At 66.9% G+C, this 56,493-nt stretch carries 52 protein-coding genes (2 of these 52 running past the window's edge); 36 read left to right on the top strand and 16 right to left on the bottom strand.

Going from position 1 to position 56,493, the window contains the following annotated elements:
* Both BDD16_RS21370 and BDD16_RS21365 read right to left on the bottom strand, forming a co-directional pair.
* On the bottom strand, positions 1-50 hold the start of the coding sequence (locus BDD16_RS21370) for a DUF1653 domain-containing protein (protein ID WP_179635796.1). It extends 193 nt beyond the left edge of the window; the window shows 50 of its 243 coding nt (coding positions 1-50); it begins with the start codon at positions 48-50; its stop codon lies beyond the left edge, outside the window.
* The gene (locus BDD16_RS21365) at positions 47-1,108 is read right to left on the bottom strand and encodes a DUF72 domain-containing protein (RefSeq protein WP_179635795.1); all 1,062 of its coding nucleotides are present in this window, start codon (positions 1,106-1,108) and stop codon (positions 47-49) included. Before BDD16_RS21365 ends, BDD16_RS21370 begins: the two co-directional genes overlap by 4 nt.
* 75 nt (positions 1,109-1,183) lie before the next feature.
* Between BDD16_RS21365 and BDD16_RS21360 the strand changes: the two genes are divergently transcribed.
* From BDD16_RS21360 to BDD16_RS21350, 3 genes are all read left to right on the top strand, one after another.
* A complete protein-coding gene (locus BDD16_RS21360) occupies positions 1,184-2,299 on the top strand; it encodes a sensor domain-containing diguanylate cyclase (RefSeq protein WP_179635794.1) in 1,116 nt (371 codons plus the stop codon).
* Between the two features lie 79 nt (positions 2,300-2,378).
* A complete protein-coding gene (gene tadA / locus BDD16_RS21355; protein ID WP_246332854.1) occupies positions 2,379-3,005 on the top strand; it encodes a tRNA adenosine(34) deaminase TadA in 627 nt (208 codons plus the stop codon).
* Positions 2,992-3,942 (top strand): LD-carboxypeptidase, encoded by a 951-nt coding sequence (locus tag BDD16_RS21350; RefSeq protein ID WP_179635792.1) that lies wholly within the window; start codon positions 2,992-2,994, stop codon positions 3,940-3,942. Before tadA ends, BDD16_RS21350 begins: the two co-directional genes overlap by 14 nt.
* A 9-nt stretch (positions 3,943-3,951) precedes the next feature.
* On the opposite strand, the gene BDD16_RS21345 is transcribed toward BDD16_RS21350, so the two are convergent.
* The 4 genes from BDD16_RS21345 to BDD16_RS21330 form a co-directional block, all read right to left on the bottom strand.
* Positions 3,952-5,532, bottom strand: coding sequence for a GGDEF domain-containing protein (locus tag BDD16_RS21345; protein WP_179635791.1), 1,581 nt, complete (start codon positions 5,530-5,532; stop codon positions 3,952-3,954).
* Positions 5,533-5,839: 307 nt separating this feature from the next.
* Positions 5,840-7,522 carry a PhoH family protein gene (locus tag BDD16_RS21340; protein ID WP_179635790.1) on the bottom strand — a complete coding sequence of 561 codons (1,683 nt, stop codon included), beginning with the start codon at positions 7,520-7,522 and terminating at the stop codon, positions 5,840-5,842.
* A 132-nt stretch (positions 7,523-7,654) separates the two neighbouring features.
* The gene (locus BDD16_RS21335) at positions 7,655-8,131 is read right to left on the bottom strand and encodes a peroxiredoxin (RefSeq protein WP_179635789.1); all 477 of its coding nucleotides are present in this window, start codon (positions 8,129-8,131) and stop codon (positions 7,655-7,657) included.
* A 112-nt stretch (positions 8,132-8,243) separates the two neighbouring features.
* A complete protein-coding gene (locus tag BDD16_RS21330; RefSeq protein ID WP_310732877.1) occupies positions 8,244-8,627 on the bottom strand; it encodes an Mth938-like domain-containing protein in 384 nt (127 codons plus the stop codon).
* A 105-nt stretch (positions 8,628-8,732) separates the two neighbouring features.
* Between BDD16_RS21330 and BDD16_RS21325 the strand changes: the two genes are divergently transcribed.
* From BDD16_RS21325 to BDD16_RS21285, 9 genes are all read left to right on the top strand, one after another.
* Positions 8,733-9,962, top strand: a complete 1,230-nt coding sequence (locus BDD16_RS21325; RefSeq protein ID WP_179635787.1) for a pyridoxal phosphate-dependent aminotransferase — start codon at positions 8,733-8,735, stop codon at positions 9,960-9,962.
* A 53-nt stretch (positions 9,963-10,015) separates the two neighbouring features.
* A complete protein-coding gene (locus BDD16_RS21320) occupies positions 10,016-11,326 on the top strand; it encodes a homoserine dehydrogenase (protein ID WP_179635786.1) in 1,311 nt (436 codons plus the stop codon).
* Between the two features lie 30 nt (positions 11,327-11,356).
* Positions 11,357-12,775: a threonine synthase gene (thrC, locus tag BDD16_RS21315; RefSeq protein ID WP_179635785.1), complete on the top strand. Its 1,419-nt coding sequence runs from the start codon at positions 11,357-11,359 to the stop codon at positions 12,773-12,775.
* Positions 12,772-13,320, top strand: coding sequence for a molybdopterin-guanine dinucleotide biosynthesis protein B (gene mobB, locus BDD16_RS21310; RefSeq protein ID WP_179635784.1), 549 nt, complete (start codon positions 12,772-12,774; stop codon positions 13,318-13,320). Before thrC ends, mobB begins: the two co-directional genes overlap by 4 nt.
* Positions 13,292-14,590, top strand: coding sequence for a molybdopterin molybdotransferase MoeA (locus tag BDD16_RS21305; protein ID WP_179635783.1), 1,299 nt, complete (start codon positions 13,292-13,294; stop codon positions 14,588-14,590). Before mobB ends, BDD16_RS21305 begins: the two co-directional genes overlap by 29 nt.
* A 12-nt stretch (positions 14,591-14,602) precedes the next feature.
* Positions 14,603-14,854, top strand: a complete 252-nt coding sequence (locus BDD16_RS21300) for a MoaD/ThiS family protein (RefSeq protein ID WP_179635782.1) — start codon at positions 14,603-14,605, stop codon at positions 14,852-14,854.
* 3 nt (positions 14,855-14,857) lie between these two features.
* Complete coding sequence (locus BDD16_RS21295) at positions 14,858-15,391, top strand: molybdenum cofactor biosynthesis protein MoaE (protein ID WP_179635781.1); 534 nt, start codon at positions 14,858-14,860, stop codon at positions 15,389-15,391.
* Positions 15,392-15,396: 5 nt separating this feature from the next.
* Entirely contained in the window at positions 15,397-15,786 is a 390-nt protein-coding gene (gene crcB / locus BDD16_RS21290; RefSeq protein WP_179635780.1) for a fluoride efflux transporter CrcB, read from the top strand.
* Positions 15,787-15,878: 92 nt separating this feature from the next.
* Positions 15,879-16,859: an NADPH:quinone oxidoreductase family protein gene (locus BDD16_RS21285; protein ID WP_179635779.1), complete on the top strand. Its 981-nt coding sequence runs from the start codon at positions 15,879-15,881 to the stop codon at positions 16,857-16,859.
* An 80-nt stretch (positions 16,860-16,939) separates the two neighbouring features.
* Here the strand turns inward: BDD16_RS21285 and BDD16_RS22845 are convergent, their stop codons facing one another.
* Positions 16,940-17,548 carry a PEP-CTERM sorting domain-containing protein gene (locus tag BDD16_RS22845; protein WP_218897896.1) on the bottom strand — a complete coding sequence of 203 codons (609 nt, stop codon included), beginning with the start codon at positions 17,546-17,548 and terminating at the stop codon, positions 16,940-16,942.
* A 417-nt stretch (positions 17,549-17,965) separates the two neighbouring features.
* Between BDD16_RS22845 and carA the strand changes: the two genes are divergently transcribed.
* From carA to BDD16_RS21260, 4 genes are all read left to right on the top strand, one after another.
* Positions 17,966-19,153, top strand: a complete 1,188-nt coding sequence (gene carA / locus BDD16_RS21275; protein WP_179635778.1) for a glutamine-hydrolyzing carbamoyl-phosphate synthase small subunit — start codon at positions 17,966-17,968, stop codon at positions 19,151-19,153.
* The gene (gene carB / locus BDD16_RS21270) at positions 19,146-22,424 is read left to right on the top strand and encodes a carbamoyl-phosphate synthase large subunit (RefSeq protein ID WP_179635777.1); all 3,279 of its coding nucleotides are present in this window, start codon (positions 19,146-19,148) and stop codon (positions 22,422-22,424) included. Before carA ends, carB begins: the two co-directional genes overlap by 8 nt.
* A 98-nt stretch (positions 22,425-22,522) precedes the next feature.
* Positions 22,523-22,999 (top strand): transcription elongation factor GreA, encoded by a 477-nt coding sequence (gene greA / locus BDD16_RS21265; RefSeq protein ID WP_179635776.1) that lies wholly within the window; start codon positions 22,523-22,525, stop codon positions 22,997-22,999.
* A gap of 13 nt (positions 23,000-23,012) precedes the next feature.
* Complete coding sequence (locus BDD16_RS21260) at positions 23,013-23,450, top strand: DUF4149 domain-containing protein (RefSeq protein WP_179635774.1); 438 nt, start codon at positions 23,013-23,015, stop codon at positions 23,448-23,450.
* 100 nt (positions 23,451-23,550) lie between these two features.
* On the opposite strand, the gene BDD16_RS21255 is transcribed toward BDD16_RS21260, so the two are convergent.
* The gene (locus BDD16_RS21255; protein ID WP_179635772.1) at positions 23,551-24,036 is read right to left on the bottom strand and encodes a YhbY family RNA-binding protein; all 486 of its coding nucleotides are present in this window, start codon (positions 24,034-24,036) and stop codon (positions 23,551-23,553) included.
* 20 nt (positions 24,037-24,056) lie between these two features.
* Between BDD16_RS21255 and BDD16_RS21250 the strand changes: the two genes are divergently transcribed.
* The 4 genes from BDD16_RS21250 to glmM all read left to right on the top strand — a co-directional run bounded on the left by BDD16_RS21250 (position 24,057) and on the right by glmM (position 29,202).
* Complete coding sequence (locus BDD16_RS21250) at positions 24,057-24,743, top strand: RlmE family RNA methyltransferase (protein ID WP_179635770.1); 687 nt, start codon at positions 24,057-24,059, stop codon at positions 24,741-24,743.
* A gap of 174 nt (positions 24,744-24,917) precedes the next feature.
* On the top strand, positions 24,918-26,828 hold the full coding sequence (gene ftsH, locus BDD16_RS21245) for an ATP-dependent zinc metalloprotease FtsH (RefSeq protein WP_179635769.1): 1,911 nt from the start codon (positions 24,918-24,920) through the stop codon (positions 26,826-26,828).
* 89 nt (positions 26,829-26,917) lie between these two features.
* The gene (gene folP / locus BDD16_RS21240) at positions 26,918-27,778 is read left to right on the top strand and encodes a dihydropteroate synthase (RefSeq protein WP_179636293.1); all 861 of its coding nucleotides are present in this window, start codon (positions 26,918-26,920) and stop codon (positions 27,776-27,778) included.
* A gap of 92 nt (positions 27,779-27,870) precedes the next feature.
* Positions 27,871-29,202 carry a phosphoglucosamine mutase gene (gene glmM, locus BDD16_RS21235; protein ID WP_179635767.1) on the top strand — a complete coding sequence of 444 codons (1,332 nt, stop codon included), beginning with the start codon at positions 27,871-27,873 and terminating at the stop codon, positions 29,200-29,202.
* Between the two features lie 85 nt (positions 29,203-29,287).
* On the opposite strand, the gene BDD16_RS21230 is transcribed toward glmM, so the two are convergent.
* The gene (locus BDD16_RS21230; RefSeq protein ID WP_179635765.1) at positions 29,288-29,773 is read right to left on the bottom strand and encodes a fasciclin domain-containing protein; all 486 of its coding nucleotides are present in this window, start codon (positions 29,771-29,773) and stop codon (positions 29,288-29,290) included.
* A gap of 234 nt (positions 29,774-30,007) precedes the next feature.
* Between BDD16_RS21230 and pstS the strand changes: the two genes are divergently transcribed.
* From pstS to phoR, 7 genes are all read left to right on the top strand, one after another.
* Positions 30,008-31,045 (top strand): phosphate ABC transporter substrate-binding protein PstS, encoded by a 1,038-nt coding sequence (gene pstS, locus BDD16_RS21225; RefSeq protein ID WP_179635764.1) that lies wholly within the window; start codon positions 30,008-30,010, stop codon positions 31,043-31,045.
* 208 nt (positions 31,046-31,253) lie between these two features.
* Positions 31,254-32,177 (top strand): phosphate ABC transporter permease subunit PstC, encoded by a 924-nt coding sequence (gene pstC, locus BDD16_RS21220; RefSeq protein ID WP_375139090.1) that lies wholly within the window; start codon positions 31,254-31,256, stop codon positions 32,175-32,177.
* Positions 32,177-33,043, top strand: coding sequence for a phosphate ABC transporter permease PstA (gene pstA, locus BDD16_RS21215; RefSeq protein ID WP_179635761.1), 867 nt, complete (start codon positions 32,177-32,179; stop codon positions 33,041-33,043). The genes pstC and pstA overlap by 1 nt, the downstream gene beginning before the upstream one ends.
* A gap of 18 nt (positions 33,044-33,061) precedes the next feature.
* The gene (gene pstB, locus BDD16_RS21210; RefSeq protein ID WP_179635759.1) at positions 33,062-33,847 is read left to right on the top strand and encodes a phosphate ABC transporter ATP-binding protein PstB; all 786 of its coding nucleotides are present in this window, start codon (positions 33,062-33,064) and stop codon (positions 33,845-33,847) included.
* 74 nt (positions 33,848-33,921) lie between these two features.
* Complete coding sequence (gene phoU / locus BDD16_RS21205) at positions 33,922-34,626, top strand: phosphate signaling complex protein PhoU (RefSeq protein WP_179635757.1); 705 nt, start codon at positions 33,922-33,924, stop codon at positions 34,624-34,626.
* Position 34,627: 1 nt separating this feature from the next.
* On the top strand, positions 34,628-35,323 hold the full coding sequence (gene phoB, locus BDD16_RS21200; protein ID WP_179636292.1) for a phosphate regulon transcriptional regulator PhoB: 696 nt from the start codon (positions 34,628-34,630) through the stop codon (positions 35,321-35,323).
* A gap of 65 nt (positions 35,324-35,388) precedes the next feature.
* Positions 35,389-36,741, top strand: coding sequence for a phosphate regulon sensor histidine kinase PhoR (gene phoR / locus BDD16_RS21195; RefSeq protein WP_179635756.1), 1,353 nt, complete (start codon positions 35,389-35,391; stop codon positions 36,739-36,741).
* On the opposite strand, the gene BDD16_RS21190 is transcribed toward phoR, so the two are convergent.
* From BDD16_RS21190 to trxA, 4 genes are all read right to left on the bottom strand, one after another.
* The gene (locus BDD16_RS21190; RefSeq protein ID WP_310732833.1) at positions 36,713-38,356 is read right to left on the bottom strand and encodes a hypothetical protein; all 1,644 of its coding nucleotides are present in this window, start codon (positions 38,354-38,356) and stop codon (positions 36,713-36,715) included. The two genes, phoR and BDD16_RS21190, sit on opposite strands and share 29 nt — an antisense overlap.
* A 147-nt stretch (positions 38,357-38,503) precedes the next feature.
* Positions 38,504-38,761, bottom strand: coding sequence for a type B 50S ribosomal protein L31 (locus tag BDD16_RS21185; RefSeq protein ID WP_179635755.1), 258 nt, complete (start codon positions 38,759-38,761; stop codon positions 38,504-38,506).
* Between the two features lie 97 nt (positions 38,762-38,858).
* Positions 38,859-40,121, bottom strand: a complete 1,263-nt coding sequence (gene rho, locus BDD16_RS21180) for a transcription termination factor Rho (RefSeq protein ID WP_179635754.1) — start codon at positions 40,119-40,121, stop codon at positions 38,859-38,861.
* Positions 40,122-40,388: 267 nt separating this feature from the next.
* Positions 40,389-40,718 (bottom strand): thioredoxin, encoded by a 330-nt coding sequence (trxA, locus tag BDD16_RS21175; RefSeq protein WP_179635753.1) that lies wholly within the window; start codon positions 40,716-40,718, stop codon positions 40,389-40,391.
* 202 nt (positions 40,719-40,920) lie between these two features.
* Between trxA and BDD16_RS21170 the strand changes: the two genes are divergently transcribed.
* The 9 genes from BDD16_RS21170 (at position 40,921) to BDD16_RS21130 (ending at position 51,294) form a co-directional block, all read left to right on the top strand.
* Positions 40,921-42,624, top strand: coding sequence for an HDOD domain-containing protein (locus BDD16_RS21170; protein WP_179635752.1), 1,704 nt, complete (start codon positions 40,921-40,923; stop codon positions 42,622-42,624).
* Between the two features lie 52 nt (positions 42,625-42,676).
* Positions 42,677-43,501: a TatD family hydrolase gene (locus BDD16_RS21165; RefSeq protein ID WP_179635751.1), complete on the top strand. Its 825-nt coding sequence runs from the start codon at positions 42,677-42,679 to the stop codon at positions 43,499-43,501.
* Positions 43,498-43,992 carry a DNA-deoxyinosine glycosylase gene (locus BDD16_RS21160; protein ID WP_179635750.1) on the top strand — a complete coding sequence of 165 codons (495 nt, stop codon included), beginning with the start codon at positions 43,498-43,500 and terminating at the stop codon, positions 43,990-43,992. The genes BDD16_RS21165 and BDD16_RS21160 overlap by 4 nt, the downstream gene beginning before the upstream one ends.
* On the top strand, positions 43,989-44,888 hold the full coding sequence (locus BDD16_RS21155; protein ID WP_246332632.1) for a spermine/spermidine synthase domain-containing protein: 900 nt from the start codon (positions 43,989-43,991) through the stop codon (positions 44,886-44,888). Before BDD16_RS21160 ends, BDD16_RS21155 begins: the two co-directional genes overlap by 4 nt.
* A gap of 43 nt (positions 44,889-44,931) precedes the next feature.
* Entirely contained in the window at positions 44,932-46,731 is a 1,800-nt protein-coding gene (locus tag BDD16_RS21150) for a GspE/PulE family protein (RefSeq protein ID WP_179635749.1), read from the top strand.
* A gap of 106 nt (positions 46,732-46,837) precedes the next feature.
* On the top strand, positions 46,838-47,308 hold the full coding sequence (locus BDD16_RS21145) for a tripartite tricarboxylate transporter TctB family protein (protein ID WP_179635748.1): 471 nt from the start codon (positions 46,838-46,840) through the stop codon (positions 47,306-47,308).
* Positions 47,309-47,321: 13 nt separating this feature from the next.
* Entirely contained in the window at positions 47,322-48,836 is a 1,515-nt protein-coding gene (locus BDD16_RS21140) for a tripartite tricarboxylate transporter permease (protein ID WP_179635747.1), read from the top strand.
* Positions 48,837-48,933: 97 nt separating this feature from the next.
* Positions 48,934-50,547 carry an MFS transporter gene (locus tag BDD16_RS21135; protein WP_179635746.1) on the top strand — a complete coding sequence of 538 codons (1,614 nt, stop codon included), beginning with the start codon at positions 48,934-48,936 and terminating at the stop codon, positions 50,545-50,547.
* 96 nt (positions 50,548-50,643) lie between these two features.
* Positions 50,644-51,294 carry a hypothetical protein gene (locus BDD16_RS21130; RefSeq protein WP_179635745.1) on the top strand — a complete coding sequence of 217 codons (651 nt, stop codon included), beginning with the start codon at positions 50,644-50,646 and terminating at the stop codon, positions 51,292-51,294.
* Between the two features lie 9 nt (positions 51,295-51,303).
* Here BDD16_RS21130 and BDD16_RS21125 read toward each other — a convergent pair whose 3' ends face one another.
* The 3 genes in view from BDD16_RS21125 to BDD16_RS21115 are tightly spaced (at most 7 nt apart) and all read right to left on the bottom strand, a layout consistent with a single transcriptional unit that may run on beyond the window.
* The gene (locus tag BDD16_RS21125; protein WP_179635744.1) at positions 51,304-54,387 is read right to left on the bottom strand and encodes an efflux RND transporter permease subunit; all 3,084 of its coding nucleotides are present in this window, start codon (positions 54,385-54,387) and stop codon (positions 51,304-51,306) included.
* Positions 54,384-55,493 carry an efflux RND transporter periplasmic adaptor subunit gene (locus BDD16_RS21120; RefSeq protein ID WP_179635743.1) on the bottom strand — a complete coding sequence of 370 codons (1,110 nt, stop codon included), beginning with the start codon at positions 55,491-55,493 and terminating at the stop codon, positions 54,384-54,386. Before BDD16_RS21120 ends, BDD16_RS21125 begins: the two co-directional genes overlap by 4 nt.
* Before the next feature lie 7 nt (positions 55,494-55,500).
* On the bottom strand, positions 55,501-56,493 hold the 3' portion of the coding sequence (locus tag BDD16_RS21115) for an efflux transporter outer membrane subunit (RefSeq protein WP_375139089.1). The gene runs 333 nt beyond the window's last position; the window shows 993 of its 1,326 coding nt (coding positions 334-1,326); the start codon falls outside the window, past its right edge; the stop codon is at positions 55,501-55,503.

Below are 56,493 nucleotides of genomic sequence, written 5' to 3'. Positions count from 1 at the left end.
CGGTAGCGGCCGAGCGGGGTGTCGGGCAGGTCAGGCAGGTCGTCGTTCATGCCCCGCATCTTGCCCCAACCGCCCGCGCCAGTGCGATCACCGACAGCGGCGCGCAGCCCTCCGCCTTGTTGTTGACGCTCACATAGACCGGGTACCCGGCCGCCGCGGTGCCGCGGATGATGCGCGCCAGCGCCTCGCGGGTGAACGGGTCGGGATCGACCAGCCGGTTGAAGGGCGCGTAACCCGCTTTTGCCGCTTCGTAACCCTGTGCGCCATGCCGTCGGTTCAGGCTCCAGCGGCACACGAACGGCCCCGGCCACAGTGCCCGCAGCAGCGGCAACTGGGCGTCGATCGGCGGCAGGCGCGGGTGCAGGCCGAGGCAGTACCGGGCGCCGTGCGCGCGCAGCACATCCCGGAACGCCGGCACCAGCCAGTCCGGATCGCGCACCTCGACCGCGATCACCCCGTCTGGTGCGGCGGTCGTCAGCGAGGGCAGGGCGGCCAGCAGCCGTCCCAGCCGCTCGAACAGCGCGGGCATGTCGCGCCGCAGCCCGGTCGGCAGCGGCGGGATCTCGAACACCAGCGCACCGATCTTCCGGCCGAGCCCGTCGAGCGCGGGCTGCACGAACGCCTCGGTGGCGGTGGCCGGGTCGAGGAAGGCCGGGTTCGCCTGCACCCCGCGTCCGTCGCCAGCGCGCAGCACCGCGTCCGTGACCAGCGCCGGCGCCTTGACGATGAAGCGGAAGTTCTCCGGCACCTGGGCGGCGTAGAGCGCGTATTGCTCGGCGGTCATCGGGCGGTAGAAGCTGCGGTCGATGCTGACGGTGCGCAACAGCGGGTGGGCGGCATAGGCGCGCAGTCCGTCCCGGGCGAGGAGGGCCTCGCTGTGCGCACCGGCCCAGACCAGTCCACGCCAGCCGGGAAAGCTCCAGGACGAGGTGCCGATGTGGACGAGCGGCGAGAGTTGCCCGGCCAGTGCCTGCAGGGCCTCGTCGGCGGCTTGCGGCTGCACGCACGGCTCGCGCGGCGGAGTAGTGTCCAGCTCGGAAAACAGCAGATCCTGTGCTTGTGTCCTTGCCGGTACCAAGGGGGCAGGGTTCGTGGGAGCGCGTGGCATGGGCACGAGGATACCCGTGGGTTCCGTGTCAGGTGGATCAGTAGACTGCGTGCTTTGCGACTTCCGGTTCCTTGAATGGCCGCTGCTCCCCCGTCCACCGTGCACTGGATCGTGCGGATGAACCACCGCAACCGCACGGTCTGCTTCGCACTCCTGTTCGCGGCACTGGGGGCGCATCTGCTGGAGCGACCGCTGGGCGCTCCAGCCTGGGCTGCGCTTGTCCTGCAATTCCTGATCGGCCCGCAACTGCAGTACCTGTGGGCGCGCCGCTCGGCACGGCCGGTGCAGGCCGAGTTCATCAACATGCTGATCGACAGCGTGGGCTTCGGGGTGTGGACGGCGGTGCTGGGCTTTCCGCTGGCAGTGACGCTGATCCTGCCGATTGGCGCGAGCTTCAATTTGACGGCGTTTCGAGGTCTGCGTGGCCTGGGCGAAGCCGTGGTTGCCACGGGTGCGGGGGGGCTGCTGGGGGTGGTGCTGCAGGATCTTGTGTGGTTGCCGCAGGCGGGTGTGGTGGCGACGGGGCTTGCCGTGCTGGTGCTGCACGTCTTCGTGGCACTGGTGGCGCTGAGCGCGCATGACCGTTCGGTCCGGCTGCACGTGGCGCGCCAGCAGCTGCGTGCCAGCGAACAGGCGCTGCAGCAGCAGTTGGAACAGAACCAGCGCCTGCACGCCCAGCTGGAGGACCAGGCCCACCGCGATCCGCTGACCGGGCTGTTCAACCGCCGCTATCTCGTGGAAACCATGGAGCGTGCGCTGGCGCAGTCGGTGCAGCAGAGACAGGCTCTGAGCCTGTTGCTGCTGGATCTGGATCACTTCAAGCAGGTCAATGACACTTGGGGCCACCAGATTGGCGACGAGGTGCTGCGTGCGGTCGCGGCCCGGCTGGCCGCCCATGTGCGGGCAGGTGACACCGTGTGCCGCTACGGTGGCGAGGAGTTTCTGGTGCTGCTGCCGGGCATGCTGCACGCGCAGGCCGAGGAACGCGCCCGGCATTGCTGCGCCGAGCTGGCGCAGCAGCCTATCCAGGTGGGTGACCTGCGGTTGGCCATGACCTGGTCGATCGGCGTGGCCAGCCATCCGCTGCACGGCGGCTCGGCACAGGCACTCATCGCTGCCGCGGACCGGGCGCTCTACCAGGCCAAGCACCAAGGGCGCAACCGCGTGGCTATGATGCCCGCCCATGCCTGAACTCCCGATCGACTCGACGGCCGCCGCCGCCGTCCCCGGCACCGCCCCCCTGCCGGTCTCGCCCGCCGACGAGCACGCCATGCGCCTCGCCCTCGACCAGGCGCTCAATGCGGCCCTGGTCGGCGAGGTGCCGGTGGGTGCGGTGATCCTGCGCGACGGGCAGGTCATCGCCACCGGCTACAACCGCCCGATCACCACGCATGACCCCACCGCCCACGCCGAGCTGGTCGCGCTGCGCCACGCTGCCACGCTGCTGGAGAACTACCGCCTGCCCGACTGCGAGCTGTTCGTGACGCTGGAGCCCTGCGCGATGTGCGCGATGGCGCTGCTGCATGCGCGCTTCAAGCGGGTGGTGTTCGGCGCGTACGACCCGAAGACGGGTGCCGCCGGCTCGGTGGTCGATCTGTTCGCCCAGCCGCAGCTCAACCACCACACGGCGCTGCAGGGCGGCGTGCTGGCGGACCAGTGCGGCGACCTGCTGCGCGCCTTCTTCGCCCGGCGGCGCGCTGAGCAGAAAGCACAGCGGCTGCTGGAGCGCCAGCATGGCGCTTCTGTCACGGTGCCTGCGCTACCATCGTCCGCCGTTCAGCCGCCGTCCGACGATGCCATCCCGGCCGGCGAGGCGAGCGAGCTGACCGAGCTGAACGACCTCCTCGTCGACGACGACCTGCACCTGCACCCGGACTGCCACCATGAGCGACCTTGAGCGCGATCCCGATTCCACCGCCACCGCCGCCACTCCGACGCTGACGATCTACAGCCCTTCCGGGGTGGTCGCCAAGGCGGCCGCCATCAAGCTGGCCGCCAAGCGGCTGGGTGCACTCGGCTTCGACGTGCAGATCGACGACAGCGCTGCCGCAAAATTCCAGCGTTTCGCTGGCGACGACGAGGTGCGGCTGGCTGCACTGCACCGCGTTGCCGAGGCAGCGCCGTCCGTCGCGATGGCCACGCGCGGCGGCTACGGCCTGACCCGCCTGCTCGACCGCATCGACTGGCAGCTGCTGGCCGATGCCACCGCCCGTGGCACCCGCTGGGTCGGTTACAGCGACCAGACGGCGCTGCAGCTCGGCCTGCTGGCCCACACGAAGGCGCCGAGCTGGGCGGGCCCGCTGGCCTGCGACGACTTTGGTCGCTCGAACGCCGACGGGGGGCTGGACGAGGTCACCCCGGACTGTTTCCGCGAGGCGATGTCGGGCGAGCTGGAGGCGGTGGGTTTTCGCACCGAAGCGGGCTTCGACGGGCTGGACGTGAAGGGCACGCTCTGGGGCGGCAACCTGTCGGTGCTGTGCTCGCTGCTGGGCACGCCGCACTGGCCGAAGGTGAAGGGCGGCGTGCTCTTCGTCGAGGATGTCAACGAACACCCCTACCGCGTCGAGCGCCAGCTGCTGCAGCTGCACCAGGCGGGCGTGCTCGCCGCGCAGAAGGCGATCGTGCTGGGCGACTTCGGCAACTGGAAGAAGTCGCCGCTGGACCGCGGCTACAACCTCAAGGCGATGGTGGCGCACCTGCGCTCGGTCTGTGACACGCCGATCCTGACCGGGTTGCCGTTTGGCCACGTGCCGACCAAGGTGACGCTGCCGGTGGGCGTGAAGATCGAGCTGGTGGTGCAGGGACGTGACGTCCTGATGCTCTGGGGCGACTGACCCGGTCGGTCAACGGTCCGGTGTGGCCGCGCCGGACCGCTGGGCGAGGTGCCTGGCGAGCTTGTCGGTCTTGTCGGCATACATGCGCAGATCGCTGCGGCGCAGCAGACTGGCGCTGCTGTCGTCGGGATGCGCCTGGGCCAGTCCGATGCTGGCGCGCACGGCCAGTCCGGGCTGGATGGCCGACCAGGGGTGCAGGTCGATGGCGCCGTTCAGGCGATCGACCAGGCGGACCCCGGTCTGCTCGGTCGTGTCGTGCAGGATCAGCACGAATTCGTCGCCCGCCAGCCGCACGGCCAGATCCTGCGGCCGGGTGAGCCCGCGCAGCAGGTGTGCCATCTGGCGCAGCACGTCGTCCCCCAGCACGTGCGTGTACTGGTCGTTGATCTGCTTGAAGCCGTCGATGTCGATCATCACCAGGCACCATGGCGTCACCGGGTGCTCCGGATGCGGCCTCAGCAGCTCGTCCAGCCGGCGCTCCAGGTGGCGGCGGTTGGCCAGCCCCGTCAGGGGATCTTCCAGCGTCAGCTGCTCCAGCGCGCGGGTGCTGGTGTGCAGCGCTTCCAGGGCACGTGTCTGCTCGCGCCAGGCCAGGTGCAGGGCGGCCATCTGCTCGCGGTTGGTGATGACCTCGGTCTGCTGGCGCAGCTGGCAGGTGCGAAAAGCGTGGAATTCGGCGTGCAGGCCATCCGCATCCCCCAGTGCTCTGAACGCTTCCATGCGCTGGCAGCGCGACATGAGTTCGAAATGGAGCTGACCCTGTGGGCACGCGATGTCCAGCGTGCGCTGCGTTGTTGTCAAGGCGGCGGTCCATTGCTCCGCGGCCAGCTGGCAGCGCGCCACGATCCAGTGGACGAACGCGTGCAGCCAGCGCGGCAGGGGGCGGGTGTCGATGCCGAGCGCCGTGTCCAGCGCCTTCAGGCACTGTCCGCTGTGGGCCTGGAATCCGGCGCTGACGATGCCCAGCATGGACTGCATCACCGGGACGCAGAGGTCGTCGGGCGGCGGCGCACCGGTTCCGGTTGGCGGTCGTGCGAGTTGCCGGAAGTCCTCCAGCTGTGCCCACATCGCCGATCGAAGCACCGGCGCCTGCCCGCGCTGCAGGCACAGCTCCAGCCGGTACAGCTCGTTGACCAGCCGGTTCACCATCGGGCGGGCGGCCGCATGGGGCGGGAGGAGCCGCTGCGCGAGTTCGATGGTCTTCAACAGGATGCGGTCCGCGTGGTCCGCATCGATCCAGGTGGCGGCCACGCCCAGGTAGTTGTAGGCGTCCACGGTGTGCAGGCCGGGTGGCAGGGTGTCGGCCAGCTGCACAGCGAGCGTGGCGCTTTCGATCGCCTCTTCCGGCCGTCCGAGCAGGGTGGCCAGGTGCGCGGCATGTGACAGGGCCATGGACTCTTCCTGTGGCTTGTCCAGGACGTGAAACAGGTGGGCCGCCTGCCGCGCCAGTGACAGCGCGGCATTCAGGTTGGCATCCAGATGTTCTGCGCGCCCCAGCAGGTGCAAGGCCCGCGCCTGCATCAGCAGATCGCCGTCGGATCTCGCATCCGCCAGCACCGCAGCAGCCAGCGCGTGGGCCTGCCGGGGCAACCCCTGGTCCAGGACGGTCCTGATCCTGTCCAGTGCTGCTGAATCGTCACCTGCATGCATCGCGTCGTGTGCCTTCCCTGGGCCGTGTCCGGATTGGAGTCGTGTTGATTTTTCGCGCGATCATAGGCGACGGCGTCATGGGGTCAATCTGCAGGGTGTGCATAGTTCACGAGGCGGACCATGGTGACCATTGGTCACCGGATGCGCCGGTTTGATGTGCCGGGAATGGATTTGGCGCATCTGTTCGTCTTTCAATGAACAAAGGCGCCCTGAGGCGCCTTGTTGTGTCGCTGCGGAGCGGGTGTGCTCAGAGCACCTCGGACGCAAAGTCAGCCAGACGGGAGCGCTCGCCGCGTGCGAGCGTGATGTGGCCAGCGTGCGGCCAGCCCTTGAAACGGTCCACCGCGAAGGTCAGGCCCGAACTGCCTTCGGTGAGGTAGGGCGTGTCGATCTGCGCCAGGTTGCCCAGGCAGATGATCTTGGTGCCCGGACCCGCCCGCGTGATCAGCGTCTTCATCTGCTTGGGCGTCAGATTCTGTGCCTCGTCGATGATGACGATCTTGTTCAGGAAGGTGCGCCCGCGCATGAAGTTCAGACTCTTGATCTTGATCTTGCTGCGCACCAGATCATTGGTGGCGGCGCGGCCCCACTCGCCGGCGGCCGTCTCGCCGCGGGCCAGCACTTCGAGGTTGTCGTCGAGCGCGCCCATCCACGGGCTCATCTTCTCCTCCTCGTTGCCGGGCAGGAAGCCGATGTCCTCGCCCACCGGGACGGTCACGCGGGTGACGATGATCTCGGTGTAGCGCCGCTCGTCGAGCACCTGGCTGAGCGCGGCGGCCAGCGTCATCAGCGTCTTGCCGGTGCCGGCCGTGCCGGTCAGCGTGATGAAGTCGCAGTCCGGGTCCATCAGCAGGTTGAGCGCGAAGTTCTGCTCGCGGTTGCGCGCCGCCACGCCCCAGACGCCGTTCTTGGCGTGGGTGTAGTCCTTGAGCGTCTTCAGCACGGCCGACTTGCCGGTGATCTCGGTGACGCGGGCGTACAGCGGCGCGTTGCCCGGGCTCTCCAGGTAGACGAACTGGTTGATCATCAGCGACGGGACCAGCGGGCCGCTGATGCGGTAGAAGGTCGAGCCGCCTTGCTGCCAGCTCTCCATGGTCTTGCCGTGGCGCTCCCAGAAGTCCGCGGGCAGGGCCAGGACGCCGGTGTAGAGCAGGTCGCCGTCTTCCAGCGTCTTGTCGTTGAAGTAGTCCTCTGCCGGCAGACCCAGCGCGCGCGCCTTGATGCGCATGTTGATGTCCTTGGACACCAGCACGATCTCGCGCTCGGGTTGCTGGCCGCGCAGGGCCTGCACGACACCGAGGATCTGGTTGTCGGCCTTGCCCTGCGGCAGGCCGTCGGGCAGCTTGAAGTCGACGAAGGTGGTCTGGAAGAACAGCTTGCCGCCGGCGTCCTTGTGGCCGGTGCGGGCCAGCGGGATGCCTGCGGCGGGGTCGAATTTCGAGGAATCGCCCTGGCTGGCGGCCAGCGCATCCAGCTCGCGGCTGACCTGCCGGACATTGCGCGAGACTTCGCTCATGCCCTTCTTGTGGCCATCCAGCTCTTCGAGCGTGATCATCGGCAGGTAGACGTCGTGTTCCTCGAAGCGGAACAGGCTCATCGGGTCGTGCATCAGCACGTTCGTGTCGAGGACGAACAGCTTGGCCGGACCGGTGCGGGCGGAGCGTGTCCGGGTCGCCTTGGGGGCCGGACGGGCGACCGAGGCAGGACGCGCAGCCGGGGACACGGCGGCCTTGACGGGCAGGCCCGCCGGCGCCGGTCTGACAACCGGCGGTGCCGCTGCCGGCGGGGGCGGCGGCTGCAACTCCAGGGCGACGGACTCTTCTGCCGGGGCTTTCAGCGTTCGGCGCGCGGGTTTGGGCGCGGCCTGGGCGTCAAAGGCGGAAGGATCAAGGATGGTGCCGCGCTTGGCGGGAGGTTTGGGCAGAGGCATGAGCTATGGCGTCACTGGAAAAAGAAAAAGCCGCACAGCAAGCTGTACGGCTTCTCGTTGGTCGGCGGATGCGGTTCATGTCTTACGCGCATGAACCCATTATGCACAGGCCGCCGGTGTCGCCAAGCGTGCTCAGGCGGGGCTCTTCAGCTCCTTGACGGTCTTGAGCACTTCTTCCACATGGCCGGCCACCTTGATGCCACGCCATTCGGCGCGCAGCACGCCAGCGGGGTCAATCAGGAAGGTCGAGCGCTCGATGCCCTTGACCTTCTTGCCGTACATGATCTTGTTCTTGACCACGCCGAACATGTGGCAGAGCTTTTCTTCGGTGTCGGCGATCAGCTCGAAGGGCAGTTCCAGGTTCTGCTTGAACTTGTCGTGCGAGGCCATGTTGTCGCGAGAGACACCGAACACCACGGCGCCAACGCTCGTGAAATCCTTGTGGTGGTCACGAAACTGCATGGCTTCAGTGGTGCAGCCGGGTGTGTTGTCTTTCGGGTAGAAATACAGCACCACGGTTTTGCCGAGGAACGCCTGGGGGGTGAATTTCACGCCGCCGGTTGCATTCGCTTCAAGTTCCGGAAGAGGTTTGTTGAGAGCGGGCGTCATGCAATTTCTTTAAGTCTGAGGATCCCTGACGGGGATAAGCCGTCTATTATAAGTCCAGTCGGTGGCCTGCAGCCATCCGGCGGGATGGGCACGTGCATTCCCTCGACTTCGATCAGCCGATCAGCAGCGCGGCCACGACCCGGCGGTTTTCGCTGGCGAGCACGTTGTAGGTGCGGCAGGCGGCCAGCGTGTCCATGCATTCCACGCCGATGCGCGCATCGATCAGCGTCCGGATCAGCGAAGGGTGGACGAAGCGGATCTTCTTTCCGCTGCCGAAGATCACCAGTTCCGGCTTGTAGACCATCAGCGCATCGAAGTCCTCGCGCGTCAGATCCTCGTGGCGCGTGCAGGCCCAGGCCACCACATCCCCCTTGAACGGCACGATCACGCTGCTGCGCCACTGCTGCAGGCCGACCTGGTTGTTCACGGACACGGCGTCGTGCGTCGTGGAAAAGATGGCGTTGACGCCTTCGATGCGGTCGGGCTGGAGTTTCACGGCGGTCGGCGCGGGCGCCAGGAAGTGGGGGACGGTCCGGAGGTGGGGCCGGGATGCGTTAAATTCTAGCTTTTGTCGCAATCTCATTCGAACAGGACCCCCCTCGTGCTCAAGACCGTCGCCAAGTCCAGCAAGCTCGCCAACGTGTGCTACGACATCCGCGGGCCCGTGCTGGAGAAGGCCCGCCAGATGGAGGAAGAGGGCCACAAGATCATCAAGCTCAACATCGGCAATCTGGCCGTGTTCGGGCTGGAACCGCCGGACGAGATCGTGCAGGACATGATCCGCAACATGCCGCATTCGGCCGGTTACACGGATTCGAAGGGCCTGTTCGCGCCGCGCAAGTCGGTCGTGCACTACACGCAGGAGAAGGGCGTCAAGGGCGTCACCGTCGACGACGTGTACCTGGGCAATGGCGCCTCCGAGCTGATCGCGATGAGCATGAACGCGCTGCTCGACGACGGCGACGAGGTGCTGATCCCGTCGCCGGACTACCCGCTCTACACCGCGGTCGTGGCGCTGTCGGGTGGCAAGCCGGTGCATTACGTGTGCGACGAGCAGTCCGAGTGGATGCCCGACATCGCCGACATCCGCGCCAAGATCACGCCGCGCACCAAGGCCATCGTCGTCATCAACCCGAACAACCCGACCGGCGCGCTCTACCCGGACGCGGTGCTGCGCGAGATCGTGCAGGTGGCGCGCGAGCACCAGCTCATCATCTTCGCCGACGAGATCTACGACAAGACGCTCTACGACGGTCACACCCACACCAGCATCGCGGCCCTCGCCGACGACGTGCTGATCCTGACCTTCAACGGCCTGAGCAAGAACTACCGCGCCTGCGGTTATCGGGCAGGCTGGATGGTCGTGTCGGGCGACAAGCGCCATGCCCGCGACTACATCGAGGGGCTGAACATGCTGGCCTCGATGCGCCTGTGCGCGAACACGCCGGGGCAGCTCGCCATCCAGACCGCGCTCGGCGGCTACCAGAGCATCAAGGACCTTGTTCAGCCCGGCGGCCGTCTTTGCCGCCAGCGGGATCTGGCGCACAAGCTGTTGACCGAGATCCCGGGCGTGACCTGCGTGAAGCCGAAGGCTGCGCTGTACATGTTCCCCAGGCTCGACCCGAAGATGTATCCCATCGAGGACGACCAGCAGTTCGCCTACGAGCTGCTGGCCGAGGAGAAGGTGCTGATCGTGCAGGGCACCGGCTTCAACTGGGCCACGCCGGACCACTTCCGCCTCGTCTTCCTGCCCAACTCGGACGACCTGTCCGACGCGGTGGGCCGCATTGCCCGCTTCCTGGATGGCTACCGCCGCCGTCATGGCACCTGACCATCGCTCAATCCTTTTTTTCGACCCGTTTTTTTGACCGTAGAACAATCGCCATGAAACCCATCCAAGTCGGCCTGCTGGGCATCGGTACCGTCGGCAGCGGCACGTTCAACGTGCTCAAGCGCAACCAGGAAGAGATCCGCCGCCGCGCGGGCCGCGGCATCGAGATCACGATGGTGGCGGACCTGAACGTCGAGCGCGCCCGCGAGATCGTCGGCGACGGCGTGGCCGTGGTCGCCGATGGCCGCCAGGTGATCGCCAACCCCGAGATCGACATCGTCATCGAGCTGATCGGTGGCTACGGCATCGCGCGGGCGCTGGTCCTCGAAGCGATCGCCGCGGGCAAGCACGTCGTCACCGCCAACAAGGCGCTGCTGGCCGTGCATGGCACCGAGATCTTCGCGGCGGCCCGTGAGAAGGGCGTGATGGTCGCGTTCGAAGCCGCGGTCGCGGGCGGCATCCCGATCATCAAGGCGCTGCGCGAAGGCCTGACCGCCAACGAGATCCAGTGGGTCGCCGGCATCATCAACGGCACGACCAACTTCATCCTGTCCGAGATGCGCGACAAGGGCCTCGACTTCGAGGTGGTGCTGAAGGAAGCGCAGCGCCTGGGCTACGCCGAAGCCGACCCGACCTTCGACATCGAGGGCGTGGACGCTGCGCACAAGGCCACGCTGATGAGCGCGATCGCGTTCGGCGTGCCGGTGCAGTTCGACAAGGCCCACGTCGAAGGCATCACCAAGCTGTCCGCCGTGGACATCCGCTACGCCGAACAGCTCGGCTACCGCATCAAGCTGCTGGGCATCGCCAAGCGCCGCGACAACGGCATCGAGTTGCGCGTGCACCCGACGCTGGTGCCGAGCAAGCGCCTGATCGCCAATGTCGAAGGCGCGATGAACGCGGTGATGGTCCACGGTGACGCCGTGGGCACGACGCTGTACTACGGCAAGGGCGCAGGCTCCGAGCCGACCGCCTCCGCCGTGATCGCCGACCTGGTCGACATCACCCGCCTGCACACCGCCGACCCGGACCACCGCGTGCCGCACCTCGCGTTCCAGCCGGACGAGCTGCGTACCACGCCGATCCTGCCGATCGCGGAGGTGCGCACCGCGTTCTACCTGCGCCTGCGCGTGGCGGACCAGAAGGGCGTGCTGTCGGCGATCACCTCGATCTTGGCCGCGTCCGACATCTCGATCGACGCCGTGCTGCAGCGCGAATCGAACGACGGCGAGCACCAGACCGACGTCATCATCCTGACGCACGAGACGCAGGAAGGTGTGATGCGCGCGGCGCTGGCGCAGATGCAGGCGCTGGCGACGGTGCTGGCGCCGATCGTGTCGCTGCGCAAGGAAGAGCTGGCGTGAGCCGGCAGTGGGCCCTCTGAAGCACACACGATGAAGTACATCAGCACCCGAGGCGACCAGACCGAGCGCCGTTTCTGCGAGATCCTGCTGGAGGGCCTCGCTCCGGACGGCGGTCTGTACCTGCCCGTCGCCTACCCGCAGATCGACGCCGCCACGCTCGCCGCGTGGCGCGGCCTGTCCTACGCCGACCTCGCCTTCGAGATCCTGTCGCTCTACATCGACGACATCCCGGCCGACGACCTGCGCGCCCTGACCCGCAAGACCTACACCGCGGAAGTTTTCGGCACGGAGGCGATCGTCCCCCTGAAGCCGCTGGAGCCGGGCCTGTGCCTGGAGTCGCTGTCCAACGGGCCGACGCTGGCCTTCAAGGACATGGCGATGCAGCTGCTGGGCAACCTGTTCGAGTACGAACTCGGTCGCCGCGGCGAGCAGCTCAACATCCTCGGCGCCACCTCCGGCGACACCGGCAGCGCGGCGGAATACGCGATGCGCGGCAAGGCCGGCGTGCGTGTGTTCATGCTCTCGCCGTACGGCCGCATGAGCCCGTTCCAGCAGGCGCAGATGTTCAGCCTGCAGGACGAGAACATCCACAACCTCGCCGTCGAAGGTGTGTTCGACGACTGCCAGGACATCGTCAAGGCGGTCTCGAACGACCTGGAGTTCAAGCGCGCCTACCGCATCGGCACCGTCAACTCGATCAACTGGGCGCGGCTGCTGGCGCAGGTCGTCTACTACTTCGCCGGCTATTTTCAGGCCACGAAGTCGAATGACGAGCAGGTCAGCTTTACGGTTCCGTCCGGCAACTTCGGCAATGTCTGCGCGGGCCATGTCGCACGCAGGATGGGCCTGCCGGTCAAGCACCTCGTGGTCGCGACCAACGAGAACAACGTGCTCGAAGAGTTCTTCCGCACCGGCACCTACCGCGTGCGCGGCAGCAGCGAGACCTGGGAAACGTCGAGCCCGTCGATGGACATCAGCAAGGCGTCCAACTTCGAGCGCTTCGTGTTCGACCTGCTCGGCCGCGACGGTGCGCGCACCAAGGCGCTGTTCGGTGATGCGCTGAACCGCGAGGGCGTGTTCACCGTGTCCCCGGAAGAGTTCGCCCGCATCCCGGGCTACGGCTTCCAGTCCGGCCGCTCGACCCACGCTGACCGCCTCGCCACGATCCGCGCGACCTGGGCAGGCCAGGGTGTGCTGATCGACACCCACACCGCCGATGGCGTGAAGGTGGCGCGCGAACTGCGTGAAGACGGCGTGCCGATGATCGTGCTGGAAACGGCGCTGCCGGCCAAGTTCGAAGGCACGATCGCCGAAGCGCTCGGCGCCGACGTGCACGCGCCGCGCCCGGCCGCGCTGGCCGATCTGGAATCGCGCCCCAAGCGCTTCCAGGTCATGCCGGCCGACACGGCGGTGATCCAGCAGTACGTCCGCGACCACGTCCCGCTGTGAACGTCGTCGGCCTCTGCGGCGCGTCCGGCTCGGGCAAGACCACGCTCGGCGAGGGCCTGATCCGGGCACTCAAGGCGCAGGGCTGCCGCGTCTCGGTGATCAAGCACGCCCACAAGCGCTTCGACATCGACCGCCCCGGCAAGGACAGCTTCCGCCACCGCGAGGCTGGCGCCTTCGAGGTGCTGGTCGCCAACAACCACCGGCTGGCGCTGATGCGCGAGTTCGAGGTCGCGGCCGATCTGACGGTCCACCAGCTCATCGCCGAGCTGAGCGACCTGGGTGCGTTCGGCGCCGAGCACTGGGTGATCGTCGAGGGCTTCAAGCACGCTGACCTGCCCAAGGTCGAGGTCTGGCGCGCGGCCCACGGCGCCCCGGCGGCGTATCCGAACGATCCGTTTGTCGTCGCGGTGGCCCGCCCGCTGGCCGACGCCGTGCCCCATCCCACCGGGCTGCCGCTGCTGGATCTGGACGATCCGGTGTCGGTGGCCGATTTCCTGCGAAGCGACCCGCAACGCTATGGCTACCGAGCCCCTGAACACCGCTGAACCTGTGGCAGCCCCGCGCCGCCCGGTGCTGCAGAGCCTGGACGACGCGCTGGCGACGCTGCTGGCCGCCGTATCCGCCACCTGTGCGGCGCAGTCCGAAACCGTTTCCACCTTCGACGCGCTCGGCTGCGTGCTGGCCGAGGACGTGTGTTCGCTGCTGGATGTGCCGCCCGCCGACAACACGTCGATGGACGGCTACGCGATGCGCGCGGCCGACGTGCCTGTGGTCGGCACCGTGCTGCCAGTGAGCCAGCGCATCCCGGCGGGCGTCGTTGGCCAGCCGCTGCAACCCGGCACCGCGGTCCGCATCTTCACCGGCGCGCAGGTGCCGCCCGGCGCCGATGTCGTCGTGATGCAAGAGCAGTGCGAGGCGGTGGCAGGTGACGGGCTGGGCGCCGTGCGCGTCAATCTCGTGCCGCCGGCCGGGCAATGGATCCGCCGCCGTGGCGAGGACGTGCAGCGCGGCGCCGTCGTGCTCGCGGCGGGCACGCGCCTGACGCCGGCCGCGCTCGGACTCGCCGCTTCGGTCGGCGCCGCGACGCTGAAAGTCGCCCGGCGCCCGCGCGTGGCCGTGTTCTCGACTGGCGACGAGCTGGTGATGCCGGGCGAGGTGCTGCCTGAGCAGATGCGCCCCGGCGCGATCTACAACTCCAACCGCTACACGCTGCGCGGCCTGGTGCAGGCGATGGGCTGCGAGGTGCAGGACCTGGGCATCGTCCCGGACCGGCTCGACGCCACCCGCGCCGCGCTGCGGGCGGCGGCGGCGCGCTGCGACCTGATCATCACGTCCGGCGGCGTCTCGATGGGCGAGGAAGACCACCTGCGCCCAGCGGTGCAGGCCGAAGGGCGGCTCGACCTGTGGCAGATCGCGATGAAGCCGGGCAAGCCGCTCGCCTTCGGCGCGGTGCGGCGCGAGGACGGCAGCGAGGCGTGGTTCATGGGGCTGCCGGGCAATCCGGTGTCGAGCTTCGTGACCTTCCTGCTGACGGTGCGGCCGGTGCTGCTGCGACTGCAGGGCGCACACGCCGAGAGCTGGGCACTGCGCAGCTACCCGTTGCGCGCTGCCTTCGACTGGCCGAAGCCCGACCGCCGCCGCGAGTTCGTGCGCGCCCGGGTCAATGCCGAGGGCGCTGTCGAGCTGTTCCCGAATCAAAGCTCCGGGGTGCTGACCTCGGCGGTGTGGGCCGACGGGCTGGTGGACATCGCGGCGGGGCAGGTGATCACCCGCGGCGAGGTGGTGCGTTTCGTGCCGCTGAGTGAATTGGGCTAAGGCGGAATGACCATGCAGATCCAGATCCGATATTTCGCATCCCTGCGCGAGTCGCTCGGCGCGGGCGAGACCCTGACGCTCGACACGCCGCTGACGGTCGGCCAGTTGCGTGACCAGCTCATCGCGCGCGGCGAGCCCCACGCTGGCGCGCTGGCGCGGGGCAGGGCGCTGCGAGCGGCGCTCAACCAGACGATGTGCGCCGAGACAGCGGAGCTGACGCTGGGCGCCGAGGTCGCGTTCTTCCCGCCGGTCACCGGAGGCTGAACGATGTCGCCGTCCTCGCTGCCGTCGCCGTCGCCGTCGCCCCGCCTGTCCAGCGTCTCCATCCAGACCGAAGACTTCGACCTCTCCGCCGAAGTCGCCGCACTGCGCAGTGGTGACGCGGGCGTCGGCGCCATCACCACCTTCGTCGGCACCGTGCGCGACCGCCACGCCGGCCAGCCCGATGCCGGCTCGATCAGCGCGATGGAGCTGGAGCACTACCCCGGCATGACCGAGCGCAGCATCGAGGCGATGATCGACGACGCCTTCCGCCGCTTCGACATCCGCGGCGTGCGCGTCATCCACCGCGTCGGCCCGTTGCAGATCGCCGACCAGATCGTGCTGGTCGCGGTCACGTCGATGCACCGCGGCGAGTCGTTCCAGGCCTGCGAGTTCCTGATGGACTACCTCAAGTCCGAGGCACCGTTCTGGAAGAAGGAAACCACGCCCGAAGGCGCCCGCTGGGTCGACGCCCGCGTCAGCGATGACGCGGCGCTGAAGCGCTGGGGCATCGTCTCCGGCAACGCCACGGGCGCCTGAGCGCGATGCAGCCGACGCTGGTGCAGGCGGCGGCGGTGGCGGTAGGTGCTTCGCTGGGCGCGCTGCTGCGCTGGCAGGCCGGGATGCGTCTCGGCTTTGTCGTCGCCGGCTTTCCGCTGGGCACGCTGGCAGTCAACGTGGTGGGCGGCTTCCTGATCGGCCTCGCACTGGTCTGGTTCCGCCTCCATCCAGAAGCTACTAACGGCAGACTGTTCTTGGTCACCGGCTTTCTCGGTGGCCTGACGACGTTCTCGTCTTTTTCGGGTGAATCGCTGGCCTTGCTGCAGGCGGGGAATGTGCCGCTGGCCTTGTTGCACAGCGCAGCGCATTTGCTGGGTGCGCTGGCGGCGGTCGCGTTGGGGTGGTGGCTGGGGCGGCTGGTGTTTGGCGGCTGAGTTCCCGGCATCGGGCGTGTCGCCCTGGAGTCAGGGTCGCGGCGACCGAGCCGGCAGACTTCGGGCCTTGCCAAACCTCCCGGAGACTTGCCATGCGCGCCCTGATCTGTGAATCCTATGGCCCGATCGCGCAACTGCGCGTGCTCGACGTGGCAACGCCCGAACCCGCCGCGGGCGAGGTGCGGATCCGGGTCGAATCGGCCGCGGTCAATTTCCCCGATGCGCTCATCGTCCAGGGGCTGTACCAGGTCAAGCCACCGCTGCCGTTCTCGCCGGGTGCAGAGCTGGCCGGCGTGGTCGAGGCGGTGGGCGAGGGTGTGCGCCATCTGAAGGCCGGGCAGCGCGTGATCAGCTTCTGCGGCCACGGCGCCTTCGCCGAACATGCCATCGTCAACGCGCGCCAGGTGATGCCCCTGCCTGACGGCATGGACATGGACACCGGCGCTGCGCTGGTGTTGACCTATGGCACGTCGCTGCATGCGCTGAAGGATGTTGGTCGTCTGCAGGCCGGCGAAACGCTGCTGGTGCTGGGTGCTGCCGGTGGCGTGGGACTGGCGGCGATCGAGATCGCGAAGCAGATGGGCGCTCGCGTCATCGCCGCAGCGTCCAGCCAGGACAAGCTGGACCTGTGCCGCACGGTCGGCGCGGACGAATGTGTCAACTACAGCACCGAAGACCTGCGCAAGCGCGTCGATGCGCTGACGGACGGGCAGGGCGTCCAGATGGTCTATGACCCGGTGGGCGGCGACTACACGGAGCCGGCACTGCGGGCCACGGCGTGGCGGGGGCGGTATCTGGTCGTCGGATTTGCGGCCGGGGCGATCCCGAAGGTACCGCTCAATCTGGCGCTGCTCAAGGAGCGGGTGATCATGGGTGTGTTCTGGGGCGATGCGGTGCGCCGTGATCCCGCGACGCATCTGGTGAACATGCAGCAGCTGGCGACCTGGTTCGCCGAAGGCCACATCCGTCCCGTGATCAGCGAGCGGGTCGGACTCGACGGTGCGCGCGATGCCATCACGCGCATGGCGTCGCGCCAGGTCAAGGGCAAGGTGGTGGTGCATCCCCATGCCTGAACGCGATTGAACGAAAAAAGGCGCCCCGCAGGGCGCCCTTCGCGGCAGCGTCACCGGACGCCGCCCCACGACCGATCAACTCAGCGCTGCTGGCGGCGGCGGCTGATGAAGCCCAGCACGCCCAGGCCGGCCACCAGCATGGCGTAGCCCTCGGGTTCCGGCACCGGGGTCACGGCCGTGACCGAGACGTTGTCCAGTTGCAGTCCGGTGACCATGCCAGGCAGGCCGGCGCCCACCGAGCCGAAGAACAGCTTGTAGTTGGTGCTGTTGCTCAGCGTCAGGGCGGTGTTGTCGGTGCCCATGCCGTTGATCTGGACCAGCGGGCCGGTCGAGACATAGCTCGACGTGTCGCTGTTGTACAGCGCCCAGAAGCCCGAGCCTTCGTAGTCGAAGCTCAGGGTGTAGGCGCCGCCAGTGCCCACGCCGAAGGCGGTGGAGGCCGAATCACCGCCGCCGAACTGCATGAACTGGTTGCCCGCCACATCCACGATCTTGTGGGTGCCGCTGGTGGAGTCCGAGCCCCACAGCGTCGCGGTGTAGCCGCCCAGGTTCGAGTAGGTATCGAACGAGTCGGTGGCGACCGTGGACAACTCGAAGTCGCCGTTGGTGATCAGGTTCTGTGCTTGGGCGCCGGTGCCCAGGGCGGCCAGCAGCAGGGCTGCAGCGATCGAAGTCAGGGTCTTGTGCATGGTGTCGTTCCAGTCGAAGTGTGTTGCGAAGTGGAAGTTGGCGTGGCGCTGGAGCACCTCGTCTTTTCCTGTCTGCACCTTAGCAACTCTGCTTCAAATGAAAACACCCGCAATGGTGGCCGCTCCCCCATTGAGGGGTGGCCTGTGGATCCCGGCGGCCAACTTGTACCGAATGGCACCACCTGACCCTTGATCCATGGGGGATCCCGCAGCAGCGGGAACATTCCTGCACGTCGATCTCCGCATCTGGCCGGGAAAACCCCCGGGCGGCTATAATCCACAGGTTTGTCTGCCAACAACGCTTCCCAGCGTCGCATGCTTGTCCCACCTGACCGGAAAGGCGCTTGTCGCCCGTGCTCCATCCGCAGAGCCCATCCGGTCTGAAGCAGCGCTGGGGGCGCTCTATCCGGAGTTCCCGTGCTGCCCGTCCTGCCCCCCGCTATCCTCGCACTCGCAGACGGCACAGTCTTTCTAGGCACCTCGATCGGCGCTGCCGGTCACACAGTCGGCGAAGTGGTGTTCAACACCGCGCTCACCGGCTACCAGGAAATCCTCACTGACCCGAGCTACTGCCGGCAGATCGTGACCCTCACGTATCCGCACATCGGCAATTACGGCGTCAACGAGCAGGATGTCGAGGCCTCGAAAGTCCATGCCGCTGGTCTGATCATCAAGGACCTGCCTGTCCGCGCGTCCAATTTTCGCCAGTCGATGACGCTGGCCGAGTACCTCGTGCGCGAGGGCACTGTCGCCATCGCCGACATCGACACCCGCCGCCTCACCCGCGTGCTGCGCACCCACGGTGCCCAGAACGGCTGCATCATGGGTTTCCCGGCTGACACCGCTGTGACGCAGGCCATGATCGACGAGGCCGTGGCACTCGCCCGCCGCGCACCGAGCATGGCCGGTCTGGACCTGGCGCAGGTCGTCACCCGCCGCGAGCCCGAAGTCTGGACCGAGACCGAGTGGCAACTGTTCGCGGCCAATGGCGAGCCGGGCTTCGGCCAGCAGACTGCGCCGCAGTTCCACGTCGTCGCCTATGACTTCGGCGTGAAGCGCAACATCCTGCGCATGCTCGCCGAGCGCGGCTGCAAGGTGACCGTGGTGCCCGCGAAGACGTCCGCCGCCGATGTGCTGGCCTACCAGCCGGACGGCATCTTCCTGTCCAACGGTCCTGGCGATCCGGAGCCTTGCGACTACGCGATTGCCGCCGCGAAGACCCTGATCGAGACTGGTATTCCGACCTTCGGCATCTGCCTGGGCCACCAGATCATGGCGCTGGCCTCGGGTGCGCAGACCTTCAAGATGAAGTTCGGCCACCACGGTGCCAACCACCCGGTGAAGGACCTCGACACTGGCCGCGTCTCGATCACGAGCCAGAACCACGGCTTCGCGGTCAACGCCGACACGCTGCCCGCGAACCTGCGCCCGACGCACGTGAGCCTGTTCGACGGCACGCTGCAGGGCCTGACCCGCACCGACAAGCCGGCGTTCTGCTTCCAGGGCCACCCGGAAGCCTCGCCTGGCCCCCATGACATTGCCTACCTGTTTGACCGCTTCACCGCGCTCATGACCCAGCACGTGGCGGAGAAGAACAATGCCTAAGCGCAGCGACCTGAAATCCATCCTCATCATCGGCGCCGGCCCGATCATCATCGGCCAGGCCTGCGAGTTCGACTACTCCGGCGCCCAGGCCTGCAAGGCCCTGCGCGAAGAAGGCTACAAGGTCATCCTGGTCAATTCGAACCCGGCGACCATCATGACCGACCCGAACACGGCGGACGTGACCTACATCGAGCCGATCACCTGGCAGGTGGTCGAGAAGATCATCGCCAAGGAGCGCCCGGACGCGGTCCTGCCGACGATGGGCGGCCAGACTGCGCTGAACTGCGCGCTCGACCTGCACAAGCACGGCGTGCTGGCCAAGTACGGCGTCGAGATGATCGGCGCCAACGAACACGCCATCGAGAAGGCCGAAGACCGCCTGAAGTTCAAGGACGCGATGACCAAGATCGGTCTCGGCTCGGCCAAGTCCGGCATCGCGCACTCGATGGAAGAGGCCTGGTCCGTCCAGAAGTCGATCCTGGCCGACATCGGCGGCAGCGGCTTCCCGATGGTGATCCGCCCCAGCTTCACGCTGGGCGGCACCGGCGGCGGCATTGCCTACAACCCGGAGGAGTTCGAGGAAATCTGCAAGCGCGGCCTCGACCTCTCGCCGACGAAGGAACTGCTGATCGAGGAATCGCTGATCGGCTGGAAAGAGTACGAGATGGAAGTGGTCCGCGACAAGGCGGACAACTGCATCATCGTCTGCTCGATCGAGAACCTGGATCCGATGGGCATCCACACCGGCGACTCGATCACCGTCGCCCCGGCCCAGACGCTCACCGACCGCGAATACCAGCTCCTGCGCAACGCCTCGATCGCGATCCTGCGCGAGATCGGCGTGGACACCGGCGGCTCGAACGTGCAGTTCTCGATCAACCCGAAGGACGGCCGCATGGTCGTCATCGAGATGAATCCGCGCGTGTCGCGTTCGTCCGCGCTGGCGTCGAAGGCCACCGGCTTTCCGATCGCCAAGATCGCCGCCAAGCTGGCCGTGGGCTACACGCTCGACGAGCTGAAGAACGACATCACCGGCGGCGCGACCCCGGCGTCCTTCGAGCCGTCGATCGACTACGTGGTCACCAAGATCCCGCGTTTTGCCTTCGAGAAGTTCCCGCAGGCCGATTCGCACCTGACGACGCAGATGAAGTCGGTCGGTGAAGTCATGGCGATGGGCCGCACCTTCCAGGAGTCGTTCCAGAAGGCGCTGCGTGGTCTGGAAACCGGCATCGACGGCTTGACCGAGCGTTCGACCGACCGCGACGAGATCATCGAGGAGATCGGCGAAGCGGGTCCGGAGCGCATCCTGTACGTGGGTGACGCCTTCCGCATCGGCCTGACGCTGGACGAGATCTTCGAGGAAACCGCGATCGACCCGTGGTTCCTGGCGCAGATCGAGCAGATCATCGCCACCGAAACCATGGTCAAGGCGCGCACGCTGGACAGCCTGAGCGCCGACGAGATGCGCTTCCTGAAGAAGAAGGGCTTCTCCGACAAGCGCCTGGCCAAGCTGCTGGGCACCAACCAGCATGAACTGCGCCGCCGCCGCCATGTGCTGGGTGTGCGTCCCGTCTACAAGCGCGTGGACACCTGCGCCGCCGAGTTCGCCACGCAGACCGCCTACCTGTACTCGTGCTACGAGAACGCCGACGGCGAGTGCGAGGCCGCGCCGACCACGAACAAGAAGATCATGGTGCTGGGCGGTGGTCCGAACCGCATCGGCCAGGGCATCGAGTTCGACTACTGCTGCGTCCACGCCGCCCTCGCCATGCGCGAGGATGGCTACGAGACCATCATGGTCAACTGCAACCCCGAGACCGTCTCGACCGACTACGACACCTCCGACCGCCTGTACTTCGAGCCGGTGACGCTCGAAGACGTGCTGGAGATCGTCGAGAAGGAAAAGCCGGTCGGCGTGATCGTGCAGTACGGTGGCCAGACGCCGCTGAAGCTGGCGCTGGACCTGGAAGCCAACGGCGTGCCCATCATCGGCACCAGCCCGGACTCGATCGACGTGGCCGAGGACCGCGAGCGTTTCCAGCAGCTGCTGCACGCTGTCGGCCTGAAGCAGCCGCCCAACCGCACGGCCCGTACCGAAGACGCGGCGCTGGCGCTGGCCAACGAGATCGGCTATCCGCTGGTGGTGCGCCCGAGCTATGTGCTGGGTGGTCGCGCGATGGAAATCGTGCACGGTGACAAGGACCTGGAGCGCTACATGCGCGAAGCGGTGCGCGTCTCCGACAAGTCGCCGGTGCTGCTGGACCGCTTCCTGGATGACGCGGTCGAAGTCGACATGGACTGCATCGCCGACGCCAGCGGCGCGGTGATGATCGGCGGGATCATGGAGCACATCGAGCAGGCGGGCGTCCACTCCGGCGACTCGGCCTGTTCGCTGCCGCCGTACACGCTGTCGGCCGTGCTGCAGGACGAACTGCGCCGCCAGACCGCGCTGATGGCCCGTGCGCTGAAGGTGATCGGCCTGATGAACGTCCAGTTCGCGATCCAGGGTGACGTGACGGCCGGGCTCGATGCCTGCACCGTCTATGTGCTGGAAGTCAATCCGCGCGCCTCGCGCACCGTGCCCTTCGTGTCGAAGGCGACCGGTCAGCCGCTGGCCAAGATCGCTGCGCGCTGCATGGCCGGGCAGTCGCTGGCGGACCAGAAGGACCCGAACGGCCAGGTGCCGCACGAAGTCGTTCCGCCGTACTTCAGCGTCAAGGAAGCCGTCTTCCCGTTCAACAAGTTCCCCGGCGTGGACCCCATCCTCAGCCCGGAAATGCGTTCGACCGGCGAAGTCATGGGCGTTGGCAAGACCTTTGCCGAGGCGATGCTCAAGAGCCAGCTCGGGGCCGGCTCGCGTCTGCCGCGCAGTGGCAACGTCGTGCTGTCGGTCAAGACCAAGGACCATCCGCGCGCCGTGGCGATTGCCCGCGACCTGCATGCACTGGGCTTCGGCATCGTGGCGACCAAGGGCACGGCGGGCGCCATCTCGGCCGCCGGCATCCCGGTCAAGGTCGTCAACAAGGTCAAGGACGGCCGCCCGCACATCGCGGACATCATCAAGTCCGGCGAGATCCAGCTGGTCTTCACGACCGTGGACGAGACGCGCACGGCGATTGCCGATTCGCGCCACATCCGCACCGCTGCGCTGGCCAACCGGGTGACGTACTACACGACGATGGCCGGCTGCGAGGCCGCGACCGAAGCGCTCAAGCACCAGGACGGTCTCTCGGTTGTTTCCCTGCAAGAGCTGCATGCCGAACTGATCTAAACTCCGCGCCTTGATCTGTCGCCGCCGCCGGCCTTCCGCAGGGAAGCTGGCGGCGGCTCGTTTTTGTCCCTGCAATCGACTATCGAGTTAGAAGAACCATGGCCACGATTCCGTTGACCAAGCGCGGCGCCGAGCTGCTCAAAGCCGAGCTGCACCGGCTCAAGACCGTGGAGCGGCCCTGGGTGATCAATGCGATCTCCGAGGCCCGTGCGCAGGGCGACTTGTCCGAGAACGCCGAGTACGAAGCGGCCAAGGACAAGCAGGGCTTCATCGAAGGCCGCATTCTGGAAGTCGAAGGCAAGCTCGCGGTCGGACAGGTGATCGATCCCAGCACGCTCAACGCGGGCGGGCGGATCGTGTTCGGCGCCACCGTCGACCTGGAGGAGGAAGAGACGGGTGACGCCGTGACCTACCAGATCGTCGGCGAGGACGAGGCGGACATCAAGTTCGGCCGCATCTCGGTGGGCTCGCCCATTGCCCGGGCCCTGATCGGCAAGGAGGCCGGCGACGTGGCGGTGGTGAATGCGCCTGGTGGGGCGAAGAACTACGAAATCATCGAAGTGCGCTACACCTGATCCGGTGGCCCCTATGCTGAGTCGATTCCGAACGGTCCTGGCGGCGTTGTGGCTGGGCCTGGTGGCGACGCTGGCGGCCGTGGCGGCGCCCGTGCTGTTTGCGGGACTGGAGCGTGCAGACGCCGGGCGACTGGCGGGCAACATGTTCCGCATCGAGGCCTACGCAGCGCTTGGGTTGGCCGCGGCGCTGTTCCTGATCGAGCGGCGGCTGGCCTCCGGGCGGATGCGGGCCGGGCAAGGTTCTGTGCTGTCGATCAATCTGCTGCTGGTGCTCGGCGCGCTGTTCTGCACCGTGCTGGGTTACTTTGCGCTGCAGCCGATGATGGAGGCGGCCCGTGCGGGGCAGGGGCTCCTGAGTTTTGGCGCCTTGCACGGGATTTCCAGCGTGATGTTCGTGCTGAAGGGCCTGTTGTTGCTGGTGCTGGTCTGGCGCGGTGCCGGGACAAGCTGAAATTCCATTGGAAACCGTTACCCGCGGTAAGAAACGCAAAGACCCCGAAGCCGGGGTCCTTGCGTCAACGACGGATGCGGGCGTGTGATCCCGGTGGGGCTTATTCGCTGCTTTGCGCGCGTTTCTTGGTGCCGATCAGGCGCTTCTTGGACCGCTTGACGATGCCGCCCGCGGTCAGACGCTGATTGCCGAAGATGGTGAGCTTCTTGACCTGGGCGCGTTGCGAGCCGCTCTTGGAGAAGGTCAGCAGCTTCACCACGCGGGGTGCCGAGGCACGCCGATCGGGCGAGTCCGGACGCGCTTCCTTGGCCGGCAGCGGGCGCCAGAGCACCAGCAGCTTGCCGATGTGCTGGATCGGTGCAGCCTCCAGTTCGTCGGACAGCGACGCCAGCAGGGCCTCGCGTGCGGCGCGGTCGTCGCTGAAGACACGGACCTTGATCAGTCCGTGGGCATTGAGGGCAGAGTCGATCTCCTTGAGAACGGCAGGAGTGAGTCCTTCGGACCCGATCATGACGACGGGGTCGAGGTGGTGGGCCTCAGCGCGGTGTTCCTTGCGCTGGGCCGGAGTCAATTGGATGGCAGCCATGCCGCTATTATCGTTGCGATATGAAGATCGACAGTAAAAGCAAGAAGATCAACAAGGCGTGGCTCAACGAGCACCTGACCGATCCCTACGTCCGGCAGTCCAAGCGCGACGGTTACCGTGCCCGTGCCGCCTACAAGCTCAAGGAAATCGACGAGACCTTCCACCTGTTCCGGCCGGGTCAGGTGGTGGTCGATCTGGGGGCCTGTCCGGGTGCCTGGAGCCAGTACCTGCGCCGCCGTTTCGCGCCGAAGGAGGCGGGCGCCGGCGGTGCGGCTGCGGGGGAGCTCAACGGGACGATCATTGCGCTCGACCTGCTGGATTTCGAGCCGATCGAGGGCGTGCGCTTCATCCAGGGCGACTTCCGTGAAGATGCGGTGCTGCAGCAGCTGGTCGACGTGCTGGGCGGGCGCTCCGTCGATGTCGTGGTGTCGGACATGGCGCCGAACCTGTCCGGCATCGAGGTGTCGGACGCTGCCCGCATCGCCCATCTGATCGAACTCGCCATCGAGTTTGCGCAAGCCCATCTGCGCCCGGATGGCGTGCTGGTGTGCAAGGTGTTCCACGGCAGTGGTTATAGCCAGCTGGTACAGTTGTTCAAGGATCATTTCCGGGTGGTCAAGCCCATCAAGCCCAAGGCGTCTCGCGACAAATCGGCAGAAACCTTTCTGGTCGGGCTGGGGCTGAAACAGGCCGACAAGAGAAGCTGAGTTCCGGTGAGAGAGTGCACGGCCCGCCCTGCTCAAGGTCAGGGTTACCCGTCAAACATCAGCTTGCCGGGGGGTTGACTGCACTAGAATTGCCCCCATCTACCGCATAGGTGCGTACCAAGCGGCACGCAAGGCCCCGACCTGGGGCGTGTTCGAATCAAATAAGGAGCCGCGGTGAACAATCAATGGTTCTCCAAAGTAGCTGTGTGGCTGGTGATAGCGTTGGTGCTGTTCACCGTTTTCAAGCAGTTTGACCGCACGGCCACGGCCGGTAACCAGATCGGGTACTCCGAGTTCCTTGAAGAGGTGCGCTCCAAGCGCATCCGCGAGGTGGTGCTGCAGGAAAACCCGGGCGGCGCCGAGATCGAGGCGCTGACCACGGACGACAAGAAGATCCGCACCACGGCCACCTATCTGGACCGTGGTCTGGTTGGTGACCTCATCAGCAACGGCATCAAGTTCCGGGTCAAGCCGCGCGACGAGCCCTCCCTGCTGACGAGCCTGCTGATCTCCTGGGGTCCGATGCTGCTGCTGATCGGCGTGTGGGTCTACTTCATGCGCCAGATGCAGGGTGGCGGCAAGGGCGGCGCCTTCAGCTTCGGCAAGAGCCGCGCCCGCATGCTCGACGACACCAACAACTCGGTGACGTTCGCCGATGTGGCTGGCTGCGACGAGGCCAAGGAAGAGGTCAAGGAACTGGTGGACTTCCTCAAGGATCCCCAGAAATTCCAGAAACTCGGCGGTCGCATTCCCCGTGGCGTGCTGATGGTCGGCCCTCCCGGCACCGGCAAGACCCTGCTGGCGAAGTCCATCGCCGGTGAAGCGAAAGTGCCGTTCTTCTCGATCTCCGGTTCGGATTTCGTGGAAATGTTCGTCGGTGTCGGTGCAGCCCGCGTGCGCGACATGTTCGAGCAGGCCAAGAAGAACGCGCCCTGCATCATCTTCATCGATGAAATCGACGCGGTCGGTCGCCACCGTGGTGCTGGCTTGGGTGGCGGCAATGACGAGCGCGAGCAGACCCTCAACCAGATGCTGGTCGAGATGGATGGTTTCGAGACCAACCTCGGCGTCATCGTCGTGGCTGCCACGAACCGTCCGGACATCCTGGACCCGGCCCTGCTGCGCCCCGGCCGCTTCGACCGCCAGGTGTATGTGACGCTGCCGGACGTGCGTGGTCGCGAGCAGATCCTGAACGTGCACATGCGCAAGATCCCGATCGGGCAGGACATCCGTGCCGATATCCTGGCGCGTGGCACGCCTGGTTTCTCGGGCGCTGATCTGGCCAATCTGGTCAATGAAGCCGCTCTGTTCGCTGCTCGCCGCAATGGTCGTGTCGTGGAGATGGTCGACTTCGAGAAGGCCAAGGACAAGATCATGATGGGTCCCGAGCGGAAGTCCATGATCATGCCGGAGGAGGAACGCCGCAACACGGCCTACCACGAGGCGGGTCATGCGCTCGTCGCGCGCCTGCTGCCGAAGACGGATCCGGTCCACAAGGTGACGATCATCCCGCGCGGTCGCGCACTGGGGGTGACGATGCAGTTGCCGGAAGGCGACCGTTACAGCCTGGACAAGGAACGCATGCTGTCCACGATCTCGGTGCTGTTCGGTGGCCGGATCGCGGAAGAGGTCTTCATGCACCAGATGACCACCGGCGCCAGCAATGACTTCGAGCGTGCGACCCAGATCGCCCGCGACATGGTCACGCGTTACGGCATGACCGACGCACTGGGTCCGATGGTCTACGCGGACAACGAAGGTGAAGTGTTCCTCGGCCGTTCGGTGACCAAGACCACCAACATGTCCGAGCAGACCATGCAGAAGGTCGATTCCGAGATCCGCCGCATCATCGACAACCAGTACGCGCTGGCCCGTCGCCTGATCGAGGAAAGCCAGGACAAGATGCATGTGATGGCGCAGGCCTTGCTCGAATGGGAAACCATCGACGCCGACCAGATCGAGGACATCATGAACGGTCGTCCGCCGAAGCCGCCCAAGGACTGGATCCCCTCGGTCAACAAGCCTCCTGGTGGTCCGTCCAACCCGCCGTCCATCAGTTCAGGCAACGCGACCGCACCTGCCTGACGCGACAGAGAACCAGAATGGAATCCAGAAACGGGGCGCAAGCCCCGTTTTTTATTTGTGATCCCGATCAGAAGCCAAGGTACTTCGTGATGCGTCCATCCACCATTCCCGACCATTCCGCCAGCCTCGTCTGGTCCACCAGTCGCTACCAGGTCGATCTGCGTGTCGTGCGGGTCATGGGGATCGTCAACGTCACTCCAGATTCGTTTTTCGACGGTGGACGTTCCTCTGCTGCCGTGGCGCTGAAGCACTGTGAAACGTTGCTGCAACAGGGTGCTGACCTGCTGGACATCGGCGGGGAGTCCAGTCGCCCAGGAGCCGAGTCGATTTCCGCAGACCAGGAGTGGCAGCGCATCGAACCTGTGCTGCGGGATGCGTTGTCGCTGGGTGTGCCGCTGTCGATCGACACCTGCAAGCCGGAGGTCATGCAGCGGGCGCTGGACCTCGGGGCAGACATCATCAATGACATTCGGGCGCTGGGTGCCGACGGTGCCATGGACGTGGTGGTGAATCACCCCCAGTGTGGCGTCTGCCTGATGCACATGTCCGGTCATCCTCCGACGATGCAGGCTGCGCCCTGGCATGTCGACATCGTGTCCGAGGTGCGGGATTTCCTGGCGGAACGGGTGCTTGCACTCGTGGAGCGCGGGGTGGACCGCCAGCGCATCGTGCTCGATCCGGGCATCGGTTTTGGCAAGCGCGTCGAAGACAACTTCGCGTTGGTGCGGGGACAGCAGGCCTTGCTCGACCTCGGCCACCCGGTGCTGGCGGGATGGTCTCGCAAGTCTTCGCTGGGAGCGGTGACGGGCAAGCCGGTATCGGATCGACTCTGCGCCAGCGTGGCGGCGGCCTTGGCCGCGGCGCAGTGCGGCGCACGCATCCTCCGTGTCCATGACGTGGATGCAACAGTGGATGCACTCCGCGTGTGGAGTGCCGCCGGATTGTTGTGACGCATGCCGGCAGACCGGGTCTGCCATTAAGGTAACGCAGGCCATGGTGGGTAACATGGCCATTCATCAGAAATTTGCCTCACGGGATTGCAATGAGCAGAAAGTATTTCGGTACGGATGGAATTCGTGGCGCAGTTGGTACTTATCCGATTACGCCAGATTTTGTACTTCGGCTTGGCAATGCTGTCGGTCGTGTATTGCGCGCGACCCATGAGCGTCCGGTGGTCCTGATCGGCAAGGACACTCGCATTTCCGGCTACATGCTGGAGTCGGCGCTGGAGGCCGGCCTCAACTCGGCCGGCGTGGACGTGATGCTGACGGGCCCTTTGCCGACCCCGGGCGTGGCTTACCTGACCCGGGCGCTGCGCCTCAGCCTGGGGGTGGTCATCAGTGCCTCGCACAATCCGTATGCCGACAACGGCATCAAGTTCTTCTCGGCCCGTGGCGAAAAACTGCCGGACGCCTGGGAAGAAGAGGTCGAGGCGGCACTGGCCGCAGAGCCGCTCTGGGCCGACTCCAGCTCGCTCGGCCGGGCGCGCCGTCTCAACGATGCACCGGGACGCTACCTGGAATTCTGCAAGTCGACATTCTCTAACGATCTGTCGCTCAAGGGCCTGAAGATCGTCGTCGACGGGGCCAACGGTGCCGCCTACCACATCGCTCCGGATGTGTTCCACGAGCTGGGGGCCGAGGTGATTCGCATCGGCTGCGAGCCTGATGGCTACAACATCAATGACGGTGTCGGTGCCACGTCGCCGCAGGCGCTGGTCGAGGCCGTCAAGCTGCACCGCGCCGACTATGGCATCGCGCTCGACGGTGATGCCGACCGTCTGCAGGTCGTGGATGGTGCAGGTCGCCTGTACAACGGCGACGAGCTGCTCTATGCCATGGTGGTGGACCGGCTGGCGCAGGGCGAAAACGTGCCGGGCGTCGTCGGAACACTGATGACGAACATGGCGGTCGAGGTCGCCATCAAGCGCCGCGGCATCGAGTTCGTGCGGGCCAAGGTGGGCGATCGCTACATTCTCGAAGAGCTGACGCGGCGTGGCTGGCAGCTCGGCGGAGAAGGGTCCGGCCATCTGCTGGCGCTCGACCGCCACACCACCGGGGACGGCATCGTCAGCGCATTGCAGGTCCTGCAGGCGCAGCAGCGCGCTTGCCGTTCTCTGTCCGAACTGCTGGAGGGGGTTGATCTGTTCCCTCAGACGCTGCTGAACATCCGGCTGGCGCCTGGCCAGGACTGGAAGAACAACCAGGCATTGTTCGCGGAGGAAGAGCGCATCACCGCCGAACTCGGCGACACCGGTCGTGTGCTGATTCGTGCTTCGGGCACGGAGCCGTTGCTGCGGGTGATGGTGGAGGCGCAGGACGCGGACGTGGCGCGTCGCTGCGCACAGCGGATGGCCGACACGGTCAAGGCCTGAGTCCATACCCGGGCGTACCGTCCTGAAAACAAAAAACCCGGCGTGAACTGCCGGGTTTTTTCTTGTCGTCGGGACTCCGGAGGAATCAGCGCTTCGGAGGAATCAGCACCCGGTCCACGAGGTGGACAACGCCATTGCGCGCTGCGATGTCTGCACGGGTGACCAGCGCGTCCTCGATGGTCACGAATTCACCCGCGCGCGAAGTGGTCAGCGGCGAGCCGTCGAGGGACGTGAGCTTGCCATTGGTGATGGCCGCAGCCGGCAGGCGTGAAGGCACTACATGGAAGGACAGCACAGCCTTCAGGCGCGCCGGGTCCTTGCCGAGCGTTTCCATGGTCTTGGCGGGAACCGCCTTGAAGGCCTCGTTCGACGGAGCGAACACGGTGAACGGGCCTTCACCGTTCAGCGCGTCGGTCATGCCGGCTTGCCGCACGAGTTGCGCGAGTGTCGACAACTCCGGGGTGGAGGCCAGCGTGTCGGCGATCGAGGGCTGCGCGCTCATGGCCGCACAGCCAGACAGGGTCCAGGCGGTCACGCCAGCCATTGCCAACAACCAGAGACGTTTGTTCATGCAAGCTCCTCGCTCAATGGATTTCAGGTTTCGGACCGACGTCCGGACAGCTTGCAGATTCTTCTCGGGAACTGTGACGAATCGATGACGGTGCCGTCGTGCGTGCGCTGCTGGCGGGCGGTCCGAGTCGGCCGGCTTTTTCTCGACGAGGAATGGAGTCACGTGTTTGTCACAATACGCGCCTACGATTCGTTTCATCGGCGACGTGCCGTTGTCCGCATCTGAGGAAACCACATGAATATTCGCACTATCGGTCAGACGGTGTTGGCCCTGACGCTGACGGCAGCGGCCAGCATGGCCGCCGCACAGGATGCCACGGGTGCCGGTGCATCGTTCCCCGCACCGATCTACGCCAAGTGGGCCGATGCCTACAACAAGGCGTCTGGTGCGCGTATCAATTACCAGTCGGTCGGCTCCGGCGCTGGCATCAAGCAGATCAAGGGCAAGACGGTCGACTTCGGGGCTTCCGATGCACCGCTGAGCGACGAGGATCTGGCCAAGGACGGGCTGATGCAGTTCCCGACTGTGATCGGCGGCGTCGTGCCGGTGGTCAACATCAAGGGCATCCAGCCCGGCCAGATCAAGATGTCCGGGGAGCTGCTGGCCGACATCTATCTCGGCAAGGTCACCAAGTGGAACGATCCGGCGCTGGCAGCGCTGAATCCGGGTGTGCCCCTGCCGGATGCCGCGATTGCCGTGGTCCGCCGTGCGGATGGCTCGGGCACCAGCTTCATCTTCACGAACTATCTGTCGAAGGTGAATGCCGACTGGAAAGCCAAGGTCGGCGAAGGCACGGCCGTGAACTGGCCGACCGGTGCTGGCGGCAAGGGCAACGAAGGCGTCTCGGCCTTCGTGCAGCGCCTGCCCAACTCGATCGGTTATGTCGAATACGCCTACGCCAAGCAGAACAAGATGTCGTACGTGGCGTTGAAGAATGCCGCCGGCAACTTCGTGGCGCCGGATGACGCCAACTTCAAGGCCGCAGCGGCTGGTGCGGACTGGGCCAAGTCCTTCTACCAGGTGCTGACCAACCAGGCGGGCAAGGATGCCTGGCCGCTCACGGGGGCCACCTTCATCCTGATGCACAAGGTCCAGGACAAGCCTGGGCAGGCCAGCGCGTCGCTCAAGTTCTTCGACTGGGCCTACGGCAGCGGCGACAAGATGGCCAGCGATCTCGAATACGTGGCGCTGCCGGACCCGCTCAAGGCACTGGTGCGCAAGCAGTGGGCTGAAATCAAGGACGCTTCTGGCAAGGCGATCGCCTACAAGTAACTGTCCCTGCGGCGTTCAACGTGCACTCGCTTGCGGTTTTCGGACCGGCAATCGGGTGCACGGCCGTGACTGGTGTCAGCCTTGGCCTGTCACCTCCAGACCGTCCTGAGGAGTCCCTGTGGCCGCTACACTCCCGGCTGATTCGCCGGAAACTGCAACGAAAATGGCTGAAAGATCTGGAAACGAGGGCTCGCGTGCCGTGGTGCGCATGCCTTGGGCTGATGCGCTGTTTGCCTTCGTTGCGCAAGCCTGTGCCTGGCTGACGCTGGCACTGCTGGTGGGCATCATCGTGTCACTGATCGGTGGTGCGATGCCGGCCATCCGGGAGTACGGCTTGTCGTTCCTGTGGCGGAGCGAATGGAATCCGGCCGAAGACCGCTACGGTGGCCTGGTCATGATCTACGGCACGCTGATGACGTCCTTCATCGCGCTGCTGATTGCCGTGCCGGTGAGCTTCGGCATTGCACTCTTCTTGACCGAACTGTCTCCCAGCTGGCTGAAGCGCCCGCTGGGCATCGCGGTCGAACTGCTCGCTGCCGTTCCGTCGATCGTCTACGGCATGTGGGGCCTGATGGTCTTCGGGCCGATCCTGGCCCGCTTTGTCCAGCAGCCGCTCCAGTCGGTGTTCGCCGGCGTGCCCGTGCTGAGTGATCTGGTGTCCGGCCCGCCGGTCGGCATCGGCATTCTCTCGGCCAGCATCATCCTGGCGATCATGATCATCCCGTTCATCGCATCCGTGATGCGTGACGTGTTCGAGGTGACGCCTCCGATGCTCAAGGAGTCCGCTTACGGCCTGGGTGCCACCACCTGGGAGGTCGTGTGGAAGGTGGTGATGCCTTACACCAAGACCGGGGCGGTCGGCGGCATCATGCTCGGCCTCGGGCGTGCGCTCGGTGAAACGATGGCGGTCACCTTCGTGATCGGTAACATGAACCAGCTGAATTCGGTCTCGCTCTTCGAGGCGGCCAACAGCATCACGTCGGCACTGGCCAACGAGTTTGCGGAAGCCGGCGAGGGCCTGCACCAGGCCTCGCTGATCTACCTCGGACTGGTGCTGTTCTTCATCACCTTCGTCGTGCTGTCCCTGTCCAAGGTACTGCTGGCCCAACTGAAGAAAGGCGAGGGGCGCTGATGAGCACCGCTGCGTCATACGAATCGCGGCTGGCGATGCACCGCCACCGCAAGCGCATCAACAGCGTGGCACTGACCCTGTCCCTGGGCGCCATGGCATTCGGCCTGTTCTGGCTGCTCTGGATCCTGATCGAGACGGTGCGCATGGGGCTGGGTGGACTGAACCTGGCCACCTTCACCGAGATGACGCCACCGCCGCAGGCTGAAATCGGTGGCCTGGCCAATGCGATCTTCGGCTCGTTCACCATGGTCGGTCTGGCCACGCTGCTGGGAACCCCCATCGGCGTGATGGCCGGGGTGTATCTGGCGGAATACGGTCAGACCAACTGGCTGGGCCGGGCCACGCGCTTCATCAACGACATCCTGCTGTCGGCACCGTCCATCGTGATCGGTCTGTTCGTCTACAGCATCTGGGTGGCACGGATGAAGAGCTTCTCCGGATTCGCCGGTGTGCTGGCCCTGACGCTGATCGTCATTCCGGTCGTGATCCGCACCACCGAGAACATGCTCAGCCTGATCCCGAACGCGATGCGCGAGGCCGCTTACGCACTGGGCACGCCCAAGTGGAAGGTGATCCTGGCGATCACGCTGAAGTCGGCGCGGGCCGGGGTGATGACCGGTGTGCTGCTGGCGGTGGCACGCATCTCCGGCGAGACGGCTCCGCTGCTGTTCACGGCGCTGTCCAACCAGTTCTGGACCAGCAATCTGAACGAGCCGATGGCCAGCCTGCCGGTGACGATCTACAAGTTCGCCATGAGTCCGTACGAGAACTGGCAGAAACTGGCATGGGCCGGGGTCTTCCTGATCACCGTGGGCGTGCTGGCCCTGAACATCGTTGCGCGCACCCTGTTGCGCAACAAACACTGAACCCCCGAGGATCCTCCGATGGACGCCAAAGTCGCTACGCCCACCGCCGACAAGATCAAGGTGGCAGTTCGCAACCTGAACTTCTATTACGGCAATTTCCATGCTCTGAAGAACATCAACCTCGACATCCCGGAGAAGAAGGTCACCGCCTTCATCGGTCCGTCGGGCTGCGGAAAGTCGACCCTGCTGCGCACGTTCAACCGCATGTTCGAGCTCTACCCGGAGCAGCGTGCAGAAGGCGAGATCCTGCTGGACGGAGGCAACATCCTCAAGTCCAAGGAAGACATCTCGCTGATCCGTGCCCGTGTCGGCATGGTCTTCCAGAAGCCCACACCATTCCCGATGTCGATCTACGACAACATCGCCTTCGGTGTGAAGCTGTTCGAGAACCTGCCCCGTGTCGAGATGGACGAGCGGGTCGAATGGGCGCTCAAGAAGGCGGCCCTCTGGAACGAGGTCAAGGACAAGCTCGACAAGAGCGGCTCCGGTCTGTCCGGCGGTCAGCAGCAGCGCCTGTGCATCGCCCGCGGCATCGCGATCAAGCCCGAAGTGCTGTTGCTGGACGAGCCGTGTTCGGCGCTGGACCCGATCTCCACCGGCAAGATCGAGGAACTGATCGACGAACTGAAGCACGACTACACCGTCGTCATCGTGACGCACAACATGCAGCAGGCCGCGCGCAGTTCGGACTACACCGCCTACATGTACCTCGGTGACCTCATCGAGTTCGGACCGACTTCTGACATTTTCATGAAACCCCGGAAAAAGGAAACCGAGGACTACATCACCGGCCGATTCGGCTGACGCCAGCGCGGCACACTCATTGCTGAGACGCTCACGTCTGTCATCCATCCCTGTATCGCCGGAGTTCCCCCACCATGGACAAACATCTCTCCAGCCAGTTCGACGCCGAGTTGAGCGGCATCTCCACCCGCGTTCTCGAAATGGGCGGCATGGTCGAGTCCCAGGTGGCGCAGGCCATGCTGGCGCTGACGCAGTTCAGTGAAGAAATCGCCGTGCAGGTGATCCGCACCGAGGAGCGCGTGAACCAGATGGAGATGGAGATCGACCGCGATCTTTCCACCATCATCGCCCGGCGCCAGCCGACCGCACGCGATCTGCGCCTGCTGATCGCCATCTCCAAGACCATCGGCAATCTGGAGCGTGTCGGCGACGAGGCTGCACGCATCGCGCGCACGGTGCGGGGTCTGGTGCAGACGGGGGTGCTGGGCCGTCTGCGTTTCCCGGTGTCGGACGTCTCGCTCGAAGCCAGTCTGGCAACGGCCTCGCTGCGCAAGGCGCTGGACGCCTTCGCGCGCCTCGACGTCAACCAGGCGCTCGAAGTGATCCGCCAGGACGACGAGATCGACCGCGAGTTCGACGGCCTGCTGCGCAAGCTCATCACCTACATGATGGAAGATCCCCGCACCATCTCGGTCTCGATCGACCTGGTGTTCGTCGCCAAGGCGATCGAGCGGGTGGGTGACCACGCCAAGAATCTGGCCGAGCAGATCATCTACATCGTCAAGGGCACGGACGTGCGGCACAACACGCCGGATGCCGTGGCCGACATGGTGCGGTGAGATGGCGCGCGTGCTGGTGGTCGAGGACGAGCCGGCGATTGCCGAGCTGATCGCGATCAACCTGCGGCACGTCGGTTTCGAGGTGGTGATCGCGGTGTCGGCAGAGCAGGCGCAGACCGCGGTGGACACCGTGCTGCCCGATCTCGCCATGCTGGACTGGATGCTGCCGGGGATTTCCGGGGTGGAGTTGACCCGCCGCTGGCGGCAGGCTGCACGCACCCGCGAACTGCCCATCATCATGCTGACGGCGCGCGCCGAAGAGCGGGACAAGGTGGCCGGGCTGGATGCGGGGGCCGATGACTACCTCGTCAAGCCATTCTCCACGGGGGAGTTGCTGGCGCGCATCCGGGCCGTGCTGCGTCGGCGGGCGCCGACCGCGAGCGAGGCGGTCGTCGAGTTCGGCGGGCTGCGGCTGGATCCTTCGATCCGGCGGGTGTCGCGTGGCGAGACCGACTGCCGGCTCGGTCCGACCGAGTTCAAGCTGCTGCACTACCTGATGACGCATCCTGAGCATGTCCACAGCCGCGCGCAGCTGCTGGACCGCGTCTGGGGTGACCACGTCTTCATCGAGGAGCGCACGGTGGATGTGCACATCAAACGTTTGCGCGAGGCCTTGTTGCCGGTACATTGCGCGCAGCTGATCGAAACCGTGCGCGGCGCGGGCTATCGACTCACCCACTCTGCCACCGCCGCCTGAACGGTGCGGTCCGGCCGCTGCGGCGGTGTTCACTTCCTTTATTCGATGACCTACAAGGACTTCCCATGAGCCTTGTCCTGCGGCGTCTGTTCACGACCCTGCTGCTCATGAGCCTGCTGGCCATGATCGGTGGTCTGGTCGGCCTGCGTCTGCACGCACCTGTGCTGGGCACCTGGGCGGGTGCGTTGCTCGGCGTGCTGCTGTCCGGGTGGCGCGATGCCCGTCGCGCGGGACGGCTGATGGACTGGCTGCGCGGCAATCTGGAAGGCGATGCCCCGCGTGACGGCCAGCTCTGGGGTGAAATGGCCTACCGCACCGAGCGGGCCCTGCGTCAGCGCGAACTGGCCCTGCGCTCCGAACGCCAGCGGCTGGGCGAGTTCCTGCGCGCCATCGAGGCATCACCCAACGGGGTCATCCTGCTGGACGCCGACGAGCAGATCATCTGGCTGAACCAGATCGGTGCAGTCCATCTGGGACTGGATCCCCAGCGCGATCTGGGTCAGCGCATCACCAATCTGGTGCGTTCGCCCGCCTTCGTGACAGGCCTGCAGGCGGGTGAAAGCCGCGAGGTGATCAGCCTGCCGCACTACCAGTCCCGCCTGTCCCTGTCGCTGCTGGTGCGTGCCTATGGTGCTGGCCAGCGCCTGCTGCTGACCCAGGACGTCACCGAACGGTTGCAGGCTGAAGCGATGCGGCGCGACTTCGTGGCCAATGTGTCGCACGAGATCCGCACACCGCTCACGGTGCTGGTGGGCTTTGTCGAGACCCTGAGCAAGCTGCCGCTGGGCGAGGCCGAGCGGCAGCGTCTGCTGGGCATGATGGGCCAGCAGACCCACCGCATGCAGACCCTCGTGGCCGATCTGCTGACCCTGGCACAACTGGAGGGCAGCCCACCGCCGTCGGCGGACGAGTGGGTGTCGACGGAAGCGTTGCTGCAGCAGGTCGAGGTGGAGGCCCGCGGGCTGTCCCGCGGTCGCCACCTGATCCAGTTTCCGGACGAGGCCACGCTGCGTGCGCAGGCGGCCGACATCGCCGGCATCCGGACCGAACTGCTCTCGGCACTGACCAACCTCACCAGCAACGCGGTGCGCTACACGCCGGAAGGCGGGCGTGTCGCGGTGAGCTGGACGCTGCGACCGTCCGGTGGTGGCACGTTCGAGGTGCGGGACAGCGGCATCGGCATCGCCCGCGAACACCTGCCGCGTCTGACCGAGCGCTTCTACCGGGTCGACGGCAGCCGCTCGCGCGAAACCGGTGGAACGGGGCTCGGCCTGTCCATCGTCAAGCATGTGGTGCAGCGCCACGGTGCCGAGCTGGAGCTGGACAGCGAGCCGGGCAAGGGCTCGGTGTTTCGCATCACCTTCCCGGCAGCGCGGGTGCGGGCATCGGTCAAGGCCGTCGCCGATAGACCAGCATGACCTCATCCCGGTCGGAGGGGCGACGCTCCCGGGCGACCAGTGTCCATCCCGGCATCTCGGGGGTCTGCTGAAGCGCCTCGGGGGTATTGAGGCGTTCCTTGTGGCCCATCAGCAGCCATTGGCAGTCGGTGGTGCGCGGGTCCAGCGACAGGCGCCACGTTCCGTGCACTTCCAGCGCAGCGATCTGGCTGCGCGAGACGTTCTGCGTCACCACGCAGCCTGTGGTCGGGAGGTGGGTAGCCAGTCGCTGTACCAGCGGACGGTAGCTGCGCGCATGGTCCAGCAGTGGCAGCCAGAGTGTCATCAGCAGCAACCAGCTCAACGCGACTCCACCCGCCGGCAGCACCATGCTTTTCCAGAGCGCATGGCGGTGGTGGCCGGTGCGCCAGCGCACGAGGGCCATCCAGGCCACCGTGCCCGCCAGTGCGATGCCCAGCGCCAGCAGGCTGAATCGGGGCACGAATTCTGGTGCCAGGCGGGTGACATTGGTCGCTGGCTGGGCTGGTACACCGGTGTGCATCGCGACGTAGATCACCCAGATGAGCAGTGCGCTGGCCGTGAAGAAGAACACCGAGAACCAGTCGATGGCCGCGCTGACGCTGCGCTGCAGGGTCGGCAGGGCAAACGCACCCAGCACGGCCAGCGCTGGCAGTGCCAGCATGAGGGCGCGGTCGGAGGCGCCCATGGACGCGCTCACCAGCAAGGCCACGAGCACCATTGCCAGCGGAACCGACAGATGGCGCTTGAGCAACTGGCGCCGCCAGCGCCACAGCGTCCAGACCGCCAGTGGCCACACCGGCCAGGTGAACCAGGCGAGCAGCTTCGGCAACCCGAGCCAGGCTGCGGTCGGGATGACCCGCCAGACCCAGGCGTCCAGCAGGGTGCCGATGGTGCCAGCCAGCACGCACGCTGCGAGCAGCCACGGCACCAGCCTGCGCGACTCCGCGTAACTGGATCTCCAGCAGACCAGCGCGCCCGCCAGGCCCATCAGCAAGCCGGTGGTTGCGGCACCACTGGCGGCGAGGCTGGTCAATGCAACCAGCGCGGCTGCGCGACTTGCGCCGATGCGGTAGGGGCTGGCGGCCAGCGCGTAGAGCAGCAGGGCCGTGGCCGCCAGTTGCACCAGCTCGGGGGTGGTTTCATGGCCGAGTTGCAGCAGGCCGAGGCTGGCCATCAGCGCGAGTACCGCGCCGTCCGCCATGGCCCGCGCATAGTCCACCGGGTGGGCCTCTCCACCAAAGGCAAATGCCACAGGCTGGGCTGCTTCCGTGCGGGCCAGATGCAGGGTGGCGTACCAGACCAGTGCCAGCGTGGCCGTCAACAGGAGTGCAAACGGCAGGCGGGCCGCGAGTGCCGGATCGATCCAGGGCGTCAGCACCTTCATGAAGGCCGCGCCGATCCAGTAGGGCAGCACGCCCCCTTCCGTGCCGCCCCAGCCAGCGATGGCCGGATGCAGCCAGGAAGCTTCGCCCCGCAGCAGGCTGGTCATGTAGCCGTAGGCGGTGACGTCCGCGTTTTTCCAGGGGTCGCGCCCGAAGACGCCCGGCAGCACATAGGCGGCGCAGAGCAGCAGCAGCGCAAGGCGCGGCAGGCGCTGCACGGCACGCTGGGTCACGAGGGCTGGATTGGGCGAGTGCGCAGACACGACTTGGGGCAGGAGATCGGGAGAGGGGCGAAGGTTCGCGTTCGCGCGGGACATAAAAAAAGGCAGCCCGGGCTGCCTTTTTTGCGCACGCGGTGTGCGTCGTTCCAGGTGGCTGGATTACTTCTTGATGCCGACCTTGAACTTGTTGCGGAACTTCTCGACGCGGCCGCCCAGGCTGTCGATGCTCTTCTGCGTGCCCGTGTAGAACGGGTGCGTTTCGCTGGTGGTTTCCAGCTTGAACAGCGGCAGTTCGCGGCCGTCTTCCAGGGTGATCTTCTCGCGGGCCGGGGCGCACGAGCGGGTCACGAACTGGAAACCGTTGGACAGGTCGACGAAGCAGACGTCGCGGTAGTTCGGGTGGATGCCGTCTTTCATGGGGAGTCCTCGCTGTGTGCCGGGAGCCACGCTGCACCATGCAGACGCACTTTCCGACAGCGGAAAAACAAAGATTATAGCGTGCGCAGCCCTGGCTTCAGCCGCCGCGACGCATCATGTCGAAGAAGTCGATGTTGCTCTTCGTGGCCTTCATCTTGCCGAGGATGAACTCCATCGCCTCGATCTCGTCCATCGGATAGAGCAGCTTGCGCAGGATCCAGCTCTTCTGCAGGATCTCCGGCTTGAGCAGCAACTCCTCGCGGCGCGTGCCGGACTTGTTCAGCAGGATCGACGGGTAGACACGCTTCTCGGCCATGCGGCGGTCCAGGTGGATCTCGCAGTTGCCGGTGCCCTTGAATTCCTCGTAGATCACCTCGTCCATGCGGCTGCCGGTGTCGACCAGCGCGGTGCCGATGATGGTGAGCGAGCCACCCTCCTCGACATTGCGGGCCGCGCCGAAGAAGCGCTTGGGGCGCTGCAGGGCGTTGGCGTCCACACCGCCGGTCAGCACCTTGCCCGACGAGGGCAGCACGTTGTTGTACGCGCGGGCCAGCCGGGTGATCGAGTCCAGCAGGATGATCACGTCCTTGCGCAGCTCGACCAGGCGCTTGGCCCGCTCGATCACCATCTCGGCGACCTGAACGTGGCGCGCGGCCGGCTCGTCGAAGGTGGAACTGATCACCTCGCCGCGCACGGTGCGCTGCATTTCGGTCACTTCCTCGGGGCGCTCGTCGACCAGCAGGACGATGAGGTGGACCTCGGGGTGGTTGGCGACCAGGGCGTGGGCGAGGTGCTGCATCATCACCGTCTTGCCGCTCTTGGGCGGCGAGACGATCAGGGCGCGCTGGCCTTTGCCGATGGGGGCGATCAGATCGATGATGCGACTGGTGATGTTCTCTTCACCCTTGATGTCGCGCTCCAACCGGAACTGCTCCTTCGGGAACAGCGGGGTCAGATTCTCGAACATGATCTTGTTCTTGCTCTCCTCGGGCGTCAGTTCGTTGACGCGGTCGACCTTGACCAAGGCAAAGTAGCGCTCGCCGTCCTTCGGCACGCGCACTTCGCCTTCGATCATGTCGCCGGTGTGGAGATTGAAACGGCGGATCTGGCTCGGCGACAGGTAGATGTCGTCGGTGGACGCGAGAAAACTCGTGTCCGGCGAACGCAGAAAGCCGAAACCATCAGGAAGGACCTCCAGCACGCCATCGCCGAAAATCTGCTCGCCCTGACGGGCGCGCTTTTTCATGATCGCGAACATCAGCTCCTGCTTGCGCAGGCGACTGGCGGACTCGATCTCCAGCGACTCTGCCATCTGGATGAGCGCCGAGATGTGTTGAGCCTTGAGTTCGGAAAGATGCATAGGGGCGGACCCTGAAAGCAGGTCTGATCGGTGCCAGCCGGACAGACCGGGGGTGGTCGGGACCTGGCTCCGTCGCTGCTCGGGATGACCATTCCATGGATGCCGGGTTGGCAATCAGGCGGTGGGGTCCGGGACGATCAATGCGGGGAGTAGGGGGGCCGACGCTGCGCGCGCTTCAGAGTCAGTGGGAACCGACTCTTCGACAACTGGCGCGCAGTGGCATTCGCAAACAGCGCCAACACAGTCGGAAAGCGCCGCTGGAACGAATTATAGATGAGATTCGACGAAGCTCTTCAATTGGGGAAACGCCAGGGCGCCCACCTTGGTGGCGACAGGCTGGCCGCCCTTGAAGACCATCAGCGTGGGGATGCCGCGGATGCCGAACTTGCCGGCGGTGGCCTGGTTGCCATCGACATCCAGCTTGACGATCTTGATCTGGCTGCCCAGTTCTTCGGCAACGCGGTCCAGGCCTGGTGCCATCTGCTTGCAGGGGCCGCACCATTCGGCCCAGAAATCAACCAGAACCGGCGTGTCTGACTGGAGCACTTCCGATTCGAACGTGGAGTCGGAGATGTTTGTGATGCGGGGGCTGCTCATGTTGGTTCCGTCGGAAAAGAAAATGGCTGAAGGAATTTCAGCATGTGGCGAGATGACAAGGATTTTGGCATGAACGCGGCGAAGTCCGCTCGGACGACCCAGAGGGATTCACTATCTGCTTCATGGTGTCCTGATCGATACAGGGCTGAATTGGTGGTCTTTTCGTGGCTTGCGCCCGCCATCTGGCGGCTCCAATCTCGTCATGAACGACGCCGTGACGGCAGCTCCCGTGCTGCGTACCTTTGCTGAATTCGGGCTCTTGCGCATGCTGGGGCGCAGCACGCTCACCATCGCCTGGCTGGCGACCGACATGCGCACCGGGCAGCCGGTGCGTCTGCTCGCCTCGACCTACCCGGTGGCGTCCCAGGCCTTGCGTGAACGCTGTGTCGAGGACGCGAAGCGGGCGGCCCGACTGGTGCACCCGCGGCTGGTGCCTGTGCGCAAGGTGGGCTGCGTGGACCGGTTCCCCTATCTGGTCTGTGATGCCGAGCCATCGGACCTGGAGGCGCCTCTGGTGGCGCCGACGGTGCTCAGTCTCGACGATGTCGTGCGTCGCGGACATGACCTGCTGGACGGGCTGTCCTATGTCCACGAAGCAGGCATGGTGCATGGCGATCTCGGTCTCCACACCCTGATGGCGGATTCGACGGGGCGACTGCGCCTGTGGGGCTGTGGCCTGGGCGTTGCGTTGGCCGGGGCGCGCCAGGCGACGGTGCCTGGCCTGGCGTCGCCAGGATTCAGTCACTTGCTGTCCCGCGAGATCGCGGCCTGCGGACTGCTGGTGCAGCACTGGCTGATGGGACATCCGCCCGTTGGCGAGGCCGACATGCCCACGCTGCTCGGTCAGATGAGCACCATCGATCTGCGTCTGCCGATCCAGGTACCTCAACCAGTGCCGGACTCGCTGCGCCTGATCATCAACCGGGCGATCGACCTGCATCCGCAGCGGCGCTTCCTGCACGCCCGCAGTTTCGAGCGGGTCCTTGGCAACTGGCGCCAGACCCAGTTGCTGGACGACAACGGCTTCGACGCCCTGCTGGCCGAGCGCATCCGCCGCGGTGGGCATCTGCCGGCACGTCCGATGCTGGTCAACCGGGTCACGCAGATCATCGGCATGGAGCAGCAGCGGCTGGACACGGTGGTCGATGTCCTGCTGGAAGACATCGGGCTGAGCCTGGCCCTCTTGCGTGCGGCGAACTCGGCGGAGGCCTCGGCCGTGAGCGTCGACGAGGCGGTCATCACCGTCAACCGCGCCATGCAGCTCATGGGCACGAATGGCTTGCGCCGCGTCGCCGGCAGCATGAAATCCTGGCCAGGCACACTCAAGCCCGCCTTTGTCCGGGCCTTCGAGACCGCCATGAACCGTGCCTTGCTGGCGGGGCATCTGGCCGAGTGCCTGGCCCCGGCAGGCATGGATGCCGAAGCGGCGCTGCTGGCGGCCCAATTCCAGCACCTCGGCACGCTGCTGGCGGCCTACCATTTCCCTGACGAACTGCAGCAGATCGCGCGCCTGAAGGCGGCAGGGGATGTCGGCAGCGGCCAGCCGATCAGCGAGGAAACCGCGACGTTGGCAGTCCTGGGCGTCGATCTGCCCGGCCTGGCAACGGCCTTCCTGCGCCTGTGGGGACTGAGCGATTCGCTGCGCCAGCGGGTCAAGCCGATTCCGCTCGACCGGCGGGTCCTCAGCCCGACGACGCCGGCAGGCTGGATCAAGCTGGTCGCCAGCTGCGCCAACGAGATCGTGGCGGTGACCGAGCTGCCGCAGCCCGCCCAGCCCGCGGCACTGACCGCCGTGATGGGCCGCTACCACAACGCGCTGGCGCTCGATACCGAGCAGGTGCGCGGCGCGATGCGCCGGGCACGCGATAAGCTCTCGCGTCACCTGAACCCCTCCGCGACGGACTGATCACCGATCCGGACTGCGGAGTGGTCATCGGTCATCACTCGCCGCGCTCCGCATGCCCCTCTGGATCGATTCGCACTGCCACCTCGACGCCCCGGAATTCGACGCCGATCGCGGCGCCGTGGTGGCGCGTGCGCGGGCCACGGGCGTCGGACTGCTGGTGATTCCGTCCGTGGAGGCCGCGCATTTCGAGGGCGTGCGCACGCTGGCCCACGCCACGGGGCAGGTCTACGCGCTGGGTCTGCATCCGCTCTATGTACACCGGCAACCCTCGGATGCCCTGGACCAGCTCGCCCGCGCGCTACACGAACACCTTGGCGATGAGCGTCTGGTCGCCGTCGGAGAAATCGGCCTCGACGGCTTCGTGCCGGGGCTGGACTGGGCGACCCAGGAGCGCTTCTACGCCGCGCAGCTCGTGCTGGCCCGCAGCGTGGATCTGCCGGTGATCCTCCATGTGCGCCGTTCGGCCGACGTGCTGCTCAAGCACCTGCGCCGCGCCGGCGTGCGCGGTGGCATCGCCCATGCCTTCAACGGCAGCGAGCAGCAGGCACGCGCCTTCATCGACCTGGGCTTCCGGCTCGGTTTCGGTGGCGCGATGACCTTCGAGCGCGCCTTGCAGATCCGCCGGCTGGCGCAGATCCTGCCCGCCGATGCCATCGTGCTGGAGACCGACGCGCCCGACATCCCGCCGCACTGGCGCTACCGCACCGCCGGCGAGCGCGCGCAGGGCCTGGGCAGCCGCAACGAGCCGGCCGAGCTGCCCCGCATCGCCGAGACGCTCGCCGGTCTGCGCGGCTGGACGCTGGAGGAGACCGCGGCCATCACCACCGCCAACGTCTGCGCCGCCTTGCCGCGGCTGGCGCAGTGGCTGCCGGCATGACGCGCCTGACTGGATTTCCGCCCGTGGTCGCGCCCACTACACGGCTGGTGGTGCTGGGCAGTTTCCCGGGCGTGGCCTCGCTGGCGCAGCAGCAGTACTACGGCCACCCGCGCAACCAGTTCTGGCCGATCCTGTCGGCGCTGTGGTCGGTCGATCTGCGCAGCCTGTCGTATGCGGAGCGGCTCGGCGTGGTGCGCGCCCGCGGGCTCGGCATCTGGGACGTCTACGCCCACTGCCGCCGCGAGGGCAGTCTGGACGCCGACATCGAAGCGCCCGAGCTCAACGACTTCACGACACTGCGGACGCAGGCCCCCGGGCTGGTCGCGGTGGCGCACAACGGGGGCGAGTCGGCCCGGGTGATGCGGCACCTGCGCGCGCTCGGTTTCGAGGTGCACCGCCTGCCCTCGACCAGCCCTGCGAACGCCAGCTGGTCCTTCGAGCGCAAGCTGGACGCGTGGCGGGCCGTGTTTGCGCTTTACGATCTGGCATGAACTCGCACAACCTGCCCGACGACGAACCGTCCACCGCCACCCCGACCAACCCTGTCCGTTCCCGGCGCAAGTCCGGGGCGCCGCGCGCGCTGCCTTCGGCGTCGATCTCCGAATTCTACGGCGTGCGCTACCTGCACCTTGGCGAAACACCCTGGGTGCAGGGCGCCATGCGGCTGCGCAAGCCGCGCGCGCTGGAGCTGGAGTACGTGCAGCGCATGATGGTCTGGCTGCTGCTGCGCGACCCGGACACGCTGGACGACACCCGCGTCGTGCAGCTCGGCCTGGGCGCTGCCGCGCTGACCCGCTTCTGCCACACCGAACTCGGGCTGCACACGACCGCGGTCGAACTGAATCCGCAGGTGATCGCGGCCTGCCGGCAGTGGTTCCGCCTGCCAGCGAACGACGAGCGCCTGCACGTGGTCGAGGCCGACGCCGCCGCCTGGGTGGTCGATCCGGCCCACCACGGCAGCGCCGACGTGCTCGGCATCGATCTCTACGACCACCAGGCCGCCGCGCCCGTGCTCGACGACGAAGCTTTCTACCGCAACTGCCACGCCGTGCTGGCCGAGGGCGGCGTGCTCGTGGTCAATCTGTTCGGCCGCAACGCCAGCTTCACGCGCAGTGCGCGGCGCATCGAGGTGGCCTTCGCCCCCGGCGGCGGGCAGGTGCTGATGCTGGCGCCGACGGACGAGGGCAACACCATCGTCGTGGCCATCAAGGGCGGGCAGCGTCCGGATGACGCCGTGCTGCGCGAACGGGCCGTGCGGGTCACCGAGCGCTGCGGGCTCAAGGCCGTGCGCTGGCTGGGGCTGATCGGGCCGCTGCCGGCGCCGCGCCGCAAGACCGCCACGGTGGCGGCGACACCGGCGGTTGACGCGGCAGACATCGTCGGCTGAGGCGGATCTGTCAAGATCGGCTCCGAGATTTCGGGAGTCGAACATGAGCCTCACCCCCCAACGTCCCGCCCCGAGCCTGCAGTCGCACCAGGGGCCGCTGACCTGGCGCGACCTGCTGCACTGGCTGGTCGAGGACGACATCGTGCGCGCTGGCGACGCGGCCCAGCTGGCCCAGCGGCTGGGCGCCGGCGACAGTGCCCAGCACCCGCTGGTGCGGCTGGCCAACGCCGGCCTGCGCCACGCGCGCAGCATGGATGCGCTGGATCTGGAGGCGCTGACCCGCTGGCTGGCCCAGCGCGTGAGCCTGCCGTATCTGCGCATCGACCCCATCAAGGTCGATGTGGCGAAGGTGACCGAGGTGATGTCGGTCAGCTACGCCGAGCGGCGGCGTGTGCTGCCGGTGCAGGTGGGGGCGGCCGAAGTGGTCGTGGCCACCTGCGATCCCTTTGTCGTGGACTGGATCAGCGAGATCGCGCAGCACACCCGCAAGACGGTGCGGCTGGTGGTGGCCAACCCGCTGGACATCGCGCGCTACACGGTCGAGTTCTACAACCTGGCCCGCTCGGTGCGCGCCGCGCAGAAGACCGGCGAGGTGAGTGCCTCGGTCAACTTCGAGCAGCTGGTCGAACTCGGCAAGCACAAGCAGCTCGATGCCAACGACCAGGGCGTCGTGCAGGTGGTGGACTGGCTGTGGACCTACGCCTTCGAGCAGCGCGCCAGCGACATCCACCTGGAACCCCGCCGCGACCAGTGCGTGATCCGGCTGCGCATCGACGGCGTGCTGCACACGGTCTACCAGCTGCCGCAGACGGTGATGGCCGCGGTGACCGCGCGCATCAAGCTGCTCGGCCGCATGGACGTGATCGAGCGCCGCCGTGCCCAGGACGGCCGCATCAAGACCCGCAGCCCCAAGGGCGACGAGATCGAGATGCGCCTGTCCACGTTGCCCACCGCCTTCGGCGAGAAGCTGGTGATGCGCATCTTCGACCCGGAAACCGCCGTGCAGCCGGTCGAGGGCCTCGGCTTCACCGCGCTGGACGCGCAGCGCTGGCAGGGCCTGACCGCGCAGCCGCACGGCATCGTCCTCGTCACCGGCCCGACCGGCAGCGGCAAGACCACCACGCTCTACGCCACGCTGAAGCGGCTGGCCACCGACGAGGTCAACGTCTGCACCATCGAGGACCCGATCGAGATGATCGAGCCGGCCTTCAACCAGACGCAGGTGCAGCCGGCGCTCGACCTCGACTTCGCCAGCGGCCTGCGCACCCTGATGCGCCAGGACCCGGACATCCTCATGATCGGCGAGATCCGCGACCTCGCCACCGCGGAGATGGCGGTGCAGGCCGCGCTCACCGGCCACCTGGTCTTCTCGACGCTGCACACCAACGACGCCGCCAGCGCCATCACGCGGCTGCTGGACCTGGGGGTGGCGCCCTACCTCATCAGCGCGACGCTGATCGGCGTGCTGGCGCAGCGGCTGGTGCGCCAGCTCTGTCCGGCCTGCCGCCAGCCGGACCTGTCGCTGACGCTGCCCGCGCTGCAGGCGGCGCTGCCGGATGTGCAGGTGCTGGCCGAGAACGAGCCCTTCCAGCCGCACCGTCCGGTGGGCTGCCCGGCTTGCCGGCAGAGTGGTTTTCGCGGGCGGCGCGGCCTGTTCGAGCTGCTCACGGTGAACGAGGCGGTGCGTGGTGCCGTGCGGGAGGTGCCCGATCTGGCGCTGTTGCGCCGCCAGAGCCTGTCGGACGGGCTGCAGCCACTGCGCCGCGCCGGCCTGCGCCAGGTCGCCGAGGGGCGCACCACGCTGGAGGAGGTTTTGCGTTCGACGCCGGGCTGGCAGGCATGATCTTGCTCCGCTAAGTGGAATCCACAGCAGATCCCGCGGGGTCGCTTTCTAGAATCAGTCATCCGGCCTTCGGGCTGTGTCCGATTGATCGATGAGGAGATGACGCGTGCAAATCAAGAGCCAGAAAGACTTCTGGTCGGGTCTGATGTTCCTGGGGGTCGGGGTGGCGTTTGCCGTCGGCTCGCTGGACTACAGCTTCGGCAATTCCGCCCGACCAGGCCCGGCCTACTTCCCGTTCGGGCTGGGGGTGCTGATGTCCATGCTGGGCGCCATGGTGATCTTTGGATCCCTGACCAAGGACACGCCGGACGGTGAACCGGTCGGTGCCTTCGCCTGGCGTCCGCTGATCATCATCCTGGCCTCGGTGGCGTTGTTCGGCTTCCTGCTGCCGCGTCTGGGCATGTTCATCACCTTGCCGCTGCTGGTGTTCCTGTCGGCCACGGCCAGCGATGAATTCACGGTCAAGGGCGCCGCGATCAACGCCGCCGTGCTGACCTTCGCTTCGTGGGGCATCTTCTCGAAGGGCCTGGGGCTGACCATTCCGCTGTGGCCGACGATCTTCGGCTTCGGCTCCTGAGGAGGCCACGACCATGGACCTGATGAGCAACCTGGCGCTCGGTTTCCAGACCGCGGCGACCTTCCAGAACCTGTTCTACGCCCTCGGCGGCGCCATCCTCGGCACGCTGATCGGCGTGCTGCCCGGCCTCGGCCCGGTGGCGACGATCGCGATGCTGCTGCCGTCGATCTACGCGCTGGATGCGACACCCGCGCTGATCATGCTGTCGGGCATCTACTACGGCGCCCAGTACGGCGGCTCGACCACGGCCATCCTGATCAACGTGCCCGGTGAAGCCTCGTCGGTCGTGACCGCGCTCGATGGCTACCAGATGGCCCGCAAGGGCCGCGCCGGTCCCGCGCTGGCTGCCGCTGGTCTGGGCTCGTTCTTCGCGGGCTGTGTCGGCACGCTGGTGATTGCCGCCTTCGCCCCGCCGCTGACCGAACTCGCGTTCAAGTTCGGCCCGGCCGAGTACTTCTCGCTGATGGTGCTGGGCCTGATCGGCGCGGTGGTGCTGGCCTCGGGCTCGCTGGTCAAGGCGATCGCGATGATCGTGCTGGGCCTGCTGCTCGGCCAGATCAACACCGACGTCATCTCGGGCGTGCCGCGCTTCTCGTTCGACATCCCGGAACTCACCGACGGCATCGGCTTCGTGACGATCGCCATGGGCGTGTTCGGCTTCGGCGAGATCATCTCCAACCTGGGCCGTCCCGCCGAACACCGCGAAGTGTTCACCAAGGACGTCAAGGGCCTGATGCCCACGAAGGAAGACTTCAAGGATGCCTTCCCCGCCGTGCTGCGCGGCACCGCGCTGGGCTCGCTGCTGGGTGTGCTGCCGGGTGGCGGCGCGCTGCTGGCCTCGTTCGCGGCCTACACGGTCGAGAAGAAGTCGCGTGGCCGTCCTGGTGAAGTGCCGTTCGGTCAAGGCAACATCCGCGGTGTGGCCGGTCCGGAAGCCGCCAACAACGCTGGTGCGCAGACCTCCTTCATCCCGATGCTGACGCTGGGCATCCCGCCGAACGCGGTGATGGCGCTGATGGTGGGCGCGATGACGATCAAGGGCATCCAGCCCGGCCCGCAGGTGATGACCAGCAACCCGGAACTCTTCTGGGGCCTGATCGCCTCGATGTGGATCGGCAACCTGCTGCTCGTCATCCTGAACCTGCCGCTGATCGGCATCTGGATCAAGCTGCTGACGGTGCCGTACCGCTTCCTGTTCCCGGCCATCCTGACGTTCTGCTGCATCGGCCTGTACACGCTGAACAACAACAACTTCGACGTCTACATGGCGGTGCTGTTCGGTCTGGTCGGCTACATCTTCTACAAGCTGAACTGCGAGCCGGCGCCGCTGCTGCTGGGCTTCATCCTCGGCCCGATGATGGAAGAGAACCTGCGCCGCGCGCTGCTGCTGTCGCGTGGGGACTGGGGGACCTTCATGACCCGCCCGCTGTCGGCCGGCCTGCTGATCGCGGCGTTCCTGATGATCGTGGTGGTGATGCTGCCGTCGATCAAGAACAAGCGCGAAGAAGCGTTCCAGGACGCCGACTGACCCTGGTGGCGCAGGACTCGGCGAGTCCCGCTACCCTTGAAGCCCCACCCCTTGCGGTGGGGCTTTTTCGTTTGGAGCCTTGCCTGGAGCGCCCCCGATGATCGACCCCGATCGACTGCCCGCAGCGCTGCAGCCCCTGCGCCTGCCGGTGTTCCGCATGCTGTGGCTGGCCTGGCTGGCGGCCAATCTGACGATGTGGATGAACGACGTCGCTGCCGCCTGGCTGATGACGCAACTCACCACGAGTGCTGTCATGGTGGCGCTCGTGTCCGCGGCCTCCACGCTGCCGGTGTTCCTGCTGGGCCTGCCGAGCGGCGCGCTGGCCGACATCGTGGACCGCCGACGCTGGTTCGCGTCCACACAACTCTGGGTGGCGTCGGTGGCGACCGTGCTGGCGCTGTTGTCGCTGGGCGGGGGCCTGAGCGCACCACTGCTGCTGGCGCTGACGTTTGCCAACGGCATCGGGCTGGCCGCGCGCTGGCCGGTGTTCGCCGCGATCGTGCCGGACATCGTGCCGACCGCGAAGCTCTCCGGCGCGCTGGCGCTGCAGGCCATGGCGATGAATCTCTCGCGGGTGATCGGCCCCGTGCTGGCGGGCGCGCTGCTGGCGGCGGCGGGCAGCGCGGCGGTGTTCGTGCTCAATGCCGTGCTGTCGCTGGTGGCGTTCGCGCAGATCCTGCGCTGGAAGAGCGAGCCGCGGGTCAGTGCGCTGCCGGGCGAGCGTTTCGTCGGTGCGATGCGGGTGGGCGTGCAGCACGTGGCGCAGAACCCGCGGATGCGCTCGGTGCTGCTGCGCGTGTTCGTCTTCTTCTTTCTCAGCACGGCACTCACTGCGCTGATGCCGCTGGTGGCCCGACAGCTTGGCGGCGGAGCGGGCAGCTTCACGCTGCTGATGTCCTGCATGGGCCTGGGCGCGATGGTGGCGGTGATGGTGATCCCGAGCCTGCGCGAGCGTTACAGCCGCGACCGGATCGTGCTGGTCGCCTCGCTGATCGTCTCGGCGATGACGCTGCTGGTGGCGCTGTCGCCGTGGCTGTGGCTGAGCGCGATGGGGATGGCGCTGGGGGGCATGGCGTGGATCAGCTGCGCTAACACGCTGACGATGTCGGCGCAACTGGCGCTGCCCAACTGGGTGCGCGCACGGGGCATGTCCACCTACCAGATGGCGTTGATGGGCGGCTCGGCTTCGGGCGCCGTGGTGTGGGGGCAGATGGCGGACCTGCTGGGCTCGGTGCCGCACAGTCTGGTCGCGGCGGCGCTCTGCGGGCCGGTGGTGCTGTTCCTGGTGCGCGGCTACTCGGTGTCCGGGGGCGGGGATGCCGACCTGCGCCCTGCATCGCCCAGCCATGCGCTGCAGCCGGCCATCGAGATCGGTCCGGACGAAGGGCCGGTCATGGTCACGGTCGAGTACCTGATCGACCCGGCCCGCGCCCGCGACTTCACCGCCGTGATGCAGCACACCCGGCGCGCGCGGTTGCGGCAGGGCGCGCTGTCCTGGGGGCTGTTCCGCGACACCGAGCGGCCAGGGCGGTATGTCGAGTACTTCGTCGACGAGACCTGGGTCGAGCACCTGCGCCGACAGGAGCGCTTCACCGCCGACGATGTGCAGCTCCGTGTGCGCCGTCTGGCCTTCCACCTGGGCGAGCAGCCGCCTGGTGTACGGCGCTACGTGGGCGAGTCGCTGGACATCGATGCCGCGTCGCCGCATTGAGCGGGCTCAGTTGCCGGACCGGCGATCGGACTAGATTCCCTTTCGGCACCTGCCTGGTGCCGGGTTGTCTCGTCAACGATTTCCAGGAGGTTCGACATGCAGGTTCCGTTGATCACTCGCCGCACGCTGGCGACCATGCTGGCGGTAGCCGCACTCGCAGCCGGCTGTGGCACCACGCCGCCGCGCATCGACACCTACACGGAAATACCGGTCGGTGCCGTCACCACATACTGGCGCAAGAGTTCCGGCAGCTACGGCACGACCGATGGACCGGTGGTCTGGACCTTCGGTCTGGTCAAGTGGGGGGAACAGACGCTCGAAGAGCACGAATCGAAGCAGGCGGGCACACAGTTGTACACGCCGGGCAGCCGGGCCCTCGTCGCGGTGCTGAACCCTGCCGGGCAACTGGTGCAGTCCTTTGATCCGCCGATGGGCTACCGCATGCCACTGGTGCTTGGCAGTCAGTGGACCTCGAAGCACAACGTGACCCTGTATCCATCAGGGCGCGTGGTGCCGGTCGATGTGGACTGGAAGGTCGAGGCCTGGGAGAACGTGAAGGTGCCTGCAGGGACTTTCCGGGCGTTCCGGGTCTCGGCCACCAATTCGCTGGGAGAGACCGAGACGCTCTGGACGGCGCCCGAACTCGGGCTTGGCATCGTCAAGCGGCACACGGTCCGGCCGGCCAGCCATCCGCAGGGCGAAGGCGTGCTGCATGGCGAAATGGTGTCGCGCACCTTCCCGCCGTGAGTGGACGTTTCAGGGCTGGAGGGGCAGGGGTTGCGGTTTCTGGCGCCGAAACACCCGCCCCACCAGCCCCATCCCGTCGTCCACATAGGTGAACACCACCGGAATCACCAGCAGACTCAGGAACGTGGACGTGATCAACCCCCCGATCACCACGATCGCCATCGGCGCCCGGAAACTCGGGTCCACCCCCAGCCCCAGCGCGATCGGCATCATCCCCGCGCCCATCGCGATCGTCGTCATGATGATCGGCCGCGCCCGCTTGTGGCAGGCGTCGAGCACGGCGTCCCAGCGGTTCAGCCCGTGGTCACGCCGCGCCAGCACGACATAGTCCACCAGCAGGATCGAGTTCTTCGTCGCGATGCCCATCAGCATGATCAGGCCGATCATCGACGGCATCGACAGCGCCGTGTGCGTCACGAACAGCGCCAGGAACGCGCCCGGGATCGACAGCACCAGCGCCGCCAGGATGGTCACCGGCTGGATGAAGTCCTTGAACAGCAGCACCAGCACGATGTAGATGCACAGCACGCCCGTCAGCATCGCCAGCGAGAAGCTCTGGAACAGCTCGGCCATCGCCTCGGCGTCGCCCACCGTCGTCTGCATCACGCCGGGCGGCAGTTGCTGCAGGCTCGGCAGCGCCTGCGCCAGCCGCTCGACCTCGCCGAGCGGCACGCCGTTCAGCTCGATCTCGAAGTTGATGTTGCGCTGGCGGTCGTAGCGGTCGATCTGCGCCGGGCCGCTCGCCATCTCCAGCGTCGCCACACTCGACAGCGGCACCGGCCCGCGTGCGCCCGGCACCGGCAGCCGGCCGAGCAGTTCCAGGTCCGCCCGCGCCTCGGCCGGCAGCCGCACGACGATCGGCACCTGCCGCTGTGACAGGTTCAGCTTGGCCAGGCTCTGGTCGTAGTCGCCGCTGGTGGCCACCCGCAGCGTGTCGGCGATCGCCGCGGTCGTCACGCCGAGGTCGGCGGCGCGATCCGCGTCCGGCCGCACGATCAGCTCCGGCCGCACCAGGCTGGAGGTGGACACGACATTGCCGATGCCGGGGATGCTGCGCAGTTCGCGCTCCACCACCTTGGCGTGGTCGGCCAGCGCGGTGCCGTTTTCGCTCGCCAGCACGAGGATGTACTTCTCGCTGGAGCCCCCGAAGCCGACCTTCACCCGCGCCCCCGGCAGCTCGTCGACCAGCTTGCGCAGCTCGCCCTCGATGTCCTGCTTGCTGACGCCAGGGCGGTCCTGGCGGGGTGTCATGTTGATGGTCAGCACGGCCTTGGTCACGCTGGCCGCGCCTTGCGGGGCGAAGGGGTCCGCGCCCGCCGCGCCGCCGCCGATCGCGGTGTAGACCAGCTTGACGTGCGGGTTGCGCGTGACCAGCTGGCGCGCCTGTTCGGCCAGCGCGGTCGTTTCCTTCAGCGTCGAGCCGGGCGGCAGGGTGAGGGTCACCTGCGTCTGGGACAGGTCATCCGGCGGGATGAAGCCGGTCGGCAGGTAGGGCACCAGCATGAACGAGCCGACGAAGAAACCCACCGTCGCCAGCGACGTGACGATGCGGTGGTTCAGGCACCACTTCGCCATCCCCAGGTACCAGCCCATCCAGCGCGGATCCTTCTCCACATGCTTCGGCGGGCGCAGCAGGTAGGCGGCCATCATCGGCGTCAGCATCCGGGCCACCACCAGCGAGAAGAACACCGCGATCGCCGCCGTCCAGCCGAACTGAACGAAGAACTTGCCCGGCACGCCGCTCATGAACGCGGTCGGCAGGAACACGGCGATCAGCGTGAACGTCGTCGCGATCACCGCCATGCCGATCTCGTCGGCGGCTTCCATCGCGGCCTCGAACGGGGTCTTGCCCATCGCGAGGTGGCGCATGATGTTCTCGATCTCGACGATGGCATCGTCCACCAGGATGCCGACCACCAGCGACAGGCTCAGCAGCGTCACCACGTTGACCGTGAAGCCGAGCAGGTGCATCACCGCGAACGTCGGGATCACCGACAGCGGCAGCGCGATCGCCGACACCAGCGTCGCCCGCCAGTCGCGCAGGAAGAACCACACCACGATCACCGCCAGGATGGCGCCCTCATAGAGCAGCATCATCGAGCCGTCATAGCCCTCCTGCACCGGGTCGACGAAGTTGAACGCCTCGGTGAAGGTGATCTCCGGGTGGCTCTGGCGCAGCGCCTCGACCCGGGCGCGCACGTCCGCGGCGATGGCCACTTCACCCGCCCCCTTCGAGCGCGTGAGTTCGAAGCCGACCACCGGCTTGCCGTTCAGCAGCGCGACTGCGCGTGGCTCGGTGACCGTGTCGGTGACGCGGGCGATCTGGTCCAGGCGGACACGGCGGCCGTCCGACAGCGCGATCTCCAGCCGCCCGAGTGCCTCGGCGCTCTGCACGGTGGCGAGCGTGCGCACGGCCTGCTCGGCGCCACCGATGTCGCTGCGGCCGCCGGGGGCGTCCTGCTGCACCTGGCGCAACTGGCGCGAGACGTCCGACGCGGTGGCGTTCAGGGCGAGCAACTGCGCCGGATCGAGTTCGACCCGCACCTCGCGCGTCACGCCGCCCACCCGCGACACGGCGCCGACGCCGCGCACCGACAGCATCTGCTTGGCAATCGTGTTGTCGACGAACCAGCTCAGCGCCTCGTCGTCCATCCGGTCGGAGGCGACGGTGTAGGTCAGGATCGGCGCGCCGGCCAAGTCCATCTTCTGGATCACCGGGTCGCGCAGGTCACCCGGCAGGTCCGAGCGCACGCGGGCCACCGCGTCGCGCACGTCGTCCACGGCTTCCTGCGTGGGCTTTTCCAGGCGGAACTCGACCGTGACAGTGACCGAGCCGTCGCTCACCAGCGTGTAGATGTGCTTGACGCCCTTGAGCGTGGCGACGGCGTTCTCGAGCTTGCGGGCAACCTCGGTTTCGAGCTGTGCGGGGGCGGCGCCGGGCAGGGCGGCCGTGACCATCACCGTCGGCAGGTCGATGTCGGGGAAGTTCTGGATCGTCATCGCCCGGAAGCCCATCAGGCCGCCGAGCGTGAGCAGGATGAACAGCAGGATCGCCGGGATCGGGTTGCGGATCGACCAGGAGGAGACGTTCACGGCTTGGCTCCCGCACCCGCTGCGACTACTTTGACGAGGTCGCCGTCCGCCAGGAAGCCACCGCCTTGTGCGACCACCTGCGCGCTGGCGTTCAGGCCCGCCGTGACCTCGACCCGGTCACCCAGGCGCCGGCCGACCTGCACCTTGGTCTGCTGCACGCGGTTGCCCTGGACGAGGCGGAAGACGTAGCTGTAGCCGTCGCGCAGCACCACGGCCGTCTGTGGCAGCGTCAGCGCCGAGGACTCGCCAATGACGAACTCGCCGCGGGCGAACATGCCGGGCCGCGCGGTGCCACCCGCGGGCAGGTCGACGTAGACAAGGCCGTTGCGCGTGACCGGGTCGACGGTCGGCGCGAGCAGGCGCACCTTGGCGTCGATCGCGCTGCCACCGGCCGGGATCACCTTCACTGCTACGCCCGGCTGCAGCCGGTGCAGGTCGGCGGCGGGCACCTCGGCGCGCCACTCCAGCCGGCCCTGGCGGATCAAGCGGAACAGCTCCTGCCCCGGCTGGGCGATGGCGCCCATCGTGGCGAGCCGGGCGCTGATCACGCCGTCGTCTGGCGCCTTGAGGCTGGTCTGGTTCAGCCGCAGCGTGTCGGCGGCGAGCCGGGCCTTGAGCGACTGCAGCCGGGCGCGGGCGGTGGCTTCGCCGGTGGTGTATTGCTGGATCTGCTGCGCGCTCAGGGCGCCGCTGGGCTGCAGGGCGCGGGCGCGTTCGGCGTTGGACTGGGCTTCGGCGAGCGTCGCTTCGGCTTCGGCGAGGCCGGCCTTGGTGGCAGCGAGGTCGGCGGCGAGCGTGTCGCTCTGCAGCCGCGCCAGCAACTGGCCTTTCTTCACCCGGTCCCCGACCTGCACGTTCACCTCGACCAGCCGCAGCCCCTGCGTCTCGGCGCCGATGACGATCTCCTGCCACGCCGCGATGCTGCCGTTGGCGGCGAGCGACTGGGGCAGCGTGCCGGACTGGGGGGTGGTGACGGAGACGGTCAGCGCGGGCTTGGGGGCGGCGGAGGCGGGGGCGTCGGCGGCCCCGGCAGACAAGGCACAGAGGGGCACGGCGAACGCGAATGCCAGCTTCAGCGTGACGGAGCGGGAGATGGGTTGGGTCATGTCGGTGTCACGAAGGGGTGTTGGTTTCGCGGGTCCAGCCGCCGCCGATGGCGCGGTACAAGCTGATCCAGGCGGCGACCTGTTCACGCTGCAGCGCCAGCAATGTGGCCTCGGCCGAGAGCGTCAGGCGGCGGGCTTCCTCGGTCTCGATGACGCTGGCCGAGCCGAGCCGGGCGCGTTCTTCGGTGCTGCCGAGGAAGCTGCGCAGCCCTTCGGCGGCGGTGCGGGCGTCGGCCTCGCGGCGCTGGCTGGCGTCGAGCCGCAGCAGCGCTTCCTCGACCTCGCGCACCGCCGAGCGCAGCTTCAGCGCGTAGCCGGCGCGGGCGTCGTCGTAGCGGGCGCGGGCGGCGTCGGCCTGTGCCTGCAGCCGGCCGCGGTTGAAGATCGGCAGCGACAGGTTCGGCCCGAAGCCCCAGGTCAGGGCGTCCGAGGTGCTGCCGCCGGTGCGGACCAGTCCGATGCCGAGGTTGCCGCCGATCGTCAACTGGGGCCAGCGCGCCGCTTCGGCCACGCCCACGTCGGCGGCGCTGGCCTGCAGTTCGCGCTCCGCGGCGGCGAGGTCGGGCCGCTGGGCCAGCGTCGCGGCCGGCAGGGTGTTCAGGGCGAAGGAGGTCGGCTGGGGCAGGCGAGCGGCGCGGGTGGCGAGCCGGTCGCGCAAGGCACGCTCTTCGGCGCCGGTCAAGAGCACCAGCGCCTTCACCAGCAGGGCACATTCCGTCTGCTGCACGGTCACGCGGTCGCGCGCCTGTGCGGCCGAAGCCTGGGCCAGTCTGGCGTTGGCGGGTGCTTCGAATCCGACGTCGGCCTTTTTCTGCACCAGTGCGCTGCTGCGGCCGAGCGAGTCGGCCTCGCGGGTGTAGAGCGCGACCGTGGCTTCACAGGTGCGCAGCGCGACATAGGTCTGCGCCACTTCGGCCGCCAGCGAGACACGCGCCTCGTGCCAGCCGAGTTCGGCCTGCTCGGCACGCGAGCGGGCGGCGTCCAGGCCGTGGCGCACGCC

The organism is Sphaerotilus montanus, assembly GCF_013410775.1.
GTDB classification, from domain to species: domain Bacteria; phylum Pseudomonadota; class Gammaproteobacteria; order Burkholderiales; family Burkholderiaceae_C; genus Sphaerotilus; species Sphaerotilus montanus.
This window is presented reverse-complemented; position numbering and strand designations above follow the sequence as displayed.

Excerpts from the sequence above, each read along its gene's own strand:
- BDD16_RS21185 (WP_179635755.1), bottom strand. The coding sequence starts at position 38,761 with ATGAAAGACGGCATCCACCCGAACTACCGCGACGTCTGCTTCGTCGAC.
- BDD16_RS21135 (WP_179635746.1), top strand. The coding sequence starts at position 48,934 with ATGATCGACCCCGATCGACTGCCCGCAGCGCTGCAGCCCCTGCGCCTG.
- BDD16_RS21285 (WP_179635779.1), top strand. The coding sequence starts at position 15,879 with ATGCGCGCCCTGATCTGTGAATCCTATGGCCCGATCGCGCAACTGCGC.
- BDD16_RS21320 (WP_179635786.1), top strand. The coding sequence starts at position 10,016 with ATGAAACCCATCCAAGTCGGCCTGCTGGGCATCGGTACCGTCGGCAGC.
- BDD16_RS21165 (WP_179635751.1), top strand. The coding sequence starts at position 42,677 with ATGCCCCTCTGGATCGATTCGCACTGCCACCTCGACGCCCCGGAATTC.
- pstB (WP_179635759.1), top strand. The coding sequence starts at position 33,062 with ATGGACGCCAAAGTCGCTACGCCCACCGCCGACAAGATCAAGGTGGCA.
- phoB (WP_179636292.1), top strand. The coding sequence starts at position 34,628 with ATGGCGCGCGTGCTGGTGGTCGAGGACGAGCCGGCGATTGCCGAGCTG.
- BDD16_RS21335 (WP_179635789.1), bottom strand. The coding sequence starts at position 8,131 with ATGACGCCCGCTCTCAACAAACCTCTTCCGGAACTTGAAGCGAATGCA.
- BDD16_RS21350 (WP_179635792.1), top strand. The coding sequence starts at position 2,992 with ATGAGCGACCTTGAGCGCGATCCCGATTCCACCGCCACCGCCGCCACT.
- pstC (WP_375139090.1), top strand. The coding sequence starts at position 31,254 with ATGCCTTGGGCTGATGCGCTGTTTGCCTTCGTTGCGCAAGCCTGTGCC.
- BDD16_RS21170 (WP_179635752.1), top strand. The coding sequence starts at position 40,921 with ATGAACGACGCCGTGACGGCAGCTCCCGTGCTGCGTACCTTTGCTGAA.
- BDD16_RS21160 (WP_179635750.1), top strand. The coding sequence starts at position 43,498 with ATGACGCGCCTGACTGGATTTCCGCCCGTGGTCGCGCCCACTACACGG.
- BDD16_RS21140 (WP_179635747.1), top strand. The coding sequence starts at position 47,322 with ATGGACCTGATGAGCAACCTGGCGCTCGGTTTCCAGACCGCGGCGACC.
- BDD16_RS21150 (WP_179635749.1), top strand. The coding sequence starts at position 44,932 with ATGAGCCTCACCCCCCAACGTCCCGCCCCGAGCCTGCAGTCGCACCAG.
- greA (WP_179635776.1), top strand. The coding sequence starts at position 22,523 with ATGGCCACGATTCCGTTGACCAAGCGCGGCGCCGAGCTGCTCAAAGCC.
- BDD16_RS21130 (WP_179635745.1), top strand. The coding sequence starts at position 50,644 with ATGCAGGTTCCGTTGATCACTCGCCGCACGCTGGCGACCATGCTGGCG.
- trxA (WP_179635753.1), bottom strand. The coding sequence starts at position 40,718 with ATGAGCAGCCCCCGCATCACAAACATCTCCGACTCCACGTTCGAATCG.
- glmM (WP_179635767.1), top strand. The coding sequence starts at position 27,871 with ATGAGCAGAAAGTATTTCGGTACGGATGGAATTCGTGGCGCAGTTGGT.
- tadA (WP_246332854.1), top strand. The coding sequence starts at position 2,379 with ATGCGCCTCGCCCTCGACCAGGCGCTCAATGCGGCCCTGGTCGGCGAG.
- folP (WP_179636293.1), top strand. The coding sequence starts at position 26,918 with ATGCGTCCATCCACCATTCCCGACCATTCCGCCAGCCTCGTCTGGTCC.
- BDD16_RS21300 (WP_179635782.1), top strand. The coding sequence starts at position 14,603 with ATGCAGATCCAGATCCGATATTTCGCATCCCTGCGCGAGTCGCTCGGC.
- rho (WP_179635754.1), bottom strand. The coding sequence starts at position 40,121 with ATGCATCTTTCCGAACTCAAGGCTCAACACATCTCGGCGCTCATCCAG.
- pstS (WP_179635764.1), top strand. The coding sequence starts at position 30,008 with ATGAATATTCGCACTATCGGTCAGACGGTGTTGGCCCTGACGCTGACG.
- BDD16_RS22845 (WP_218897896.1), bottom strand. The coding sequence starts at position 17,548 with ATGCACAAGACCCTGACTTCGATCGCTGCAGCCCTGCTGCTGGCCGCC.
- BDD16_RS21120 (WP_179635743.1), bottom strand. The coding sequence starts at position 55,493 with ATGACCCAACCCATCTCCCGCTCCGTCACGCTGAAGCTGGCATTCGCG.
- BDD16_RS21230 (WP_179635765.1), bottom strand. The coding sequence starts at position 29,773 with ATGAACAAACGTCTCTGGTTGTTGGCAATGGCTGGCGTGACCGCCTGG.
- pstA (WP_179635761.1), top strand. The coding sequence starts at position 32,177 with ATGAGCACCGCTGCGTCATACGAATCGCGGCTGGCGATGCACCGCCAC.
- BDD16_RS21360 (WP_179635794.1), top strand. The coding sequence starts at position 1,184 with ATGGCCGCTGCTCCCCCGTCCACCGTGCACTGGATCGTGCGGATGAAC.
- thrC (WP_179635785.1), top strand. The coding sequence starts at position 11,357 with ATGAAGTACATCAGCACCCGAGGCGACCAGACCGAGCGCCGTTTCTGC.
- crcB (WP_179635780.1), top strand. The coding sequence starts at position 15,397 with ATGCAGCCGACGCTGGTGCAGGCGGCGGCGGTGGCGGTAGGTGCTTCG.
- BDD16_RS21305 (WP_179635783.1), top strand. The coding sequence starts at position 13,292 with ATGGCTACCGAGCCCCTGAACACCGCTGAACCTGTGGCAGCCCCGCGC.
- BDD16_RS21340 (WP_179635790.1), bottom strand. The coding sequence starts at position 7,522 with ATGCCTCTGCCCAAACCTCCCGCCAAGCGCGGCACCATCCTTGATCCT.
- phoU (WP_179635757.1), top strand. The coding sequence starts at position 33,922 with ATGGACAAACATCTCTCCAGCCAGTTCGACGCCGAGTTGAGCGGCATC.
- BDD16_RS21155 (WP_246332632.1), top strand. The coding sequence starts at position 43,989 with ATGAACTCGCACAACCTGCCCGACGACGAACCGTCCACCGCCACCCCG.
- BDD16_RS21255 (WP_179635772.1), bottom strand. The coding sequence starts at position 24,036 with ATGGCTGCCATCCAATTGACTCCGGCCCAGCGCAAGGAACACCGCGCT.
- BDD16_RS21260 (WP_179635774.1), top strand. The coding sequence starts at position 23,013 with ATGCTGAGTCGATTCCGAACGGTCCTGGCGGCGTTGTGGCTGGGCCTG.
- phoR (WP_179635756.1), top strand. The coding sequence starts at position 35,389 with ATGAGCCTTGTCCTGCGGCGTCTGTTCACGACCCTGCTGCTCATGAGC.
- BDD16_RS21295 (WP_179635781.1), top strand. The coding sequence starts at position 14,858 with ATGTCGCCGTCCTCGCTGCCGTCGCCGTCGCCGTCGCCCCGCCTGTCC.
- BDD16_RS21250 (WP_179635770.1), top strand. The coding sequence starts at position 24,057 with ATGAAGATCGACAGTAAAAGCAAGAAGATCAACAAGGCGTGGCTCAAC.
- BDD16_RS21365 (WP_179635795.1), bottom strand. The coding sequence starts at position 1,108 with ATGCCACGCGCTCCCACGAACCCTGCCCCCTTGGTACCGGCAAGGACA.
- carB (WP_179635777.1), top strand. The coding sequence starts at position 19,146 with ATGCCTAAGCGCAGCGACCTGAAATCCATCCTCATCATCGGCGCCGGC.